The following is a 57,671-nucleotide window of genomic DNA, read 5'->3' as shown; positions in this document are numbered from 1 at the left end:
GCTGCCGCGCAAGATTTTCGGCGCGTCGAGAAACAACTCGGCTGGCCTCGATCTCTCGAACGAAGATCTGCTTGCCAACCTCTCGGAAGCGCTCAAGGCTTCGACCGAAGTGAATTGGGATGCTCGTCCGCTACTCGCCTCCGATGCGATGCCCGGTGAAGCGCGACCCGTCCGCAACCCCGGCGACCGCAATGATGTGGTGGGCACCGTGGCGGAAGCGTCGGACGACGACGCTCGCACGGCAGTCGCACTGGCATCCGGGAATGCTGCGCAATGGGCGTCCGTCTCTCCGACCGAGCGTGCCGCCTGCCTCGATCGTGCTGCCAACCTGATGGAATCGCGGGCTCAGCAATTGCTTGGCCTTATCATGCGCGAGGCCGGAAAATCCGCTCCCAACGCCATTGCCGAAGTGCGCGAGGCGGTGGATTTCCTGCGCTATTATGCCGATCAGGCGCGCCGGACGCTCGGGCCGGGTCACAAGCCGGTCGGGCCGGTCGTCTGCATCAGCCCGTGGAATTTCCCTTTGGCGATCTTCACCGGCCAAGTTGCCGCAGCGCTCGTCGCCGGTAACCCGGTGCTCGCCAAACCCGCCGAGGAAACGCCGCTGATCGCGGCTGAATCCGTCCGCATCCTGCATGAGGCCGGTGTGCCGGTCAGCGCGCTGCAATTCGTGCCAGGCGATGGGCGCGTCGGTGCCGCTCTTGTCGGCGCGGCTGAGACGGCAGGCGTCATGTTCACCGGCTCGACCGAAGTAGCCCGGCTGATCCAGGCGCAGCTTGCCGCACGGCTGTCGGCATCCGGCCGCCCGATCCCACTGATCGCCGAGACCGGCGGCCAGAACGCCATGATCGTCGATTCCTCGGCGCTTGCCGAACAGGTCGTAGCGGATGTCATCGCCTCGGCTTTCGACAGTGCCGGCCAGCGCTGCTCGGCGCTGCGCATTCTCTGCCTGCAGGAGGATGTCGCAGATCGGACGCTCGCCATGCTCAAGGGCGCGCTGAAGGAGCTCAGCATCGGCCGCACCGATAGGCTGTCGGTCGATGTCGGTCCTGTTATCACCGACGAAGCCAAGGGCATCATCGAGAAGCATATCGAGGCGATGCGCGGCCTCGGCCGCCCGGTCGAACAGGTCGAGCTCAGGGGCGAGACAGAGGAGGGCACGTTCGTGCCGCCAACGATCATCGAACTCGACAAGCTCTCCGATCTCAAGCGCGAGGTGTTCGGCCCCGTGCTGCACGTGATCCGCTATAGACGCGACGATATCGACCGGTTGATCGACGATATCAATGCTACCGGCTATGGGCTGACGTTCGGCCTGCATACGCGTCTCGACGAGACGATCGCGCATGTGACCAGCCGCATCAAGGCGGGCAATCTCTATGTGAATCGCAACGTCATCGGCGCGGTGGTCGGGGTGCAGCCGTTCGGCGGGCGAGGTCTTTCCGGCACGGGTCCGAAGGCGGGCGGTCCGCTCTATCTCGGACGGCTGGTGCAGGTTCCGCCGGTGCCGCCGCACCATAGTTCGGTGCATACCGACGCGGCGCTGCTCGATTTCGCCCTGTGGCTCGATGGCAAAGGTGCGAAGGATGCGGCGAATGCGGCACGCGACTATGGCAGCACCTCGGCGCTTGGGCTCGCCTCGGAGCTTCCCGGGCCCGTCGGCGAGCGGAATATCTATGCCCTGCATCCACGCGGCCATATTCTTCTGGCCCCGCAGACCGAGGAAGGCCTGTATCGGCAATTGGCGCTGGCGCTTTCGACCGGCAACCGCGTGACGATCGACAACGCTTCGGGGCTGGAGACTTCACTTGCCGGTGTACCGCAATCCGTTGCCTCACGCTTGACCTGGGCTTCGGATTGGGCGGCGGCCAGCCCGTTTGCCGGCGCGCTGGTCGAGGGTGATGGCGAACGCGTCCGGACCATCAACCAGGCGATCGCGGCTCTGCCAGGTCCGCTGGTGCTCGTCCAGTCCGCCTCGACGGCCGATATCCTGGGCGGTCAGCCCTACAGTCTCAACTGGCTGCTCGAGGAGGTTTCGACGTCGATCAACACGGCAGCGGCCGGCGGCAATGCCAGCCTAATGAGCATCGGCTGACATTTCAGTCCAGAATTGAATGGCTGCTGCCACGCGTTGTCAGCATGTTCCTGCATCTGAGCTAGCGGATTGCTCCGGCAGTCCGCTATTCTTTTGATCGCATGTTGAGTCTCTCAACCGGATGGAGCCGCATTGAGCAAGAAGCCGATTTCAGTTTCACCCGGCCGGGCGCGGTCGATCTGGCTCCGTGCACAGAAGCTTGATGAGGAGAACCCGTTTGGCTCCGGGCCGGACGCCACGCGTGCGGCGGTCGAGCATCTCGGTTATGTGCAGATCGACACGATCAATGTGATCGAACGCAGTCATCACCACATCCTGTTCACGCGCATTCCCGGCTATTCGACTGCCGATCTCGACCAGGCGCAATCAGCGGACAAGTCGGTCTTCGAATACTGGACGCATGCGCTGTCCTACGTTCCGACCCGCGATTTCCGGTACTCCCTACTCAGTATGAAGCAGCAGAAGAACGTACCCGACAAGACCGCGCCGGCATCCTGGTTTGCGAGCGTCAGTCATAAGGACTACCTCGCCATCATCAGGCGCATCCGCAACGAGGGGCCGCTCTCCATACGGGATATCGATGACGACGAACTGGTGGAAAAGGATCATCCCTGGGCCAGCAGGAAGCCATCCAAGCGGGCGCTTCAGCTTGCCTTTTACACGGGCGATCTTGTCGTCTCGCGGCGGTTGGGCATGCTCAAGACCTATGAACTGACTGATCGGCATTTCGGTTGGGAGCGACCGAAGCCCGCGACGGAAGGCCAATATGCTGCCTATCTGCTGGAGCGGGCGCTCAGGGCGCAGGGGATCGTCAGCCTGGATTCAATTTGCTATGGCGACTTGAAATGGAAGAAGCGGGTCGCGGCACTGCTAGGCACCGCCGTCCGCAAGAAGGAGCTTTTGCCGGTTCATATCGAGAGTGCAGGCGCGGTCGCCCATTGGGTGGCGGCTGAGGTGCTGGAGACCGCGGAGGAAAACCACGCGCCGCGATTGGTGCACATTCTCTCGCCCTTCGATCCGCTGGTGATCCAGCGCAAGCGGCTCGCCATGCTCTTCGGCCACGACCACCGTTTCGAGGCCTATGTGCCGGCCGACAAGCGGGTGCTCGGCTATTTCGCGCTGCCGGTGCTTGTGGGTGACAGGATCGTCGCGGCGATCGACCTCAAGGCGGATCGCAAGGCCGGCAAGCTGCTGATCCAGAAATGGACATGGCTCAATGGTGCCGATCCGGCCGAGTACAAGTCGCTGATCGACAGCGCGCTGACGCGGTTCGAAGCATTCCAACTGGCTTCGCTCAACTCGCCTTCTTCAGATTGATGTAAGTCCGCCAGCCGCCGAGATGGGTGATTTCCTCGGCGCCCTTGACGGCATACGCCTCGCAGAGGAATCCGGAGATGCTCGTTCCATCCTCGAGCCTGATCTTGCCTATGCCCAGCGGCGAGGGGATTTTCTGGACGAACGCTCCGAAGGCTGCGGGAGGCAATGCCCAGACCTCGACCGTGATGCCTTTGCCAGAGAAGCCGGGCTCCGAGATCAGGCCGGGCTTCGGCGGAACAGTGCCTGGTAGTACGAACAGCCGGTATTCAGGGGCGGTGAGGCAAGACTTGACCAGGCGGCCGCCGGAACCGGCGAGCTCATGGTTGAGTGGCATGCCTTGGAGATGCGCGCCGACAACCACGACCGGAACGAAGCCGTCATCAACGGGCGCCACGCGGCTTTCTTCAGGCAGTCGCGCGGTTCGCGCCTTGCCCATGCCGGAGGCGGCGGCACGGTGGAGTGCATCAGCCAGCGGTGCCAGCGCATCATCGGTGAAGGCGGGTGCGATGAGCGTGACGCCGCCCGGCAGGCTTGAGCTGCGGAAGCCGGCGGGCACAGCAATCGCCGCGCAATCCAAAAGGTTGACGAAATTGGTGTAGCGACCAAGCCGGCTGTTGAGTGTGATCGGGTCGGCCAGCATATCGGCGACGGAGTAGGTCGTTGGCGTGGTTGGCAGCAGCAAGATATCCGCCTTCCGCCATTCGGCATCGGTCAGATGGCGCAGTTCTTCCAGCCGGTAGCGGCCCTTGAACGCATCGACAGCGGTTTTCCCTTTGGCGCCCGCGATGATCTTGCGCACGGTGGGGTCGAAGTCGTTGGCGTTGGAAGCGAAAAAGCTCTCGACGGCGGCGAGCCGCTCGGCGACCCATGGACCGCCATAGAGGAGTGCCGCTGCCTCGCGGAAGGGTGCATAGTCGAAGGGCACAATGGTTGCGCCGAGCGCTTTGGCGCGTTCGATTGCCTGGTCGTAGAGCGTTTCCATTTCCACATCGCCGAAAAACTCGCGCTCGTTATCCGCCAGCACGCCGATGCGAAGTCCTGACACGGGCAGCGATGCTGGAGCCGCGTGACGTGAGAAAGGATCGCCGGAATCGAAGCCCTCGGCAACCTTGCGGACGGTAACGCCATCGCCGACGGTCGTCGAAAAAATCGTGATGCAATCGATGCTCCGGCAGGCAGGTACCGCTCCCGTATTCGGCAGCAGGCCCGGCGTCGGTTTGATGCCAACCAGATTGTTGAACGCGGCCGGTACGCGACCCGAGCCCGCCGTGTCCGTGCCGAGCGCGAAGACGGCCATGCCAGCCGCGACGGTGACGCTCGAACCTGAGCTTGAGCCGCCCGAGATATAGTCCGCATTGAACACCGAGCGCGGCGCGCCGTAGGGCGAACGGGTGCCGTTCAGCCCGGTGGCGAACTGGTCGAGATTGGTCTTGCCAATGACGATGGCGCCAGCGGCCCGCAGCCGGGCGACGACCGTAGCGTCCTTCTCAGGAAGATAGGTATAGGCAGGGCAGGCGGCCGTGGTGGGCAGGCCGGCAACGTCGATATTGTCCTTGACCGCGAACGGCACGCCCCAGAGCGGCAGGCTGTTGGGTTCGGGGGCACTGTCCATCAGTTCCCTTGCCGCGGCCCTGAGATCATAATCAGGCGTCGCGGTGATGAAAGCGGCTGGATCATCCCATGCCCGCCTGCGCGCGATTACGTCTTCGATGACATCCAGCGGCGTCGTGCCGCCTGCATAGGCGGCGCGAAGGGCTGTCAGGTCGAGCACGGCAGGCAGCATTACAATGTCTCCGATTGGGCGGCCTATCGCGCCGCCCCTTATTGTATGCAATGCTGCAATCGGCGTGCCAATCAATACAATAGTGAGAAGACACGATTTTCCAAGTTTCCTCAGCTGCGCTTTGTGCCTTTGGCGCGCCGCATGCCTAAATAATAGGCTATCATATGAGTGTCAGGCGCGGTCGATCTTGTCCATGAACGTCTTCAGCTCATCCGGTGCCATGCGGACGATGTGCTTTTCCTCGGGATAGGCGTTGCTCTCGACGTCAGCCACGTATTCCTTGAAGGCGGCGATGCGTTCCTGCTGCAGCCGGTCATATTCGGCGGCGAAGTTGCGATAGACCTTGGAATGACGGGGCATGTGGCCGCGATTGGTGCCGAGGATGTCTTCCGCGAAGAGATATTGCGCGTCGCAGCCGGTGCCCGCGCCCATGGAGAGCATGACCAGGCTGGTGCGCTTGGAGATCGCTTCGGCGACTTCCACCGGCACGACCTCGATCTCGGCACCAAAAGCACCGGCCTTTTCGAGTTGCTTGACGGCGTCCCAGATTTCCAGGGCGGATTGTGCGGTCTTGCCGACGGCCTTGAAGCCACCGGTCCAGGTTTTGCGGGAGGGGATGAGGCCGACGTGGCCGATCACCGGAATGGCCTCGTCGGCCATGCGCTTCACCGTGGCATAGCTCGCCGAGCAATAGACGGCGTCGGCGCCGCCCTTGTACATCTTGAAGGCCCAGCGGACGAAGTCGTCGCCCGTGCCGATCTCGAAAAAATTCTCGCCAGGCATGGTGAAGAGGGTAGGGGCGACCTCGCGGTAACGCGGATCGAGGCAGAGTTCCGGCGGCACGGAGACGATGTCGATGCCGGCCTTCTCGGCAGCTTCGGCCTCTTCCAAGGTCAGGACGCGCAGCATGGTCAGCTGCTTCTTGCCCTTCATGGCGCGCAGATCGGCAACCGTCGGCCTGTTCTTTCTCATTGTCCTGTCCTCCCAGATATCAGTTATGCGGCGAGAAGCGCCTTGAGTTTGGTGTCAGATGCGGCAAGCAGCGCCGGATCGGGGTGGGCGCGTTTTGCGATCAGCATCTCGGCGATGCGAATGTCGCGTGCGACACTGTTACCGGGTCCGATGCCGCTTGCGGCGACAAGCCGGCCATCATCCGCCAGGCTGAACAGGATGAAGGCGCCATCGCCGACGTCACGACGAACGGTGGTCGTGCCTTCGTCCGCCAATCCGGCGACCTGCAGGCCGAGGTCATATTGATCCGACCAGAACCACGGCACGGCATCGATGATCGCATCACCGCCCATCATATTGGAGGCCGCGACCTTTGCCTGGTCGTGGGTGTTGCGCCAGGATTCGAGGCGCACCCGTCGTCCGCCATAGACTGCGACGGGAAATGAGGCGCAGTCTCCGGCCGCATATATCGACGGGTCGCTTGTGCGCAGATGCTGGTCGACGGCGATGCCGTTGCTGATCTCAAGCCCGGCGGCCTCGGCAAGCGCCACATTGGGCACGGCGCCGATGCCCACGACCACCAGATCTGCTGCGATCACCTCGCCATCGGTCAGGGTGACCACTGCCCGGTCCCCGTTGTCTTCGATGGATGCAAGGCCCTTTGCGGTGATGACGCGCGCGCCCTGACGCTCATGCTCGTCATGGATCACGCGGGCAATTTCCGCCGGCACGCCGCGCATGAGGATCCGTTCGAGGCCCTCGACGATTGTCACCGCGCAGCCGAGCTTGCGAGCCGATGCCGCGATCTCGAGGCCGATGAAGCCTCCACCGATGATCGCCACATGGCCACCCCTGCCGAGCTTCGCGCGGATCGCGATTGCGTCGTCATGGGTGCGCAGATAGACGCAATGGCACGAACCCTCCGCCATCGGCAAGCGACGCGGCGATGCACCCGTTGTCAGCAACAACTTGCTGTAGCCGAGCGCCTGCCCATCGGACAGGCGGACCTGCGTTCCGGCGCGATCGATCTCCACGGCATTGGATCCGGGCAGAAAGGTGATGCCTGATGTCTCGAATTGCTCACGAGACGCGATCTGTCGAAGGGTCGGGCTGTCGGTCCCGGTCAAGACATCCTTGGAAAGCGGCGGCCGCTCGTAGGGCAGATGCGCTTCCGAGCCGAGAAGCGTGATCGTGCCGGCGAACCCTTCGTCACGAAGGGCGAGGGCGGTGCGCGCGCCACATTCGCCCGCGCCGATGATGACGATGCCGTCCTGCGCGTCGTTGCTCATTCTCCCCTCCCGGGCTTGCTTAGAGGCCGATATAGACCTGGCCGCCCTCGACCTTCACCGGATAGGTGGCGAGGTTGACGCAGACCGGTGCGCCCCTGGCGGCACCCGTCTTGTAGTTGAAGCGCCCGTTGTGCTTAGGACACTCGATGATCTCGTCCATCACCAGCCCGTCGGCGAGGTGGACCTTCTCATGCGTACAGAGGCCATCGGTCGCGAAATATTCGTCGTCGGGCGAGCGGTAGATGGCGAACGTCCGTCCGGCATGGTCGAAGCGCATCACGTCTTCTTCGTCGATATCGCCTTCCGCGCAGGCGGCTACCCAGTCAGTCATGAAATTCTCCGGAAAAGAAGGCGCCGATGCGACGCCCCGTATCTATTGCTTTGGCAGACCTATTCCGCGGCCGCACCAACGGGCAAGTCGTGGAATTCGGCCTTATACGGCCGCGCCGTCGGCGGCAGTTCACGCTTCAGATAAAAATCTTCGTATCTGAGCTGGCGCTTCACCACTGGCCACGCTTCCTTGTAAGCATGCCAGATCGATGGATTTGCCGCTGGCAGATCGTGCTTGATCAGTTCATGCAGCTTTGGCAGTGCATAATAGGGCACCATCGGGAACATATGGTGTTCGACATGATAGTTCATGTTCAGGTAAATGAACCGGCTGATGGGGTTCATATACACCGTGCGGCTATTGAGCCGATGGTCCACGACATTGTCCGCGAGGCCGATATGCTGCAGCAGGCCGGTCATCACCATGTGCCAGCAACCATAAAGGCGCGGCAGGCCGATAATCATCAGCGGCAGCCAGGACCACATGTAGAGAGCGAGCGCTATCGTGGCGATGTAGATCGCCATGTGCCAGCGAGCGGCGGTGATCGCCTTGCCCTGCTCCATCTCGGGGATGTAGCTCTTTTCATCCTCGCTGAGATTACCCAGCGCGTTGCGCGCGATCGTCCTCAGCGAACCCCAGGCATCGAGAATGCCGATGAAGGCAAGAGCGGCGCGCAGGAGGTCAGGCGGCCGCATGACGGCGATTTCGGCATCGCGGCCGACGATGATCGTGTCGGTGTGGTGGCGCGCATGGCTCCACCGCCAGGTGACGGGATTGCGCATGACCTGGAAGCTGGCGATCTCGTAGACGACATCATTCATCCAGCGGGTCTTGAAGGCCGTACCGTGGCCGCATTCGTGCCAGCGCGAGTCGCACGCCGATCCATAAAGGACGCCATAGACGAAGAAGAAGGGCACGCACCACCAGGAACCCCAGAAATAGATGCCGCCGGCCGCCATCAGAATGAGGCCGCCGATCCAGATGATCGTATCGCGGATCGCCGGACCATCGGAACGCTGCATCAGTTCCTTCATGGTCTTGCGGGGAACATCGGTGTGATACCATTCCGCAGAGGCAAGTCCGGTCTCGATCGCTCTGCGCGTGCTTTCGCCCACGAGGCTGTAGTCCCGCTTTGTCGTGGTTGCCGGGCCTGCTTCCGTGATTGCCATTGCGACCTCCCAGTATATATTCGGCGACTGCGTCCGGTCTCGCCAGGGCGCGCGCTCCTCCGGCCCGCGCAAGCGAGCATTGCGATATGATGTATAATGACGTCTCAAAATGAGGAAGTCAACATCATCTTATAGCGCCAAACGGGCGAAAATGTGGAAAAGCGCCCATAATTTCATCTTTCTGCGATGCGATATCGCTTGCAAGCATCAATTCACATCATTTCGCATCAATGCTCCGGAATATTCTCCCGGAAGATCACCTGCAGCCGGGGCGGATGGTATTCGAAGACCTTGCCCCGGATCGAATTGACCAGCAAGGAGATCGCCTCGCGCGCCTCGACTCGCGGATTCTGGTCGATAACGGCATCCATTGTACCTGAAAGCAGCAGCGGTTTGGAGTTCTCGGTCAGTTCGTGGCCGATGAAGACCAGGGATGTGCCCCGGCCGCGTTCGTTGAGCGCGCGGCCGATCCCGGAACTGCCGCCACCGATATTGTAGATGCCGGCGAGGTCGGGCTGGCGTTCGAGAAGTGCGGAGGCTTCTTCATAGGCACGCTGACGGTCGTCCCTGATCTCGCGCATCTGGACGATCTCTAGATGCGGAAATTCCTCGGAGATGATGTGGCGGAAGCCCATCTCCCGCTCCTCGTGGCCGCGATAGGAGAGCGATCCGGCAAACAGCGCGATCTTGCTTCGCGTTGCCGGCAGCAGACGACCCAGCAGATAGCCGCCCAGCCGGCCGGCCGCGCGGTTGTCGATGCCGACATAACCGGTGCGGGCGACATGCAGGATATCGGATACAAGCGTCACAACCTTGACGCCGGCGTCGGCCAGCGCACGCATTTCCTCGCGTACAGTCGGGTGATCGAGCGCGACGAGCCCGACGCCCTGTGTCATGGGTCGGATCTCGGCCAGCTTCTGCGCGAGAGAGGCGGGGTTGAAGCCCTCCACTGAATGCACATTGAACTCGACGCCATCCTGGGCCGCGCATTGGCGTTCGAGTTGTGCCTTGAGATTGGCGATGAATGTGTTGGTGCCTTCGGGCAGGACGAAATCGAGCCGTATCTTGCCCACGGTCGCCTCGGAACTGCCGAAGTATCCCAGGCGGGCGGCAGTCTCCATCACCATCGTGCGCGTGCGCTCGCTGACACCCGAGCGGTTGTTGAGCACGCGGTCGACCGTCGCGGTCGAGACCCCTGACCCCTTGGCGATGTCGATCAGAGTCGAGCGCAATGTGATTCCCTCGTCATGAGATGATGGAAACTGATGTATTCCACGGGGCGGGACTTGCAATCTAAAAAACGCGCGCAGCGCAGCATGGCACTCATTTCCTCCCGCATTGCATCAAAAAGCATCAGCGTTGTCTCATATAGAAGCTTTGATTCCACTGCGTTTTTTGCATTTGATCGTGATAGATGTAATTATTGAGGTACGTTGATCAAATATGATGTTGACATCAATAGATCGACAAATCAATATACATCATACGACGAGATGGAGGTCTGGTCGCCAGGGAGGAAAATATGTCACTCAATCTCAATGTCTCGCGCCGTGGATTTCTGTCGGCGTCTACCCGCATGGCCGGCCTGACGGCTGCCGTCGGCATCGCACCCCAGTTCATTCGTCCGAGTCGCGCATTCGCGGCCGATGCCCTGGCATCAGGCATGATCGGCGGCCCGACGGGCTTCGATGGCGCCGAGCGCTATCAATATGGCGCCGATACGCCCGAGGGCAGGGCGGTGGAAGCCGCCAAGAGCTTCAAGGCAAAGGGCGTTACCAAGATCGTTCTGGGCTTGTCCGATGGCTCGATCGGCCAGCTGACCCAGCCGTTCCCCAAGGGCGCGCCTTCGATCAAGGAGCTCTGGGAGAAGGAAACCGGAATCACGCTTGAAATCGTCGGTGTGCCGAACGGCCAGGAATTCACCAAGACGATGCAGGACATCTCGACCAAGGCCGGTGCCTTCGACATCTACGCCGTCGAATGGAACCGCCTGGGCGACCTCGCCGAGACCGGCGGCATCGTCAATCTCGACGAGTTCGTCGTCACCCACAAGCCTGAATGGGATGCCCCCGAGACGGGTTACGTCAACGGCGCGCAGGGCGTATCGCTGCTCAACCAGTACAATGGATCGACCTACGGCGTGTCGCTCGACGGCGACTTCCAGATCTGGAACTACCGCACGGATCTGTTCAACGACGAAGCCGAGAAGAAGGCCTTCTCCGATAAGCACGGCTATGAGCTGGCGCCGCCGAAGACCTGGAAGGAACACGGCGAAATCGCCGCCTTCTTCCATCGTCCGGACAAGGGCTTGTTCGGCTCGACAGATCTGCGCAACCAGGGCTGGGGCTATACCAACTGGTACCAGCGCTATGCCTCGCTCGGCAATCCCAACCAGTTCCTGTTCGATGACAACGGGAAGGCGCTGATCAATTCCGAGGCCGGCTGGTCCGCGACCAAGGATTACGTGGACTCGCTCTCGCATCATTCGCCGGACGCGATCTCCTGGGGCTGGCCGGAGCAGTACGGCAATTTCGCCGGTGCGGGTGCCGCGATGACCTGTGCCTTCTCCAACCTGCCGAAGTTCCTCGACAATGCCGGCAATACCGGCTCGAAGGTCACAGGCAAGATCGGCTCCATGCTGCCGCCGGGCAATGAGGTCGATGGCAAGCTCATCCGCCGCACGGTGCTCTGGCTCAATCTTTCGGCTTCGGTCTCCTCGCAGAGCAAGAACCCGGAAGCCGCGTATCTCCTGCTGCAATGGCTTGGCTCGGCGCGTATCTATGCCTGGATGACGGCCAATCCGGGCGGCTATTTCGACCCGTTCCGTCTCTCGGACTTTTCCGATGTGCTGGTGCGCGAGACCTATCACGCCTACCACATGGACGTCGTCCGCGAGAATGTGGCGCGCACCGTGCCGACGATCAACTATCCCGGCGCGACCGCATTCCACAATGCGCTCGACGAGAACCTGATGGCGGCGCTCACCAAGTCCAAGACGCCGGAACAGGCAATGGCCGACACCGAGAAGCAGTGGCAGCGCATCGCTCGCCGTACCGGCGAGGAAAAGCTGGTCGCCGCCATCAAGGCCAACAAGGCCGCCTGGCCAACGATCACCGACTAAGCCTCCCAAGGCCAATCCAGCGGAAGGCGGCAACCCGCCTTCCGTTTCCTGTGTGAGTGAAGTGTAGAAGAGACGATGAACCGGTCACCCCTTTTTGAAGTGTTTCGTTATCTGGCGGTGATCCTGGCCGTCGCGGTGACGCTTGTGCCGATTGCCTGGATGGCCTCGATGGCCTTCAAGCCGATCGCAGAGTGGACCGCGACCGGCGCCGACCTGACATGGTGGCCGAAGGAGCCGACGCTCGACAATTTCCGTTTCATCTTCGGTGAATCGAGTTCCAATCTCATCGTTGCGCTTGACAAGACGGCGACACGGCCGATCGTTTCCTCGCTGCTTTCGGCGATATTCGGTACATTGATCGCGATGATTGCCGGTACGTCGGCTGCTTATGGCCTGTCGCGCTTCGGTTCAGGGCAGAATCTTCCCTTGGCGCTGATCCAGCTCCGGCTTTTTCCGCCGATGGCGGTGATGATCCCCGTCATGATCATGTGGTCGTTCCTTGGGATGATCGACACATGGTGGGGGCTGGCGCTGATCTACGGCATCGTGACGTTGCCCTTCGCCTTCTGGCTGATGAAGACGTTCTTCGATGACATGCCGCGCGAGATCGAGGATGCGGCGCGCGTAGAGGGCTGTTCGCGCTTTCGCGTGTTCACCCAGATCACGCTGCCGATGATGCGTGCACCGCTCGCCAGTTCCGCGCTGTTCGTGTTCATCCTGAACTGGTCGGACTATCTAATCGGGTTGCTGCTGACGACGCGCGACTGGGTCACGATCCCGGTCTACATGGCCTCTTTGTCATCCTCGATGACCGGCCAGCTCTATGGCGCCAAAGCCGCGCTCGGCCTGATCGCCGCCGTACCCCCCGTGATCATGGGTATCGCGATCCAGAAGCATCTGGTGCGCGGCCTGACCTTCGGGGCGCTCAAGCAATGACCGATGCCGTGTCCAACCCGATCCTTCCTGTCGCGACCCCGGTGGCCGACCAGGAAAGCCGCAGGCTCGGCTTCCGGCTGACGCTGCCGGCGCAGATCCTTGTCCTGTTAATTTCGGTCTTCCCGCTGCTGATGCAGCTCTATATCTCGCTGACCGACTGGTCGCCGCTCGATGGTGTACCGTGGTGGTCGGCGTGGCAGATGTGGAACACATTCGCCAACTATACCGATCTGGCGGTGGATGACCGTTTCTGGTCGGCGCTCGGCCGTACGGCGCTGATCATGCTGATCTGCGTGCCGGCGGAATTCCTGCTCGGCTTTGCGCTGGCGCTTCTGTTCATGGATGACTTTCGCGGCAAGCGCTTCTTCTATTCGATCCTGCTGATGCCGATGATGGTCGTGCCCGCGGTCGCCGGCTACATGTTCTTCATGCTGTTCCAGTCCGGCGGGCCGGTGAATGACATCATCTCGTCGCTGACCGGAACCCAGTTCACGCTCGCCTGGCTGTCGAGCCCCACCTGGGCGCTGATCGCGGTGATGATCGCGGATATCTGGCAATGGACGCCGCTGATGTTCCTCATCCTGCTCGCGGGCCTTGCCGGCGTGCCGGAAGATCAGTTGCGCGCGGCGACCCTGCTCGGAGCTTCCTGGCCGCAACGCTTCCGGACTATCATCCTGCCGAAGATGAAGACCATCATCATCATCGCGCTGGCGATCCGTGTGATCGAGAACTTCAAGATTTTCGACACGCTGTTTATCATGACCGGCGGTGGACCGGGCGTCGCAACCGAGACGATCTCGGTTTACATCTACAAGGTCACGCAGAACGACCTCATCTGGGGCTATGTCGCGGCCATCGCTCTCGCCATCCTGATCTTTCTGTCGGTCTTCGCCAATTTCGCCATTGCGCGTATGAACCGTGCGAGGGCAGCAGCATGACCGCGATCCATCTCGAAAACCTGGTCAAGAATTTCGGCGCCTTCACCGCGCTCAAGACGATGGACCTGACCATCCAGGACGGTGAGTTCGTCGCACTGCTCGGTCCCTCCGGCTGCGGCAAGTCAACGACGATGAACATGATCGCGGGCATGGAAAGCCCATCGGCCGGACGCATCCTGTTCGACGACCGCGACATGGCTGGCGTGTCCATGGGCAAGCGCGGTGTCGGCTTCGTGTTCCAGAATTATGCGATCTTCACGCATATGTCGGTGTATGAAAACTTGGCTTACGGCCTTCGCATGCGCAGGCTGCCGCAAGCCGAGATCGACAGGCGAGTCAAGGCGATCGCCGAGTTTCTTCAACTCGGACCTTTGCTGAACCAGCCCTCGGCGAAGCTGTCGGTCAATATCCTGCAGCGCCTCGCGATCGGCCGCTCGGCTATCGTCGAGCCAGCGATCTTCCTGCTCGACGAGCCGCTGTCGAATGTCGATGCGGCGTTCCGCGCCGTGATGCGCACGGAACTCAAGCATTTGCAGCGCCAGTTCAAGCAGACCATGGTTTATGTCACGCACGACCAGCTCGAAGCCATGACCATGGCCGACCGGATTGCCGTGATGGATCACGGCGTAGTATTGCAGACCGGCTCGCCGGTCGAGGTCTACAACAATCCAGCCAATACGTTTGTGGCCGGCTTCCTCGGCTCGCCCGGCATGAACCTGATCAAGGGTACGCTCGTCCACGAGAATGGCACGACGATTGTCGATATGGGTGAGTTCGGCAAATCCGCCGCCCTGTCAGACTCGCTCGCAACCACAGCCAATGCCGGTGCGCGCCGCGACGTGTTCTACGGTTTCCGGCCGGAACAGGCGTCACTGACCGCCGATGAGACCGGCCTGCCGGTGTTTTTCGTCGAGCGGATCGGCGCCCGGACCATCGTCCATCTCGGCCGCGACAAGGCTTCGGTCAAGGTGGTGCTGGACAATGATAACGGGCTCGAAGCGGGCATGAAGGCCAGGCTCACCGTCAACCCAGATGCCGTTCGGCTGTTCGATGCCGCCAACGGCGCCGCGATCAGGGAAATCTGAGCATGGCAAGCATCTCTCTCCGCAATGTCTCCAAGCGCTACGGCGATACGGTTGCCGTCAACAATGTCTCGTTCCATGTCCAGGACAACGAGTTCTTCTGTCTCTTCGGCCCGCCGCTATCGGGCAAGTCGACGATCCTGAAGCTCATTCTCGGCCTCGAGACGCCCGATCACGGCGAGATCCTGATCGGCGGCAAGCCGGCCAACGCGCTGTCGCCGGCCGATCGCAACGTGGCGATGGTGTTCCAGAACCTGGCGCTGTTTCCGCATATGACGGCGGAGCAGAATGTCCGCTTCCCGCTCGTTGAACGCAAGGTGCCCGAGGACAAGATCAAGGCGCGTGTCGCGGCCGTCTCCGAGAAGCTGCATATCGGCCATCTCCTGCACAAGCCGCCGGCCCAGCTTTCGGGCGGCGAACGGCAGCGCGTGGCGATCGCGCGGGCGTTGGTGCGCGATCCGGCGGCCTACCTGATGGACGATCCGATCTCGGCGCTTGACGCGCGGCTGCGCGAAGAGACCCGCGTGGAACTCAAGCGCATACAGCGCGAGCTTGGCCATACGCTGATCTATGTCACGCATGACCAGGAAGAGGCGATGTCGATCGCCGACCGCATGGCGATCCTGGAGAATGGCCAGATCCGCCAGATGGGCAAGCCATCCGACATCTACGATCACCCCGCGAGCCAGTATGTCGCGCGGCTGCTCGGCTCTCCCGCCATCAATCTGCTGCCGCTGACGCAATCCAATGGCTGGACGGCGGGCGCGGGCACGATCAGCCTTTCCGGCGTTCCTGACGGTGCTGCCGGGATCGGCATCCGGCCGGAGGATCTCAAGGCCGAGCCGTGGAGCGGCGATCGGTTAGGGGTCCCCGCCAAGGTTTTCGAAGTCGAACCGCTTGGTGGCTATACTGTGGTGACGCTTTCGGCAGGTGAAGAGAAGCTCCGGGTGCTGATGCGCGGCCAGCCAAGGATCGAGGTCGATTCCCCGGTGGCGCTGAGCTGTGACCCGAAGCGCGTGCATTTTTTCAAACCGGACGGGCAGGCGCTCGCGTCTCACCAAGCCGGAATATAATGGGAGGAAGTCATGGCTGACACCAAAGGTTTCAAGCCGGATGCCGACGTCCGGGTCAAGGAATACAGGATCGGTGCGATCGGCGCCGGCATGATCATGGCCGAGTGCCATCTCGCGGCCTACAAGGAAGCGGGCTTCAACGTCGTGGCCATCGCCTCGCGCACCAAGGCGAATGCCCAGAAGGTCGCTGACCGTTGGTCCATTCCGACGGTGCACGATACGCCCGAAGCGCTGATCAAGGACACGAATGTCGATATCGTCGATCTTGCCTTTCCGCCAGACCAGCAGCCGGCGCTGATCCGCGCGGCGCTCAAGGAGCCACATATCAAGGCGATCCTGGCGCAGAAGCCCCTGGCGCTCTCGCTCGATGAGGCGAAGAAGCTGCGCGACGAGGCGAAAGCCGCAGGCAAGATCCTCTCGGTCAACCAGAACATGCGCTACGACCAGTCGATGCAGGTGCTCAAGCAGATCCTCGACAATGGCGAACTTGGTGCGGTCGTGATGGCGACGATCGATATGCGCGCCATCCCGCATTGGCAGACCTTCCTCGAGGGTTTCGACCGGCTGACACTCTCCAACATGAGCGTGCATCACCTCGACGTGTTGCGCTTCCTGTTCGGCGACCCCGAGGAAATCTACACCGCGACCCGGTCCGATCCGCGCACCACGTTCAAGCACAAGGACGGCATCACCGTTTCGACCATCAAGTTCCCTGGCAATGTGCTGGCGGTCTCGATGGAAGATGTCTGGGCTGGTCCGCGCGAAGAGGGCTTCGACAGCGAATTCTACATCAAGTGGCGTGTCGAGGGCACGGATGGCGTGGCGCATGGCACGATCGGCTGGCCCAATGGTGCTGCCTCGACGCTGACCTATGCCTCGAGGAAGACCACCGGCGGCAAGTGGGTCACGCCGACCTGGGACACGATGTGGTTCCCGCATGCCTTCATCGGCGTAATGGAGCAGCTGCAATATGCCGTGAAGCACGGCCAGGAGCCGGTTCTCAACGTCGCCGACAATGTCAAGACCATGGCTTTGGTGGAAGCCGGTTACCGCTCGATGGACGAGGGCCGCGCTATCAAGCTCAGCGAAATCGCAATCTAATTCAATCGATACCCAAACGGAGGAACACGACTATGATGCAGACAGGTATTTTCACCGGCTATTTTCCTTATAGCTTAGCCGAGACCGCGAAGAAAATCCGCGCGCTCGATTTCAATACTGTTCAGCTCGACATGCATTTCAAGGATATCGACGTCGGTCCGGGCCAGATCACCAAGGACAAGTGCACCACGATCCGCAACACGTTCCGCGACAGCAACCTGCCGATCTGCTGCGTTTCGGGCTACACCAACATCATCCATCCGGATAAGGACGAACGCGCCCGCCGCGTCGGCTACCTCAAGGAAATCATCAAGCACGCCCAGTATCTCGGCAGCCCGTACGTGATTTCAGAGACCGGCACCTACAACGCCGAGTCCGACTGGGTGCATCATCCGAAGAACAAGACGGAGGAAGGCTTCGAGGAATGCCGCAAGGTCATCGCCGACCTTTCGCAGTTCGCCTACGATCACGGCGCGGTATTTCTGCTCGAAACATATGTGAACAACGTCGTCGGTTCCGTCGAGGAAACGGTGAAGATGTTCGCGCAGGTCGATCACCCCGGCCTCGGCCTGCTGATGGATCCGACCAACTATTTCGAATCCCACAATATCGATGACATGGACAAGATCCTGCATCAGGTCTTCGATACGCTGCAGGACAAGATCAAGATCGGCCATGCCAAGGACGTCAAGCGCTCGGGCGACGACAAGGCGGAAAAGCATGCCGATATCGGTGATGCGGACGCGCTCGAAAGCCACACGTTCCGCGGCGTCGGCGAGATCGAACTGCCGGCACCGGGCCTCGGTTCGCTGAACTACGATCTGTATCTCAAGTTGCTTTCGAAGAAGCATCCGAATATCCCGATGATCATCGAGCATCTGGAAGAGTCGGACGTGCCGCGCGCCAAGAAATTCCTCGACGGCAAGCTGCGCGCGCAGGGCCTCTGATCGGACGCGAATTTCGGGCGGCTGGACAGGCCGCCCGATCCAACATTTCGGGAATGACATAATGGTCGAGCTTTACGGAAGCCAGCGGTCGCAGCGCGATCTCTCGGCGCATGCAGGTTCCTTGTCGCAATTCTCGGGCGTCCGGTTGATGACGCTCGGCGACGGCGTCGAACGCGGCGTCCGCGTGCTGGAATTCCGTAGCGGCACTGGACTCCGGTTCACCGTGATGGTCGATCGCTGCCTCGATATCGGAGAATGCGAATATCGCGGCATGGCGATCGGCTGGCATTCCCCGGCCGGCTTCAAGCATCCCGGTTTGCATGACGTCGAAGGCGAGGGCGGTCTCGGCTGGCTGCGCTCGGCGTCGGGCCTGCTGGTGACATGCGGGCTGGACCAGATCTTGTTCATGAACGAAGAGGCTGGCGATCACTATGTCTACGGTCCGCGCAAGACGGTGAGCCATACGCTGCATGGCCGCGTCGGCATGATCCCCGCCAGGCTCAACGGCTACGGCGAAAGCTGGGATGGTGATGACCTAGTGCTCTGGTGCGAAGGCATCGTCACGCAGGGCGCGGTGTTCGGCGAGCATCTCGAACTTGTCCGTCGGATCGAGATCAAGGCCGGAACCAACGACATCCGCATCCATGACCGGGTCGTCAATCGCGGCTTCTATCGCACGCCGCATATGTATCTCTATCACATCAATGTCGGCCATCCCGTGCTGGCCGAGGGTTCGCGCTATATCGCACCGATCCGGGATGTCGTCTGGGCGGGGCACGCCGGCGACAATTATCGCAAGCAGGGTGTCGGATATCGCGCCATGCCGGCGCCGCAGATGGGCTTTCACGAGCAGGTCTGGCAGCACGAAATGGCTGCGGATTCGAATGGCGACGTGCCTGTGATGCTGGTCAACGATGCGCTCGGCATCGGCTTCGAAGTCATCAATCGCAAGGACCAGTTTCCCTGCAATTACCAATGGCAGAACCTGCATTCCGGCCAATACACTGTCGGCCTGGAGCCCTCGACAAACCATGTGCAAGGCCGGGGTTTTGCCAAGGAGCGGGGTGAGTTGATCTGGCTGGAGCATGGGGATGAGCGCCGTTACGACACGGTGCTCCGGGTGGTTTCCGGGAGCGAGGAGATTGCTGCCGAGGAGGCACGAATTCGTGCGATTGCGGCGCAGCCCTCGGATGATTATCCCGAGCTTTCGGGGAAGCATGTGGCGATTACGGGGCGGTAGCCCACCCCTCACCAAGCGCGTCCAAGCATTCGACTGTCAGTCTCATGCGGACTTGCTATCCTCTCCCACTAGGGGAGAGGTAAAACTCGTGGCAACGCTTTGCCTCAATCTGAAATCGAGAGTGTGGCACCCTACCTCTCCCCTTGCGGGAGAGGATACGCAGGCCGGGTGAGCATCGCGAACCCTTGGCCGAAGTTGGTGAGGGGTAATGTCCGGGATATTAAGTCCCCCAAGCTCAATGCCCCAGCGCCGCCGCCATCAACTCGCGCGTATAATCCTCTCGCGGCCGGTCAAATATCTCATCCGTCGAACCTTCCTCGACCACGCGGCCGCTCTTCATCACCATGATATAATCCGAGAGCGCCCGCACCACCGCGAGGTCGTGGCTGATGAAGAGATAGGCGAGCTTGTGGCGCGCCTGGAGGTCGCGGAGCAGGTCGACGATCTGTTTCTGCACCGAGCGATCGAGCGCCGAGGTCGGCTCGTCGAGCACGACAAGCTGCGGCTTGAGGATGATGGCGCGGGCGATGGCGAGGCGCTGGCGCTGGCCGCCGGAGAATTCGTGCGGATAGCGGTTGCGGGTCGCGGGATCGAGGCCGACCTCCTTCAGCGCTTCGACGGCGCGGCGGTCGCGTTCGGCGGTCGTGAGATGCGGCTCGTGGACCAACAGTCCCTCGGTGATGATCTGTCCAGCGGTCATGCGCGGCGAGAGCGAGCCGTAGGGGTCCTGGAACACCAGCTGCATCTGGCGGCGCAGTGGCCGCATGGCCTGCCGGTCCGATGTGGATATGTCCTTGCCGATGAAGATCACCCGGCCCTCGCCATCGATGAGCCTGAGAAGCAGGCGGCCGAGCGTGGACTTGCCCGAGCCTGATTCGCCGACGACGCCGATCGTCTGGCCTTCGCGTAGCGTCAGCGACACGTTGTCCACGGCCTTGAGCTCCATCGGCTTGCCCGCTAGAAACCCGCCGCCGAGTTTGAAGGTGATCGAGACATTGCGGCCTTCGATCAGGCGCGGCGCGCTCGGGTCGACCGGAGACTTGCGTCCCGTCGGCTCGGCCGCCAGCAGCATTTTGGTGTAATCGTGCTGTGGCGCGCTGAAGATCTGTTCGACCGTGCCGGTCTCCACCACTTCGCCGCGCCGCATCACTGCGACCCGGTCTGCGAAGCGTTTGACGATGCCGAGGTCGTGGCTGATGAAGACGATGCCGAGGCCGATGCGCTCCTTGAGTTCCTTGAGCAGGTTGAGGATCTGGGCCTGGATCGTCACGTCGAGCGCCGTCGTCGGTTCATCGGCGATCAGCAGTTCGGGGTCATTGGCGAGTGCCATGGCGATCATCACGCGCTGGCGCTGGCCGCCGGACATTTCGTGCGGATAGGATTTCAGCCGTCGCTCCGGGTCCGAAATTTGGACCAGTTTCAGGAGTTCGAGCGCACGCTCGCGCGCCTTCGCCTTCGAGATCCTGCGGTGATAGCGGATCGGTTCCGCCAGCTGGTCGCCGATCGCGTAGAGAGGATCGAGCGACGTCATCGGCTCCTGGAAGATCATGGTGATCTTGGCGCCCCTGATGTCGTTGAGCTGCTTGACCGGCAGGCCCACCAGTTCCTGGCCGCGATAGCGCGCCGAGCCCGTCACCTTGCCATTGGTGGCGAGCAGGCCCATCACGGCCATCATGGTCTGGCTCTTGCCCGAGCCGGACTCGCCGACGATGGCCAGCGTTTCGCCCTTGGCGACCTTGAGGCTGAGATTTTTGACCGCGTGAACCGCGCCGTCGTCGGCATCGAAGCGGACATTCAGGTCGTTGATGTCGAGGATTGTTTCCGCCATGTCAGCGATCCTTCGGGTCAAATGCATCGCGCAAGCCGTCGCCGACGAAATTGAGCGCGCTCAAGGTCAGGACAAAGATCAGCGCGGGATAGAGCAACAGCCATGTGCTGGATTCGATGGAGCCGGCGCCTTCCGCGATCAGAAGCCCCCAGCTTGTCAGCGGCTCCTGTACGCCGAGACCCAGGAAGGACAGGAAGCTCTCAAGCAGAATGACCTTGGGCACCATCAAGGTGACGAACACCACCACCGGCCCGGCCGTGTTGGGGATGATATGACGGCGAATGATTTGTCCATCGGTGAGCCCCATCGCGACCGCCGCGCCGACGAATTCCCGCCGCTTGATGGCGAGCGTCTGGCCGCGGACAATGCGGGCCATGTCCAACCATTCCACCGCGCCGATGGCGATGAAGATCAGCACGAAATGGCGGCCGAAAAAGACCACCAGCATGATGACGAAGAAGATGAAGGGCAAGGAGTATAGGATTTCCACCAGCCGCATCATCACATTGTCGACGCGGCCGCCGATATAGCCGGAGATCGCGCCATAGATGACGCCGATGACCAATGAGACGATGGTCGCCAGCACGCCGACCATCAGCGAGATCTGACCGCCCACCATGATGCGGGCCAGCATATCGCGGCCGTTGCGATCGGTGCCGAGCAGGAAATACTGGCCGTTGACCTGGCCGGTGATGACGGCTGTCTTGCCGTCATTCCTCGTCTCGCCGATCGCGGCGCCTTCGAATTCGTTGGGGCGGTCGAGATAGCGGACGACGCGCGGATCGAGTGCCTTGTCGGCGCTGATCGTCGCGGTATAGGTCGTGCCATCGACATCGAAACTATCGAGCTTGGCACGGCCGCGCTCTACTGCCGCTTTCATGACGGGTTCGAGCGTATCCTCATGCGGATAGGGAGACAGGCTCGGCGGCACGGCGACGTAGCTCGAATAGACCGCCGAGTAGGTATGCGGATTGAACCAGGGGCCGAGGAAACAGAACGTCGTCACCAGGAGCAGGACGAAGATGCTGACCAACGCCGCCTTGTTGCGCTTGAGGCGGGCAAAGGCGATCGAGCCAAGACTGCGGCCTTGCACCAGTTGGTCGGAAAAGCCGGTGTCAGTGGGGAGAGTTGGCGCGATGTCACTCATAGCGAACCCTCGGGTCGATGAAGGCATAGATGACATCGACGAGCAGATTGAGGACGACGATGAAGACCGAGATCAGCACGACCGTGCCCATGACCAGCGTGTAGTCGCGGTTGAGCGCGCCGAGGACGAAATAGCGACCGACGCCGGGCAGCGAGAAAATGGTCTCGACGATGATCGAACCGGTCAGCACCGAGGCCGCCGTCGGCCCGAGATAGGAAACCGCGGGCATCAGGCCCGCGCGAAGGGCATGCACGCCCACGACGCTGCGGAAGGGCAAGCCATAGGCACGGGCGGTGCGCACATGGTCGGCGCGCAAAGCCTCGATCATAGAACCGCGCGTCAGCCGGGCGAAAACCGCAAGCTGTGGCAGCGCCAGCACGATGACAGGCAGCACGAGATTGCGGAAGCCGCCATTGCCCCAGGATCCTGTGGGTACGAGGCCAAGCCCGAGCGCGAAGATCAATGATAGAATCGGGCCGATGACAAAGTTCGGCACGGTGTTGCCGAGGGCGGCAATGCCCATCAGGAGGTAATCGGCCCAGGAATTCTGCCGCAACGCCGCGTAGATGCCCATCGCGACGCCGCCGAAGACCGCGATCGCCAGCGCCCACAGGCCGAGAACGATGGAATAGGGCAGGGCCTGGAGGATGAGTTCGGCGACCGTGTAGTCCTTGTAGATGAAGCTCGGGCCGAAATCGCCCTGGAACACATTGCCGATGTAATAGAGATATTGCAGCCAGACCGGCTGATCCAGATGATAGACCGCCTTGATATTGGCAAGCGTGGCCGGATCCAGCGGCCTTTCAAGATTGAACGGACCGCCGGGGGCGATCCGGATCATGAAAAAGGATATCGTAAGGACGATGAAAATCGTTGGCAGCGATGACAGCAATCGCACCAGGATGAAACGCAGCATGACGCGCCTCCTCTCAGTCTGAGTAATCGAATGCTACCGCCGGCGGTTCCCGCGCGGAAGCGTGGGCGCGTACAATCACAATAGATCGGACGCGCCCGGCTGGATCACTCGATGGAGAGGTATTTGGTCAGATGCTCGTTGACGAGGTTCTGGTTGAAGCCCTTGACCTTCTTGTTGATGAGCCAGAGGCTGGCATAGTTCATCATCGGGGCGATCGGGTGTTCGGCAAGCATCATTGCTTCGGCGTCCGACAGCAGTTTCATGCGCTTGGCCGGATCCTGTTCGTCATACGACGCCTTCATCAGTTCGTCGAACTTGGCATTTTCCCAATGGCCGTAGTTGAAGGCCTTGTTGGAGGAGATCATCAGGTTGAGGAAGTTTTCCGGATCCGCATAGTCGGCGGACCAACCGGCGCGGGCGACATCGAACGAGCCGCCTTCCTGGAGGTAAGCGTAATGCGCCTTCACGTCGAGGTTCTGGGTGGTGACGTTGATGTTGGAGCCCAGCGCCTTCCACATGTCCGCCACCGCGATGGCGACCTTCTTGTGGTTTTCATTGGTGTTGTAGCGGATGTCGATCGAGAGCGGCTTGCCGCCCTCGCCATAACCGGCTTCCTTCAGCAATGCCTTGGCCGCATCCTCGCGGTCGAGCTGGTCCATGTCAGCGATGTCGACTTTGGGAAGGGTGTAGCCTTCCATGCCATCCGGCACGAGGGTGAAGGATGGCAGCTGCGCGCCGCCATAGATCTTGCCGGCGAGGAATTCGCGGTCAAGCGCCATGGACAGCGCCTTGCGGATGCGCACGTCATTGAAGGGCTCCTTGCGATTGTCGAAGACGTAATAATAGGTCGAGGTCGCGGGTGCCGCGAACACCTGGTCGGCGCCGTGCTTCTTGGTCAGGAACTCGCGCTGGTCGGCCTGGAAGTTATAGACGACATCGAGTTCTCCCGCTTCGAACATGCGCTCGGTCGCGGCCTGGTCTTCGGACGGGTTGTAGATGACCTTGTCGATCTTCACATTCGCCGCATCCCAGTAGTTCGGATTCTTGACGGCGGTGATGTGGTCGTTGGCGACATATTCGGTCAGCATATAGGCGCCGTTGGTCACCATGTTGCCCGGTTTGGTGAAATCCTTGCCATGCTTCTGGATGCTGGCCTGATTGACCGGAATGGCCGTATAATGGACCAGCAATTGCAGGAAGTACGGGGTCGGGCGCTCGAGTGTGATCTCAAGCGTCTTGTCGTCCACGGCCTTCAGACCGAGGCCATCAGCTTGCCCGGTCTTCTTGTTGAAGGCTTCGGCGCCCTTGATCGGGTAGAGGATATTGGCATAGCCGGCAGCCGTTGCCGGATCGAGCAGGCGGGTGATCGAAAAAGCGAAGTCGCCCGCTGTCACCGGCGAGCCGTCCGACCACTTGGCGTTCTGACGGATCTTGAACGTATAGACCTTGCCGTCATCGGAGACCGTATGGCTCTCCGCCGTGCCGTGGACGACCTTGCCGTCGATGTCATAGACCATCAGGCCTTCGTTCAAGTCGCGCTGGATGAAGCCTTCGATGTCGATCGAAATCTGTGCCTGGTCGAGCGTTTGGGGTTCGCCGCCATTACCTCGTCGGATCACCGTCTCGCCGAGCGCCGGAAAGGCGAGGGATGCCAGCAGCGCGCCTGTCAGCGCTGCGCCCGTCAGTGATTTGAAAAGTGGGTGGATGCTCATGGGTATCTCCTTCTTTTAGTGTTTTTCCCCAGTTCCCCGCTGGTGCGTGCAGAGACTATTTCGCGCGCCCGGAAAAGCAACTGAAAATCGTCAAGCCCGAAATAACCCTTTTCGGTACGGGTCGCCAATTATGTGCAAGCGCCCGGCGCACACGGACTTCGGGCCGCTTTTGGCCTGTGGAAAGACTGACGATTGACAGGCCCTGAGAAACGCGCATAATCTTTCGTACACAAATGAAAAAGGAGCCGCAGAGCTCCTGTGTGGGGAAGTACCAAAGTGCAGTTCAAGGGCTCGCGGCATCGCTGCGGGCCAGAGATCGGCCCGTGTTCGCTTGCGTCCGATTTTTCATCGGCATAAGTTGCCAAACGACAAAACTGGGGAACGCCAAATGACCAAATCCATCTTTTCCGCGGGTTCGATAATCACGCGCCGCACGGCGCTCAAGGGCTTCGCCGCGGGAGCCACTTTGCTCGCCTCGCCGCATGTGCTTCGCGCGCAATCCGGCGGTACGATCAAGCTCGGTGCTCCCTTCCACCGCACAGGCATCGGCGCATCCTATGGCCGCTGGTACGAGCGCACCGCGCAGGCGGCGGTGAAGTTGATCAATGAAGGCGGCGGCATCAATGGCAAGATGATCGAAATGATCGTCGAGGACGATGGCACCGACCCCAAGCGCGGCACGGAAGTGATCGAAAAATTCGCGACCGAGCACAAGGTGGACGCGGTGTTCGGCCACCTTTTCAGCCATGTCGTGGCGGCGGCCGGCCCGCGCGCCGGCGAACTCAAGCTGCCCTATCTCGTCTGTTCGGAAGGCCATCAATTGGCCGGCGGCGGGCTGAACCGATACACGTTCCAGCCCGGCATCACCGACGTGAAGAGCCAGGTCGCCTCCATGGCGCCGTGGATCTCCAAGAATCTCGGCAAGAAGGTCACGATGCTTTTTCCGGACTATGCGTTCGGCCATAACCATCGCGACTATTTCTCCGAGGCAATCAAGGCGCAGGGCGGCGAAATCTCGGCACTGATCCCGATCCCGCCGACCGAGAGCTCGTTCACCCGCTATTTCCCGCAAATTCCCTCCGACACGGAAGTGATCTATCACGTCATGGTCGGTCCGGCCGTGCTGACCTTCGTCAAGGAACTCGGCGATCATTTCGGCTCGACGCGGCCGCAGATCTTTGGCTTCATCGATTCGCTCGAAGCGGTGGACCTTGCGACACCGCAGCTTGAATATCTCGAGGGCACCTATTTCTGGGAAGCCAATCCGCGCTACGCGCAGAAGGACCAGACCGAGTTCGACAAGTTCTTCCGCGAGAAGGTCGGCGTCGACGCCAATGGCGCGAGCACCAGCGACCCAAAGGACGTCTCGACCTATTCGCACATGTTCTCTGTCTGGGAGACGCTGTTCGTGATCAAGCAGGCCATGGAAATGGCCAAGTACGAAGGGCCGGACCAGAAGAAGGATTTCATCCTGGCGCTGGAATCGCTCGATAAATTCTCGGCCAGCAACGAGCATCCGCAAGGCGACAAGGTGTTCAACGGCAAGACCCATCAAGTCTTCGGCAAGCAGAACATCTCCAAGGTCGAGGGCGGCAAGCTCAATGTCGTGCACACGACCTCGATCGAGGATGGCATGTACGAGCCCGAGGTCGACTACACGACGATGGAACTCTGAGTGCTCTAGTTAGCATCTCGACACCTCGCCGGACGTATTTCCGGCGGGGGTTCTAAATTCGTCCGCCATTCAAGGTTTGCCGCCCATGGCTTTCGGCCCCTATCTCTTCCTCGCGATCCTCGAAGGACTGGTCCAGGCCTCGGTGCTGACCGTCACCGCCGTTGGCCTGTCGCTGGTCTTCGGCGTGATGCGGGTGGTCAATGTGGCCCACGGCGAGTTCTATATGCTGGGTGCGGTGTTTGCCTGGTTCGTCACCAGTTTCATCACCGGGCATCCCGCGCTCGGATTCATTGCCGCGCTGATCATCAGCCCGCTGATCGTCGGCGCCATAGCATTCGCCAGCGAGCGGCTGGTCCTCAAGCGTCTGAACTACGATCCCGAGGCGACGATCGTGGCGACGATCGGCCTGCTCTATATTCTCCAGCAATCGGCGCTGATTTTCTTCGGGCCGAACGCGCAGGCCGTCGAGCCGCCGTTCTACTGGCGCATCCGCTTTCCGTGGTTCGGCTACGATGGCTACAAGCTCTTCATCATCGCGGCCGCGATCGTGCTGATGGGCGTCGTCTGGTATCTCATGAAGCATACCAAGGCAGGGCTCGTGATGCGCGCGACCCAACTCGACCGCGAGACCGCTCAGGCCTTCGGCATCAATGTCGATAATGTCTCGGCCTATGTCTTCGCGCTCGGCGCCATGCTGGCGGCGGTCGCCGCCGTGCTGGTCGTGCCGATCCAGCAGGCGCATTACCTGATGGGGCTCGATCCGCTGCTGCTCTCCTTCATCGTCGTCATCATCGGCGGATTAGGCAGCATTCAGGGCACGATCATTGCCGCCATCATCATTGGTCTCTCTGATGGCATTCTCTCGGTCTTCTTCTCGCCGACGCTGGCGAAAATGGTCTCGACGCTGCTGGTCGCCTTCGTGTTGATTTTCCGGCCGAACGGCCTGTTCGGAAAGGCCGAGCGATGAGCGCGAGCCATATCCGTCGAAACCTCATCCTGCTCGCCGCTGTGCTGGCAATCGCCTTCGCAATGCAGTTCGTGCTGCCGACATATTACGTGCTGACGATCACGCGCATGATGGTGCTCGCGGTGTTCGCCGTCGGCTACAACATGCTGCTCGGCTATGTCGGCCTGCTCAGCCTCGGACACGCGATCTTCTTTGCTGCTGGGCTCTATGCCGCCGGGCTCTCGACCTATCATCTCGGCATCAGCGTGCCCGTGGCCTTCCTGATCGGCATCGCGGCGGCCTTCGTTCTGGCGCTCGCGATCGGCATCGTCGCGCTGCCGACGATGCGGGTGTCCTTCATGATCGTGACACTGATGTTCGCGCAGGTTGGTTTCCTGACGACGCTCTATTTCGCCCAATACACTGGTGGGCAGGATGGCTTGTCGCTACCGCATGCGGCGCGGCAATTCGATCTCTTCGGTACCACCTTCAGTCTCGCCAGCGAGCAAGTCCGTTTCAATCTGGCCTTCGGGCTCCTTGCGATCGTCCTCGCTATTTCCTTCGTCGTGCTGACCAGCCGCCGGGGCCGCATCTTCGCGGCGATCCGGGAAAACGAGGGCCGCACCGAGATGCTCGGCTTCAACGTCTTCGCGTCCAAGCTCGAGGCTTTCCTCTATTCCGGCACGATCGCCGGGGCGGCGGGGGCGGCCTATGGACTGCTCTTCGGCTATGTCGGCTCGACTTTCGCCTCGATCCAGTATTCGATCGAGGTGCTGCTGTTCACGCTGCTCGGCGGGGCAGGGACATTGCTCGGTCCGCTGCTGGGCGTGCTCTTGATGACAACGCTGATCGACCAGTTGAGCGAGCTCACCACCGCCTACCTTCTGGTAATCGGCGTGGTCCTTATCGTCCTCGTGCTGTGGTTTCCCAAGGGCATTCTCGGCACGATCCGCGAAAGGTGGCTGCCATGGCTGATGTGACGCCCATCCTCGCAACCCAGGGCCTCAAGCGCTATTTCGGCGGGCTGAAGGCAGTCGATGGGGTCGACTTCTCCCTCAACGAGGGCGAGATCCGGGCGATCATCGGGCCGAATGGCGCGGGCAAGACCACCTTCGTCAGCCTGCTTTCGGGCCGTACCTCGGTGACGGATGGCCGCATCACCTTCCGTGGCGAGGATATCACCAAGGTGCCGGCTTTCCGGCGCGTGCGGCTCGGCATCGCCTACACGTTCCAGATCACCAATATCTATCCCAAGCTGTCGGTTGCCGAGAATGTGCGGATCGCGGCCCTCGGTCGAGCACAGCGCGAGAAGGGCGCCAGGCTCGATATCGAAAAGGAGACCCGCGCCGCGCTCGAAGCGGTCGGCATCGCCGATCGTGCAGAGGCTCGCGCGGGCGAGATGGCCTATGGCCACCAGCGTCTGCTCGAAGTCGCGATGGGGCTCGCGCTGCAGCCCGCGCTGCTGATCCTCGACGAGCCGACGCAGGGACTCTCGGATTCCGAGATCGCCGGCTTCTGCCAACTGGTCAAGCGCATCTCGAAGACCGCGACGATCCTGCTGATCGAGCACAATATGGATGTGGTGATGCAGCTTGCCGACCGGATTACCGTGCTCAATCGCGGCCGCACGCTGGCCGAGGGCACACCCGCCGAAGTCAGCGCCAATGCGGAGGTACAGGCTGCCTATCTGGGGACCGGCGCATGATGCTGGAGGTCAAGAATTACAATACCTTCTACGGCGAGCTTCAGGTTCTGCGCGATTTCTCCGTGTCGGTCGCGGCGGGCGAAATCCTCTGCCTGCTCGGCCGTAATGGCGCCGGCAAGACCACGGCGCTGAAATCTATCCTCGGCTTGGTGCCGCCGCGCACCGGCACGCTTGTCATCGATGGCAAGGATATCAGCGGCCTGCCGGCCGAGCAGATCCCGCGCCACGGCATAGGCTATGTGCCGCAGGGCCGACGGCTGTTCAAAGAGCTGACCGTGCGGGAAAACCTGGAGGTCGGGCTGATGACCCGCAAATCGGGCGGCGCCGCGATGGAGCGGGCGCTCGGCTATTTCCCGGCGCTCAAGGAGCGGCTCGGCCAGCAATCCGGCACGCTCTCCGGCGGCGAGCAGAGCATGGTCGCCATCGCCCGCGCGCTCTGCGTCGAGCCGAAGATCATCATGCTTGACGAGCCGACCGAAGGCCTGATGCCCTCGATGATCCAGGCGATCCGCGACGTCGTGACCAAGCTTCGCAACGATGGCGTCGCAGTGCTACTGGTCGAACAGCGCATCGATGCGGTGCTTCCCGTCGCCGATCGAATTGCTTTCATGGACCAGGGCGTGGTGCAGGCCGAGTTCGACGTCGATGAGGTGCGGGCGGATTCGTCGCTGGTGCAGAAATATCTCGGTGTCGGGCATGGGTGAGCAAATCACGAGCCGCGCAACTCCACGCCGGACAGAAGGGCTTCCTTCTTCTTTCGCTGAATTTGAAGTGCATATTCGGCGACCGTGTCTACGAGGCAGGTCTGAATCTTCTTCTTTTGCGTGTTGATCGTCTTCACGGCTCCAGCAAACACAATCGCATCCGCTTCCGGGATGACTCGTAGGAGTTGTTCAATTTCTTTGTTGATGCGCCGCTTATCGTCCTTGGTCAGTTCATCGCCGTTCTTCTCCTGCATCTCTATTCTGACGACGAGCATGCGTGAAAAGAAGACGCGCGCATTGTTCGACTTCAGCTTATCGAGCTCGGGCACACAGGCGAAGGTCGCCCGTTCAAACAGACGCAGAGCGGCTGGACGATCTTCCTTAAAGAGTGTCTTCAAGGCCTGCCTGGGACTCCCCTCGTTTGACGACCCATCGAGATAGTGTCTCAAGGCGCCGACTGCCGTCGAGCCGACCACACTGGCGATGATCAATGACGTGATGATACGCATCCTAATCTCCATCTCTCGGAGTTGGATACACGATAGGGTTTAATCCGGAACTAAAGCTTCTCGCTGCATTTTCGCTGATTGCATGCGGCTCTTGAAGAAGCGGGATGGCATGTGTTCTGGCGTTCAGATCCTGGGCGTCGCCAGCAGCCACAGTCCGAAGGCCGTGTAGAACACCATCAGCGCCGCGAGCGGGATTTGGCTGGCCACCGCCTGGCGCGGCGTGTCGAAAATCCTCAGTGCGATCAGATGCGCCATGACGATGCCGGTGATATGGCCGAGCGCGATCACAAGTGTCTGCGTGTTGAAGATCAGGCTCACGCCGGACATCGTGTTGAGGAATGACGTGGTGGTGTGCCAACCCGCGGTGCCAAACAGGTTCCAGCCGAGCGAATAGGGGTCGGAGAGCGCGATCAGCGCATTCTGGCCGTCCACCAGCACGCTGGTGAGGTAGTGGGCAGCCTGGAAGGCGAGCGCGATCGGTACGAGCGAGTAGATCAGGCGCCCTGATGCGGCGAGCCATATGTCGCTGCGGCCGGCAAGCCGGCAGCCAAGCGCCACCGTGCCGAGATAGAGCGCGGACATGGCGGCGAACATGCCGATCAGGCCTGATGTGCCCGATGTTTCCACATCGCTGCGCCCGGGAAATTCGAGCGGGTTGACGTGGATCGAACCGAGCCAGAGGAAGGTGCGCGAAAGGCCGTCGAAGGATACGGTCGAGAGCGTGAGGAGGATGAAGAACACGCCTGTCAGTGGCAGAGCATTCGCACTGATCAGGGTCATTCCCGGCCAGGTGAGCACCACGCCAGTGCGTTTTTCGCCGATCGGCTCGCGGTGAAAGGGCGAGAGCCGACCGATCAGGCCGAAGAAAATGGAAAAGGGTTCGGCGCGCGCCATCCAGTCCTTCTCGCCGAAAATGAATGCACCCGCGAGGTTGAACGCCCAGAAGGCGATCACCGCGATGGCCAGCCGCAGCGGGTCGCTCGGGGCGACGTAGATTAGTTCGAACCAGGCGAAGACAGCGAATTGCAGCACGGCGATGCGATAGCCCGCACGCACGGGCAATTTCAGCAGCCCCTCACGGTTGTTGCGGCCGAACAGCGCGAGGATAGCGGTCCAGGGATTGAAGTGGTGCCAGAGCGGACCGACCACGGCCTGGAACAGCGTGAAACAGACCCACCAGATTGTCCAGATCATTGTCGGCAACGGATTGACCACAGGATCGCGGCTGCCGACGATGCCGGCGAAGACCAGAAAGGCGAGGAAAAAGAATCCGATGGCGCTGGTGATTTCACGCGGCACATCAGGAACAGTGAAGAGCCGCAGACGCATCGCGGCGACGCGTTCGGTCTCCTGGGCTGTCACGAAGGCGAGCAGCAGGAACGAGGCGGCGACAGCAAGACCGGCACCGAGAAGGTAGTAGCCGGTGGGTAGGAGCAGGACGAGGCCGCCTTCCGTGCCATGGGCTTGGGCGAAGGTGGGAGCGGTCAGAAAGAGCAGGGTAATGGCCGCCGCTGGCAGTCTGCGCACACCCCCTTCTGTCCTGCCGGACATCTCCCCCTCAAGGGGTGAGATCGGCAAGCGGCAACCGCCCACCGTCCGATTGGCGTCGAGTTCTGGGTAGCCAGCGTCAAAGGAAAGGGCGGGGCGCCCGCTCCATCCGATCTCCCCCCTTGAGGGGGAGATGTCCGGCAGGACAGAGGGGGGTGATGTTTGATCCTCGACCCTCAATGGCCGCTACTCCGCACTCGTGTTGCGGTATCCTGCAAACCATCCCATTGCGCTTTGCCTGGCGCAAATCTAGCTCGCAAATATCCCGCGAGATCAGCCAGTTGCCGATCGCTGAAACTGTCCTTGAAGGCCGGCATCGACATGATCTCCAAATCATCGGCCTTCACTTGCCTCGCCAGAAGCGCGGGGGCATTTGCACCATTCAGGATCGCCTGCAACATGTTGTCGGGCCGGTCGCTGTGGAGATTGCTGTTCAGCGCCAGGCTGGCAAGCGGTGTGCCGTCGGCATGGCAGGCGCTGCAGGCGCCGTCGAAAATGCGGGCGCCTCCAGGGTTGGCGATCGCGGCGGCGGATACGGCGTCGTTCGATGCCATAATGGCAGCCGCCTTCTGCTGTGTTGCTATTTCGTCGGACACCGTGCCCGAGAGATAGACCGCCATCGCGCGGATGTCGTCATCAGGCAGCGCCGCGAGCGATTGCACGACATGCATCATGGGGCCATTGGCACTGCCGTGATCGCTGGAATGGCCGTCCCGAAGGTAGTCGTAGAGCGCCTGTTCCGTCCAACCGACCGGCCCTTTGCTGCTTCCAAGGATCGCCGGCGCTTCCCAGCCCTCGGCGAAGCCGCCGGCGAGATGGGCGGTGCCGGTGAGCTCCGCGCCCAGAACATTGCGTTCCGTGTGACAGGCCGAGCAATGGCCGAGGCCCTCGACCAGATAGGCGCCACGGTTCCACGCCTCGCTCTTCGTCGCGTCTGTGACTGACGTCTGGCGCAGGAACAGCGTGTTCCAGCCGGCCATTAGCCCCCGGATGTTAAAGGGGAAGGTGAGTTTCGATTCCGGCGGCGCATTGGCGGCTGGCGTCTCGGCCATTAGATAGGCGTAGAGCGCCTGGATATCGGCCTCATCGGCATTGACGAAGCTTGTATAGGGATGGACGGGGTAGAGGTGGCTGCCGTCGCGATGGACGCCCTGGCGCATGGCGCGCTCGAAGGCGGGATAGGACCAGGCCCCGATGCCGGTCTTCGTTTCAGGCGAGATGTTGGTGGCATAGACGGTGCCGAATGGCGTCTCGAACGCGCGACCGCCCGCGAACGGCGTCCCGTCGCTACCGACATGGCAAGTATTGCAGGCACCGGCAGCGGCGGCCAATCGTCCGCGCTCGATCGTCGCTGCGCTGAAAGCGGCCGGATCGGGTCGCGCGATCTCAGGAATGGCGGGGCGGATGGGCGACATGACGGCCAGTCCGCCGGCGGTGATGCCTGCGAGTCCCGTGATGCCGAGTCCCCAGCGCCATCTGCGCTTCGTCTTGGCCGGTCCTGATATCGCCTTGTCGCGCTTGCGGCCTTCAAGTGCCTCGAGGATCCGGTCGGGCGTCAGCGGCAGTTCACGGAAGCGGATGCCGGTCGCGTCATAGACCGCGTTGACGATGGCCGCGGCACTCGGCACCGAGGCGGATTCGCCGGCGCCGCGCGGTTCTTCCAGTTGCCGCTCCATCATCAGCACGTCGATCTCGGGCACCTCGGGGAAGGTGATGATCGGGTATCCGCCCCATTCGACGCTCTCAACCTGGGTCTTGGAGAAATCCACCTTCTCCTTCAGCACACGGCTGATCGACTGGATGACGTTGCCATGGATCTGGTGGCGCACGCCTTCCGGATTGACCATCATGCCGGTGTCCTGGCCGACCGTGATGCGGGTGATGGTGATCTCGCCGGTGCGCTTGTTGACCGCGACATCCGCTACCCAGGCCGACCATGCAGCGGGGGTGCCCGGAAACCGACCGTGGACATAGAGCGCATAGGCAAAGCCGCGACCATAGAGCAGGTCATCTTCGCCACCCTCGGTGCCCCAGCGGGTACGTGGCGTCCACTTGGCGCGCTCGGTCGTGGCGCGGACGAGATCGATCGCGCGGTTGTCGGTCAGGTACCTTAGCCGGTACTCGACGGGGTCGACGCCGGCGGCCGCTGCCAGTTCATCGATGAAACTCTCATGCGCAAAGGAATTCGGCATGGCAGAGACGCCGCGAAACCACGAGGCGCGGGCGATCGGTGGCATGTCGTGCACCTGCACGCGCATGTTGCCGAAGGCGTAGGGCGGGATTGCGGTGCGGTCGCCCATTTCGGAGGTCATGTTGCCCGTCACCTTGCCGGTCAGGATCAGGGCGAGCGTCGGGGCGAGGTTCGATGGGTAGCGCGTCTCGAAATCGTAACCTGCAGGACCGCCTTCGAGGTCAAGGCCACCCCTGATATCGATGATCTGGCCCGCGCCCTTCGGTTCCCAGCCATGCTCCTGCTCGCGGGTGAGCTGGACGCGGACGGGCCGGCCGACGGCGCGCGAGAGCAGGGCCGCGTCGGCGGTCACATCATCGGAGCAATTGCGACCGTAGCAGCCGGCCGCTTCCAGCCGCTCGACCACGATTTGCTCCTCCGGCATATCGAGGAGCTGGGCGAGATCGCGGCGCATCCAGTGCGGGTTCTGGGTGCCGGACCACACGACGAGTTCGCCATCGGCCCAATCAGCGACCGCGCAGGAAGGGCCGATCGATCCATGCATCTGATAAGGCCAGACATAGGTCCGGTTCATGGACGGCGATGCGCCGGCGAGGCCGCCTTCGACGTCGCCAGTCTCTTTCAAAAGACGAGTTTTCTCCTTGGGGCCATCGCGCAGCGAAGCTTCCACGTCGTTGAGGTCCGGCCGCTCGGGCTGTTCGCGCCAGAGCACTTTCAAGCGCTTCATCGCCTCGATGGCGTTTTCCTCGCGGGTCGCGACGACGCCGACGAAATCGCCTTCGGTGACGACGGCGACGAAGCCCGGGATGGCGGCGACCGAGCTTTCATCGACGGAGATCAGGCTCCTGCCCACCATCTCGCCATGGTCGAAGCCGGCATGGGGCGGACGGATAACGCGGCCGTGCAGCATGCCGGGCACGCGAATATCGTGTACATAGGTCCAATCGCCGGATGCCTTAGCGGCGATGTCGTTGCGGCGTTGCGGCTTGCCGACAATGCGATAGGCCTCGACGGCCTTCAAGCCGATCGTGCTGTCGAGTTCTATCCGTTCATGCCGGCCGGTGATCAGTTCGCCGAAGTGTATCGACCAATCGTCATGGCGGATGACGCCGCTTTCAATAATGAACTTGCCGATACCGACATCGCGCAGCTTTGATGCTTCCACCAGCAGATGTTGCCGGGCCGTGGCGGCTGCCTGCCGCAGCGGGATCGCCGTCACCTGTATCGTCTCGCTTGCAATGGTCGGACCCTGGTCGGACGTTGCGGAGGTGGTTCCGAGAACCATCGCGACGCTGTCGAAATCGACATCCAGTTCCTCGGCGACGATCTGGGCGAGCGCGGTGCGGATGCCGGTGCCGAGATCGACATGGCCGCAAAAGGCGGTCACCGTGCCATCGGCATGCAAAGCAAGATGGATTTCGGGGCGGTTCGATGTTCCCGGCCGGATGACCAGCAGGATATCGGGCGCATCGAGATAATGTTCGAGCGGTTTTTCGCGCGGGCCGGTCATGACGCGGCCCTCATCAGTTCGGCTGCCCGGCGGGCCGCCGCCAGGATCTCGACATGGGTGCCGCAGCGACAGAGTTGGCGCGCGAGAGCCGCCCTGATCTCCGTCTCGCTGGGATCGACGTTTCGTATGAGTAGGCCCGTGGTGGCGATGATCATGCCATTGAGACAGTAGCCGCATTGGGCGGCCTGCATTTCGATGAAGGCTTGCTGCACGGGGTGTGGATCGGCCGCCGTGCCGAGGCCCTCGAGCGTTACAATCTCGCGGTTCTCCACGGCCTGGCAACTGAGTGTGCAGGATCGCACGGCACGGCCATCGACCAGTACCGCGCAGGCGCCGCATTCGCCGAGTCCGCAGCCGAATTTCGGTCCATTGAGTTCGAAGTCGTTGCGCAGGATGTAGAGCAGCGGCGTCTCGGGTGCAGCGTCGATGATTCTCATCTCGCCATTGACCTTCAGGCTAAGGGGGCGGGTCTTCACGCGTACCACCTCGCGCCTAAACCACCAGATGCCAGCGTCGAATGCGCGCACTGGCCGGACAAAACTGCATTCCCCTGTGGGTTATTTTCTTGCGTACCCATTGCGGATATCTTAGCCACCAATCATTGGCATGCAAATGAATATTGCGCCTGTCCAATGCGGAATGAGGCGCCGCTTCAGCAGATCTTGCGCAGCAGTTCGATCAGCATCATGCGCTCGCCGGAGGTGAGGGGGGCGAGAGTCTCGTCAGTGACCGCCGCAGCGGTCGCGATATTGCGGTCGATCACGGATTGGCCCTCTGGCGTCAGCGACAGGATGAGTCGGCGGCCGTCATTGGGGTCCGGCGCGGTTTGCACGAAGCCGCGCGCCACGAGCCGGTCGATGACGCCCTTGATCGTGGCGACATCCATTGCGGTTTCGCGGCCGAGCTGGTTCTGTGAGCTCGGCTGGATTTCCCTCAGCTTGCTTAGTGCCGCCCATTGCGTCGTTGTCAGCCGGTCGCCCATCCGGCCGGTGAAAATCGCGACATGCCGCTGGTTGGCCTGGCGGAGGAAGAATCCGATCTGCTGGTCCACGCGGTACTCGGAGCGCTCTTCCGCTGTTTCTTCCTGCTGTTCCATGTGGTTCTCGCTGCCTGCTCTCGCAATCGTTCTGGATTGCGCCATAGCTTTGATTTGGTTTAACTAGCCAGACTCATTTGTCAACGAAGCATCCCGGAAACGTGGCCCTCGCTTGACAGACGGATATTCGAGGTCGATACTTGTTTGCATACAAATGAGTTTTCCTGTCTCCGGCATTGGAGCGAGATATGGTCAAGCAAATCGTCGAAGCCGCCGAGAATGGCAAGATCCGCTGTGACGCCTGTCCGGTAATGTGTTTCATCGCCGACGGCCGGTCCGGCGCATGCGACCGCTATGCCAACGAGGGTGGTGAACTGATCCGCGTCGATCCGCTGACCATCATCGAGGGCACGGTTTCGGCGGGCGGCAAGATCGTGCCCTTCATGCCCGATCATCCCGAGGATGAGTGGAACGGCGATCTCGTCAATGCCCGCAAGCCGTTCATCACGGCAGTCGGTGCCGGCACGACCTATCCCGACTACAAGCCGGCACCCTTCATCGTGTCGCAGAAGCAGAACGGCGTCGACATGGTCACGGTCGTGACCGAGGGCATTTTCAGCTATTGCGGCGCCAAGGTGAAGATCGACACCGACCGTTTCCTTGGACCAGAGGCGGCCGCAGTCCGTGTCGATGGTGAGCCGGTCGGCCATGTGATGACAGGCGAGTACGGCTCGCAGATGCTGTCGCTCGGCGGTGTGCATCACCTCACCGGCGGCTCGAAGAAGGAGGGCCGAGTCACCTGCGATGCGCTCTTGCGGCTCTGTAACAGCGAAGCCGTCGAGATGGTGATCGACGGTGGGGCAAGCATCATCGTCCAGGCCGGCAAGGCACCCATCATCAACGGCGCGGAAGAGCATCGCATGCGGGTCGGCTGCGGCTCGGCGACGATCGGCATGTTCGCAAAGCAGTGGAAGGACATGGTTGACGAAGTCGTCGTCGTGGACGACCACATTACAGGCGTACTTTCCGAGCATCAGGCCGGCAAGCTGCTCAACATTGCCCCCACTGGCATCAAGATCAAAGGCAGGCGCTCGACGCCGGGCCGCTATTTCCAGGTTGCCGAACCCGGCACCGGCTGGGGCGGTACCAACATCGACGATCCGTTGATTATCCTTGGCGACTTCGATCCGAAGACTGCCTATCCCGGCTTGCGCATGCTGATGGTTTCCACCACGGGTGAGCAATACGGCTACTATATCCTCGACGATCAGTTGAGGCCGGAACTGCAGACCCTGCTGCCGGCGCCCGTGCAGGAATCGGTCGAGATCATCGCCGAAAACTGCGAGCCGGCGCTGGCAACGGTGCTGTTCATGGGTGGTGCGGGCGGTAGCCTGCGCGCCGGTGTCACCACCAATCCGGTGCGGCTAACCCGTTCGGTGAAGGAAGCTCTGACACATGTATCCTGCGGTGGTGCGCCGGCCTATGTCTGGCCAGGCGGCGGCATCACAGTGATGGCCGATGTCACCGAAATGCCCTCGAATTCCTTCGGTTATGTGCCGACGCCAGCGCTGGTCGCGCCAATCGAGTTCACCATGCGATTAGCGGATTACGAGGCGCTCGGCGGCCATATGGAAGCGATCATTCCGATCGAGCAGGCGATCGAGCTTGCAGAGCGCAAGGTCGCGCCGACGCAAGGATCCTGGCCGACCTCCGAGCGCAATTTCAAATGGGGCGCGTGATGAGCGGACCCGTCGCCAACTACATCGACGGAGACAGGAGCGGCCGACTGCATCTGCAGCACGGACCTATCGACCTGATCATCGGTGTTGATGGGGCGGTTTCGCTCGAGCTCGAATCCTATTATCGCCACCACGCCTATGCGCTGGCGAACCGGCGATTCCAGACGGTGCTGGAAGAACTGGTCAGCGAATTGCCGCTGTTGAAGAGCCAGGTATTTCCCGACAGTCCAGTGCCGAACGGATCGACCGCCAAGCGCATGATGGCCGCCGTCCGGCCATTTGCCGAGACCCATTTCATCACGCCGATGGCGGCGGTGGCGGGTTCGGTGGCCGACGAAGTGGTGGCGGCGATGTTGGCGGGCTTCACCCCCGAGAACCGGCCGCGCCGGATCTATGTCAACAACGGCGGCGATATCGCGCTGCATCTCGATCCTGGCGCGGAGTTCCATGTCGGCATGTCCCGCGAGGATGGCCAGGAGCTTGGCGCCTTTGCGGTGGATGCCAGCCAGCCGACACGTGGCATTGCCACCAGCGGCCGTGGCGGGCGCAGCCTTTCCATGGGCATCGCCGATTCCGTGACGATCCTCGCCCGCAACGCGGCTGTGGCCGATGCGGCTGCCTCGCTGGTTGCCAATGCTGTCGATCTGCCCGGTCATCCCGCTGTGATGCGCGCACGCGCGATCGATGTGGTCGATGACAGCGATCTCGGCGAGCATCTGGTGGTCACCGGCTGCGGCGAACTTGGCTATCACGAGATCGGCCAGGCGCTGGAGGTCGGCGCCGCTGAGGCCGAGCGCTTCATATCCGGCGGTCTGATCCATCGCGCCGCACTTTTCCTCAAGGATCATGGCCGGATTGCCGATCCGGACCAGCACGACACGCCCGCATTGGAGTCCAAACGCTATGCCTGACCCGAAGATCCGCAAGTTCTTCACCACTGTCGAAGAGATCATGCATGAGGGCGGGCCGGTGGCGGGCAAGCCGCTGAAACGCGGTGCGGTGCTGGCGGTGATCGAAAACCCGTTTGCCGGCTCCTACCACGAGGAAATCTCCGGTTTCATGAAGGATCTCGAACCGCTCGGTCTCGAAATGGCAAAGCGGCTGATCGCGGCGCTCGGCGGTGACAAAGCCGATATCCAGGGCTATGGCAAGGGTGCCATTGTCGGCCAGGCCGGCGAACTCGAACACGGCGCGCTCTGGCATGTGCCGGGTGGCTATGCGATGCGCGAGGCGCTCGGTGATGCAAAGGCGATCGTGCCCTCGACCAAGAAAGTCGGCGGGCCGGGAACGCGGCTCGACGTGCCGGTCACCCATATCAACGCCTCCTATGTGCGCAGCCATTTCGATGCGATGGAGGTCGGCATACCGGACGCGCCGCGCGCGAACGAGATCGTACTGGCGCTGGTCATGACCACCGGGTCGCGCATTCATGCCCGCGTCGGCGGCCTGAAGGCCGAGGACATCAAGGCACAGGACGGACTGCGGTGAACGCGGAAATCCGCAAGCTCGCGGTCTTCGTCGAAGAGGTCCATAGCGAGATGGGGCAGGCAGTCTCGCCGCCAACGCGCAAGGCGGCGGCCGTGGCGGTGATCCGCAATCCATTCGCCGGACGCTATGTCGCCGATCTCTCGCCGCTGATGGATATCGGGGCCGAACTCGGTGGACTGCTTGGGCGGAAATGTGTCGAGGCGCTGGGCATTTCGCCTTCGCAAGCCGAGAGCTATGGCAAGGCCGCGATGGTTGGCGAGGATGGCGAACTCGAGCATGCGGCTGCGATCCTGCACCCCACGATGGGCAAGCCGTTGCGCGAGGCGGTCGAGAAGGGTGCGGCGCTGGTGCCATCCTCGAAGAAACGCGGTGGTCCGGGCCAAGTGCTCGACATTCCGCTCGGTCATAAGGATGCGGCCTATGTGCGCTCGCATTTCGACGGCATGGAGGTCTGGCTCAACGATTCACCACGCGCGGGCGAGATCATGGTGGCGGTTGCGGTGACCGACAGCGGCCGCCCGCTGGCGAGGGTCGGTGGTTTGAAGACGAATGAAATCGAAGGCAGGGACGGGCTTCGCTAACGACTTGACTTCAGTCACATTGATCGACAAATTCGTTTGTATACGAATGAAAATCAGGGAGCCGTCTTGTCAGAATTTCCGCAAGAGAAAGCCGCACAGCGACAGGTCGCGGGTATCGATGTCGGCGGTACTTTCACCGATCTAGTGCTTTTCGACTCCGCCAATGGCACGGTGAGGCTCGCCAAGACCCCGACGACGATCGAGAACCAGGCTTTCGGCGTGCTCAATGCACTCGATGCCGCGGAGGCGGATATCGCCTCGCTCGACCTGATCGTCCACGGCACGACGACGACGACCAATGCGGTGCTGGAGCGCAATCTCTGCAAGACCGGCCTGATCACCACGATGGGTTTTCGCGACGTGCTGGAGCTCGGCCGCCGCACCCGACCCAACGCCTATGGTATGAAGGGCGAGTTCCGGCCGATCATTCCACGCGACCTGCGGCTTGAAATCCCCGAACGCATGGACGCCTCGGGCCGGGTGCTGACAGTGCTCGACGAGAGCGCTTTGCGCGCGGCCCTGAATGCGCTGATCGCGGTGGATTGCGAGGCGCTGGTCATCCACTTCCTGCATGCCTATGCCAACCCCGCCCATGAACTGCGCGCGGCCGAGATTGCCCGCGAAATCTGGCCGAACGGCAATATCACCATGGGCCACGCGCTGCTCTCCGAGAGCCGGGAATTCGAGCGCGGCGTGACCGCCGCCGTCAACGCCTCGGTGCAGCCGTTGCTCCGGCGCTATGTCGAGCGGCTGGCCGACCAGCTTGCCAGCCGTGGCTACAAGCACGATGTGCTGGTGATGAACGGCAATGGCGGCATGGTTTCTGCACGCTTCGTGGCTAATGAGGCGGCCAAGACGGTGATGTCAGGGCCCGCGTCGGGCGTGATGGCCGCTGCCTACACCGGCCGTCGTGCAGGCATTCCCAACCTCATCACCTATGACATGGGCGGCACTTCGACCGATGTGGCGCTGATCCGTGATGCGGAGCCCGCCGTCTCTAACGAGATCGAGATCGAATATGCGATGCCGATCCATGTGCCGATGGTCGACGTCCGCACTGTCGGCGCGGGAGGCGGTTCGATCGCGCGGGTGACGGCCGCGGGCCTGCTTCAGTTGGGACCGGAAAGCGCCGGCGCTTCTCCCGGCCCGATCTGTTATGGGCGTGGCGGCACGCGGCCGACGATTTCCGACGCCAATCTGCTGCTCGGCCGGCTCAACCCGGCGCGGCTGAATTCGGTGCCGGGCGGCATGTCGCTCGATGATATCAGAGCGATTTTCCAGAAAGACCTTGGTGACCGGCTCGGCCTCGATGCGACGGCAGCGGCCGATGCCGTGATCCGCATCGCCAATGCCCGTATGTCGGATGCGGTTCGGATGGTGTCGGTCAGCCTCGGCGAGGACCCGCGCGATTTCGCGCTCTTTGCCTTTGGTGGAGCGGGGCCGTTGCACGCTTCGGCCATCGCCCGTGAACTCGGCATCCCCAAGGTGCTGGCGCCATCGCGGCCGGGCATCACCAATGCTCTGGGCTGCGTGGTGGCCGACCTCCGGCATGATTTCGTCAACACGGTCAACCGGCCGGTGGCGAGCGTCGATATCCATGCCGTGCATGCGCTGTTTGCCAAACAATCCGAAGAGGGCAGGCGGCTGATCGGCAAGGAGGCGGTGGCGATCAGCGAGATCCGCGAAATCTGTTCGGTCGATATGCAGTTCATCGGCCAGACCCATCTCTTGCGCGTGCCGCTGCCGGGACCCGCGCCAACGCTCGCCGAATTGCAGTCTCGCTTCGAGGAAGCCTATTTCAACCGCTTCCATGTCGAACTCAACGAAATCCGCGCCAATCTCGTCAACGTCAACACCTCGGTTATCGGTCGCCGCGCCGAGATCGATCTTTCGATGCTGATCGATCCGGCGGGCCGCAAGGCGAATCTGGCCGAGGCAAAGACCGGATCGCGCGACGTATGGTTCGGCAAATGGGTCGAAACCCCGGTCTACTGGCGTGACCACCTGCCGGCCGACGCGGAAATATCTGGCCCTGCAATCGTGGAGCAAATGGACACGACCATCATCATCGAACCGGGTGATCACGCCGTACAGGATCGTGACGGCAACATCATCATCACGCTGGGAGCTGTGGCATGAGCATCGATCCGATCACGCTCTCGGTCATCCAGTCTGGCCTGCAGCAGGTCTGCGACGAGATGGACCTCAGCTTCTCTCGTGCGGCGTTTTCGCCCGTTATCGCCGAGGCCAACGACCGTTCCGATGGCATCTATTCGGCGATCGATGGCGCGCTCATTGCCCAGGGCGCGGCCGGCCTGCCGGTCTTCGTCGGCACGATGCAATATTCGACGCGCGTGCTGATCGAGATGATCGCGTCTGGCAAGGCGATCGCCCCGAAGCCGGGCGATATCTATATCGTCAACGATCCCTATCTCGGCGGTACGCATCTGATGGACGTGCGCTTCGCCATGCCCGTCTACCGCAATGGCGAAATCTTCTGCTGGCTGTCCAATACTGGCCACTGGCCGGATACGGGCGGCGCGGTGCCCGGCGGGTTTTCGGCCTCCGCAACCTCGGTGGAACAGGAAGGCCTGCGCCTGCCGCCGGTGCGGTTGTTCAAGCAGGGCGTGCTCGATACTGAGATCTACGCGATTATCTGCTCGAATATCCGGGTGGCGGATCAGCGCATCGGCGACGTCAAGGCTCAGGCCGCGGCGCTGCTGGTGGGTGAAAAACGTCTCGCGCGCATTCTCGATCGCTACGGCGACGACACGGTGACTGAGGCGATCGAGGAATTGCGCAAACGGGCATCGGATCAGATGCGCGCCAATTGCCGGCTGATCCCCGATGGCGTCTACCGGTCCGTCGCCTATGTCGATAGCGACGGCGTGGTCAACGAGCCGCTGGAAATCCGGCTGGCGATCACGGCCAAGGATGGCATTCTCGATTTCGATTTCACCGGCTCGTCAAAGCCGTGTGCCGGGCCGATGAATTCCGTACTGGCGACCACGCTGTCGGCGGTCTATCTCGGCATGCGACACATATTTCCCGACGTGCCGATCAGCGCCGGTGCCTTCGAGCCGCTCAGGGTGAAGACACCGGAGGGCACGTTCCTCGATGCGCAATATCCGCGCCCGGTCTCCGGCTGTGCGGCGGAGGTCAGCCAGCGCATTGCCGAAGCCGTGTTCCTGGCGCTTGTCGAGGCTCTGCCCGATCGCGTGACGGCGGCACCGGCCGGAAGTTCCGGCAATTTCGCGCTCGGCGGCCATGATCCGGAGCGCAACCGCGGCTTCGTCATGTACCAGATCTCCGGTGGTGGTTACGGCGGCAATGCCGATCATGACGGGCTCGCCAACGGCTGCTCGACGATCGGCATTTCCAAGGCGCCGCCGGTCGAGATCATGGAGCAGCAATTCCCGGTTCTCTATCATCGCTATGCGTTGCGCGAAGGTTCGGGCGGCGCTGGGCACCATCGTGGTGGTTTCGGACTGGATTACGAGATCGAACTGAGGCGCGGCGAGGCGACGGCGAGCTTTGTCATGGATCATGGCCGTTTCGGACCGCCCGGCGTGCTTGGCGGCAAGGACGGCCGGCCGAACTCAGTTCTGGTCACCCAGAGCGGCAAGGAAATGGTGCCGGAGCATCTTTCGAAGGCGCAGGATATTCCGCTCAAGCCCGGCGACCGGGTGCGGGTGGGCACGCCGGGCGGCGGCGGGTATGGCGATCCGCTGACTCGAGATCCGGCTGCCGTGGCCGAGGACGTGCGGCTTGGGCGCTACACGCCGGATGAGGCTCGCGCGCTTTTCGGCGTGGTGATCTCGAGTGATTTCACGGCTGACATGCCGGCCACGAAGGCGGCACGCGGTCAGTAACCGGGAACGTAATAGGGATCGTCGTAAACCGGGTCGTCATAGACGTCGGGGTCGCGGTACACCCGACGGCGGCGATACACTTCCCGATCGGCATTGGCCGGCCGTCGGGGTTCGTCACCATAAATGTCGTCATAACCGCGTACGGGTTCGTAGATTTCCTGCTCGCGGACATTGTCGGCAATCTCGACGCCGGGATTGCTGAGGTTGGTCACGACGACCGCTGTCCCGTCGGGCACCCTGCCATAAAGGTCTGCAACGTCCTGGTTGATCATGCGCACGCAGCCTGACGAGACGGATTTGCCGATCGTCCACCATTCCGGCGAGCCGTGAATGCGGTAGAGCGTGTCTTCCTTGCCCTGGAAAATATAGAGCGCGCGGGCACCGAGCGGGTTTTCGATCCCCGGCGGCATGCCGCCATTGTCGGCGCTGTATTTGGCAAGCTCCGGCTGGCGGGCGATCATATCGTCCGGCGGCGTCCATTTCGGCCATTGTCGCTTGTACTGGATCTTGCCGCGCCCGGCCCAGGCAAAGCCCGCGCGACCCAGACCGACACCGTAACGCATGGCCTGGCCATTTGGATAGGTGAAATAGAGGTAATGGCTTCCGACATCGACCACGAGTGTTCCGGGCGCCTCGCCGGTCGGGTCGGACACCATCTGGCGATAGAAGCGCGGATCAATCTTCTGATAGGGGATGGCGGGCAGAGGGAACTGTTCATCGGCCTTGGCCGCATAAAGCAGCGCCCCGTTGGCCTGGCTCACCCTAACTGTTTCGCTGCGTACTTCCTCCCGTACGGTTTCATTTGCCGTCGACGAACAGCCGGCGAGACCTGCCACAGCAACACTGCCGATACCGCAAAGAAATGTCCGACGGTCTATCCCTGATTTTGCCATGAAAACTCCAACGAAAACACACGAGGACGAGGCGGATCATAGCATCGACCCCACTATGCGCATAATCGCTGATATAGGCGTTTGTTCCAGTGGATGGAAGGACGGCGCGCTTTGACGCAGCCAGTCAGGCGTGACCGCGATGCTGCAATTGGTTGAGATCGCGCGATCCGGCCGCAGCGAGATGGAACCGGCGATCGGTCGCGACCGGGTCAATCCGGGCGACGGAGGGCAGCACAGTGGCTTCGATGCCGTTCCTGGCAAGCACGGCAAGTTCCCGGGCAACCTGACGATGGGCTGCGATAGGGCCGTCATGCAGCCGCACCACGCGTTTTCCCGCGAATTGCGAGAGGTCGGCGGGCGCTTCCATGCGCTTGGCTTCGCGGCGGCCAAGCTCGAGGACTGCGTTGGGGACGCTGCCGTCGAACACGATGACATCCGCCGACTGAAGCGCGCGCATAGCCTTCAGCGTCATTAGTTCGGGATCGTCGTGGCCGGCATCGACGAACGCGACGGAAGTCGCACGAGGCGTTCCGGCGGTCGCGATCTGGCGTGCCTCGAATGCCAGTTCCGACACCTCCTGGGCGCCGGGCGTCCGTTCTCCGAAGGCGCGATCCACGAACCTTTCCCAGAACGTCCGCCGTTGCGCTGATGTCTCGAGCATTGCCGAGACGCGATCGCGGATATCGCGGGCGAGCCCCGCCCAAGCGCTGAGCGTCCGGGGCAGTACCGCCTCGATGCGGCGGCGAACCGCCTGCGCCAGAATAGGGGCCGCGCCGTCGGTCGAGATGCCGATCACAAGGGGCGAGCGGTTGACGATGCTGCCGAACTTGAACTGGCAGAATTCCGGCTGGTCTATGACATTGACCGGCACCCCGGCCTCACGCGCGCGGTCGTGGAAGGCCTTGGCCTCATGCGGTTCGCATTCGCCGACCACCAGAGCGAAATGCTTGAAATAGGCGCCTTCCCAGTGGCAGTCGTGGTGGACGAAACGCGGTTGACCGAGAAGATCGCGAAAAGCCGGGGATAGCTCAGCGACAAGCGCAAACAGGTGCACTTCGGCGCCGCATGCGGCCAGAAGCTCGGCTTTCCAGGCGGCACCTTCGCCGCCGCCGGCGATGAGTACCGGCTTGTTCTTGAGGTCGAAGAAGACGGGTAGCGTGGCCAGCGCGCCGATGCTCGACCCACGTCTATTCCGCTGCGGCCGCAAGACATCCATCGATGATCCCCCTGATTTCGCCGCGGCACGAGCCGCAATTGGTGCCGGCGCTGGTCTGCTTGCCGACGGCTTCGACGGTCGAGCAGCCGCCACGGATCGCCGCGATGATCTGATTGATGCCGATCGAATTGCACGAGCAGACGGTAGCGCCCGGGTCGGGCCTGCCGGCGCCGGGGCGGCCGGCCACGAGCGCGAAGCGCGTCCTGAGATCGGCATGCCGTTCGGTGAGTTGCGCGACGGCCCAGTTGCGTGCGACCGCGACCGGCGATCGAGCAAGAAAGAGTGCCGCCAGCAACCGGTCCCCATCGAAGAAGGCGATCCGGATGTCACCAGTCTGCTGATCCGAATAGCCAATTGGCTCGATATTTGAAGGCAGGGCAAAGGCTGTCCGGCTCCACGAGGTCCAGTCCTCGATGATCTGATCGAAAGCAAGTTCGACACGCCACCCGCCATCCGCCTTGGCTCGCGCCCAATAGGAGGCATGGGCCGGGTCGGGGCAAGTCGTCGAGACCGCAAAGCCATAATAGGCAGCGGCGAGGGGGTTTGCCGACACGGCGACGTTCTTGGAGGCGGGCTGGCCGGAGAATGGATCGGTGATGCCGGGCACCAGTGCATCGATGCGCGCCTTGGCGGCGAACTGGTCGTTCCAGTGCATCGGCGCGAAGATATTGCCGCGCATCTGGCGTTCCGTGATCAGCGCGCGCACGATTGCGCTGCCGTGCGGGCTGTTGATCTCGACAAGCGACGCGCTTTTGATCCCGAGTTCCGCGGCGTCCTGAGGATGGATTTCGGCGAAGGGTTCGGCGATATGCGCCGACAGCCGAGCGCTGCGGCCGGTTCTTGTCATGGTGTGCCACTGGTCGCGGATGCGGCCCGTATTGAGGGTGAGGGGATAGTCCGCGCTCGTTCGATCGGTTTCCGGCAGGTCGGCCGCGATGAAACGCGCCTTGCCGTCTGGGTGGTAAAAGCGGCCGTCGGCGAAGAAGCGGCTCGCCATTGGTTGCGATCCGCTTGGCTGCGGCCACTGGAACGGCGAAAGCCTGTCGTAAGCGCCCTCCTCGATCGCGGCATAGGCCCCGATGTCGAAATCGCGGGTGCCTTCGTTCTCGAAGGCCGAGAGCGCGGCATGCTCGGCAAATATGTCGGCAGATGACCGGTAGTCGAAGGCGGCCGCATATCCCATGCGCTGCCCGACCTCGGCCATCTGCCACCAGTCCGGCCTTGCCTCCTCCGGCAAGTCCAGAAAACGTCTCTGGCGGGATATCCGCCGCTCGGAATTGGTGACCGTGCCGTCCTTCTCGCCCCAGCCGAGCGAGGGCAGCAGGACGTCGGCGTGCCGGGCGGTGTCGGTGGCCTTGAGGATGTCGGAGACGACGACGAACGGACAGGCCTTGATGGCGGCTTCGACCACGTCCGCGTCGGGCATCGATACGACCGGATTGGTCGCCATGATCCAGAGTGCCTTGATGCGTCCGTCGGTGACGGCCTTGAACATGTCCACGGCCTTGAGACCCGGCCTTTCAGCAATGGCCGGCGACTGCCAGAAGCGCTGGACCCGGTCGCGGTCGTCGGCATTCTCGATCACCATATGCGCCGCGAGCATGTTCGCGAGGCCGCCGACCTCGCGGCCGCCCATCGCGTTGGGTTGGCCGGTCAGCGAGAACGGGCCCATGCCGGGCCGGCCGATGCGGCCGGTGGCGAGATGACAGTTGATGATCGCATTGACCTTGTCGGTGCCCGACGAGGATTGGTTGACACCCTGGCTGTAGCAGGTGACGACGCGTTCGGTGGCCTCGAACATCTGGAAGAAGCGGCGCAGATGCATGGCCGGCAGCCCGGTGCGATCCATCAATTCTTCGAAGGAAAGGCTCGCCGCCGTCGCGAATGCTTCGCCGAAGCCGGTCGTATGTTCGGCGACGAAGTTTTCGTCGATCGCCGGCGTCTTGGCGAGATGGGCGAGCAGACCCATGAACAGTGCGACGTCGCCATCCGGTCTGATCGCCAGATGCAGGTCGGCGATGTCGGATGTCATCGTCCGGCGAGGATCGATGACCACTACTTTCAGGCCTGGTCGCACGGATTTGGCCGCAGCGAGCCGCTGGTAGAGCACCGGATGGCACCAAGCCATGTTCGAGCCAGTGAGGATCACGAGATCGGCAAGTTCGAGATCTTCGTAGGTGCCGGGCACGGTGTCCGATCCGAAGGCGCGGCGATGGCCGGCGACGGAGGACGACATGCAGAGCCGCGAATTGGTGTCGATGTTTGCCGAGCCGATGAAGCCCTTCATCAGCTTGTTGGCGACGTAATAATCCTCGGTGAGCAACTGTCCCGATACATAGAAGGCGACGGAGTCGGGACCGTGATCGCGGATCGCGTCCGAGAATTTTGAGGCGACGAGGTCAAGTGCCGTATTCCAGTCGGTCCGCTCGCCGGATATCTCCGGATGCAGCAGCCGACCGTCCATATCGATGGTTTCGGCGAGCGCCGAGCCCTTCGAGCAGAGCCGGCCCAGATTGGCTGGATGATCCGGATCACCCCGGACCGAGACCATGCCCGCGTCATCCGTCGCGGCGATGATACCGCATCCGACGCCGCAATAGGGGCAGGCGGTCTTGACCTCCGCCATTCCTATTCCGCCGCCATCAGTTGTTCCTCAAGTGCGATGAACAAGGCGCCATTCTCGTTGCGGACGGGAATGGTTCGCACCGCGCCTTCGTCCGCACCGAGCGCCTTGCCGGTTTCGAGCGAGATGACCCAGTTATGCAGCGGGCAGGTCACCGAAGCAGCGTGGACGATGCCTTGGCTGAGCGGCCCGCCTTTGTGCGGGCAATGGTCCTCGATGGCGAAGACCTCGTTGTCGGCCGTACGGAATACCGCAATCTTGCCCTGCGGGGTCTTCACGCAGCGTGCACCGCGTAGGGGGATCTCGTTGATGTCGCCTATGGCAATCCAGTTCATGTCAATCACCTTCACTCCGCTGCCTGGGAATAACCGACCGTCGCCATCGGTCGGAATTCATGCTTGTCCTTGCCCGAGACGCGCTCGGACCAGGGATCGACCTGGGCGAATTTCTGGCTGAAGATGAAGCGGTCGTAATAGGCTTGGCGCTTGTCGTGGTCGGTCATGATCTGGCGGCGGATTTCGTCCAGTCCGATGCGCTTCGCCCATTTGTAGATGCGCTCGAGATAGCGGCCCTGTTCGCGATACATCTGGGTCAGCGCGACGATGTATTCGAGCGCCTCGTCCTCGGTTTTGACCAGTCCGAGCACCTCGGTGCCCTTGATGTCGAGGCCCGCCGCGCCGGCGAAATGGATCTCGAAGCCGGAGTCGACGCAGATCACCCCGATGTCCTTGCAGGTGGCTTCGGCGCAATTGCGTGGACAGCCGGACACGGCCATCTTGAGCTTTGCGGGTGTCCATGAGCCCCACATGAATTTTTCGATGCGGATGCCGAGGCCGGTCGAATCCTGCGTCCCGAAGCGGCACCAGTCCGAGCCGACGCAGGTCTTCACCGTGCGCAGGCCCTTGGCATAGGCCTGGCCGGAGATGAAGCCGGCCTTGCCGAGATCAGCCCACACGGCGGGCAGGTCTTCCTTCTCGATGCCCAGCAGGTCGATGCGCTGGCCGCCGGTGACCTTGACCATCGGGATCTCGAACTTGTCGACGACATCGGCGATGGCGCGCAATTCTCCGGAATTGGTAACGCCGCCCCACATGCGCGGCACGACCGAATAGGTGCCGTCCTTCTGGATATTGGCGTGGACGCGTTCGTTGATGAAGCGCGACTGATAGTCGTCGGCATATTCGTCCGGCCAGTCGCAGACGAGGTAGTAGTTGAGCGCCGGCCGGCACTTGGCGCAGCCGCAGGAGGTCTTCCACTCCAATTCCTGCATCACGGCCGGAATGGTCTTCAGGTGCTTGGCCTTGATCAGGCGGCGCACGTCGTCATGGCCGAGTTCGGTGCAGCCGCACATAGGCTGCACAGCCTTGGGATTGTAGCTGTCGCCGAGCGTGATCGCCATCAACTGTTCGACGAGACCCGTGCAGGAGCCGCAGGAGGCCGATGCCTTGGTATGGGCGCGCACATCATCGAGCGACGTCAAGCCCTTGGATGTGATCGTTGAAGTGATTTTTCCCTTGCAAACGCCGTTGCAGCCGCAGATTTCCGCATCATCCGGCAAGGCTGCAACGGCCGCCATAGGGTCCAGCGGGGCACCCCCTTGATAGGCCTGTCCGAAGATCAGCGTCTCGCGCATCTCAGAGATGTCGGTCGCCTTCTTCTTCAAGTCGTTGAACCAGGCGCCATCGGATGTCTCGCCGTAGAGCACGGTGCCGATGATGCGATCCTGTTTGATGATCAGGCGCTTGTAAACGCCTGCAGTGGCGTCGCGGAGCACAATTTCCTCGCGGTCGTCGCCATCGGCAAAATCGCCGATCGAATAGAGGTCGATGCCGGTGACTTTGAGTTTGGTCGGCGTGTCGGAATGCACGAAGGCCGCCGATGTATCGCCGGCCAGATGCGAGGCGGCGACGCGGGCCATCTCGTAGAGCGGTGCGACGAGACCGTAGACCTGTCCGCCGACTTCGGCGCATTCGCCGAGCGCCAGGATATGTCCATCCGAGGTTGACATACCGTCATCGACAACGATGCCGCGATTGACCGCCAGGCCGGCGTCACGGGCAAGCTGGACATTCGGACGAATGCCGACCGCCATAACGACGAGGCTGGCGGGAATGATCGTGCCGTCGGCGAGCTCCACGCCCTCGACCTTGCCATTGCCGACGATGGCCTCGGTGTTGGCCTTGGTCAGCACCTTGATGCCGCGTTCCTCGACAGCCTTCTGCAGAAGGTAGCCGGCGGCAGGATCGAGTTGGCGCTCCATCAGCGTGGGTGCGACGTGAAGGACGGTCACATCCATGCCACGCAGGTTGAGGCCGGCCGCAGCTTCGAGGCCCAGTAGCCCGCCGCCGATGACAACTGCCTTGGCGCGCGATTGAGCCGCGAGCAGCATGGCCTGCACGTCGTCGAGATCGCGATAGCTCAGAACGCCGGGCAGATCGTTGCCGGGAACCGGGATGATGAAGGGAACGGAACCGGTGGCGATCACCAGCTTGTCGTAGCTTTCCGTAACGCCGTGGTCTGATGTGACCGTGCGCTTGTCGCGGTCGATTGAAACGATCTTGTGGCCCTTGTAGAGGGTCACGTTGTTTTCGATGTACCAACCATCGCCATGGATGACGATTTCCTCAAAGGTCTTCTCGCCCGAGAGCACCGGCGAGAGCATGATCCGGTCGTAGTTGACGCGCGGCTCGGCGTTGAAGATGGTCACCTGGTATTGGCCGGGTGCCTTCTCGAAGAGGTTTTCCAGCATGCGCCCCGGCGCCATGCCATTGCCGATAATGACGAGTTTCTTGGTCATGGATTACTCCGCGGCTTCGACGAAGCGGTGGCGTTCGTAGAGGAACTTCAGCACAGCTTCGCGGCATTTGAGATAGGTCCGGTCCGAGGCGAGCTCGATCCGGTTTCGGGGGCGGGCGAGGGGAATGTCCAGCACTTCGCCGATATGGGCGGCCGGGCCGTTGGTCATCATCACGATGCGGTCGGACAACAACACGGCCTCATCGACATCGTGGGTGACCATGACCATGGTGTTGCCGAGCCGGTGGTGGATTTCCATCACCGCGTCCTGCAGGTGGGCGCGGGTCAGTGCATCGAGCGCGCCGAAGGGCTCGTCGAGCAGCAGGATCTTCGGTTCCATCGCCAGCGCCCGGGCGATGCCGACGCGCTGCTTCATGCCGCCGGAGATTTCCGCCGGGCGCTTGTCCTTGGCATGCGCCATCTGCACCAGGTCGAGATTGGTCATGATCCAGTCATGACGCTCGGCCTTGGTCTTGGTCGAGCCGAAGACCTTGGTCACGGCGATGTTGACGTTCTCATAGACCGTCAGCCAGGGAAGCAGGCTGTGGTTCTGGAACACTACTGCCCGTTCCGGTCCTGGCGCATTGACCTCCCGGTTTTCGAGCAGCACTGCGCCTGTCGAGACCGGCGTGAGACCGGCGATCAGATTGAGCAGCGTGGACTTGCCGCAACCGGAATGGCCGATGATCGAGACGAACTCGCCCTTTTCGATGGTCAGGTTGATGTCGCGCAACACATCAGAGCGAGTGCCGCCGCGGTCGAAATGCTTGGCGATATGGTCGAGCTTGAGATAGGCCTGCATGATCGCCTCCTTAATTGGTCGCCGCGCCGCGGGTGATGAACTTGCCGACAGCCGAAACCAGCTTGTCGAGGAAGAAGCCGGTGACGCCGATATAGGCGAGTGCCACGATGATGTCGGGCAGGCGCGAGGAGTTCCAGGCATCCCAGATGAAGAAGCCGATGCCGACACCGCCGGTCAGCATCTCGGCCGCGACGATGGCGAGCCAGGAGAGGCCGATGCCGATCCTTAGGCCGGTGAAGATGTAGGGTGCGGCCGAGGGCAACATGATCTTCCAGAAGAATTCGAGATGGTTCAGCCGCAGCACCTGGGCGACGTTGCGGTAGTCCTGCGGGATGTTGCGCACGCCCACCGCGGTATTGATGATGACCGGCCAGATCGAGGTGATGAAGATCACGAAGATCGCCGATGGATTGGAATTCTGGAAGGCTGCGAGCGACAGCGGCAACCAGGCGAGCGGCGGCACTGTGCGCAACACCTGGAAGATCGGGTCGAGCCCGCGCATCACCCAGACCGACTGGCCGATGACGGCGCCGATCAGCACGCCGACGATTGCCGCCAGACCGAAGCCATAGGCGACGCGCTGCAGCGATACCAGCACCCGCCAGCCGAGCCCGATATCCTGCGATCCGAAATCGAAGAAGGGATGGGCGATCAGGTCATAGCTTTCCTGCCAGACCTGCGACGGCGGCGGCAGGGACGAGCCCGGCGCGGAACAGAGCAGCTGCCAGATGCCGAGCAGCAGGGCCAGCACGATCATCGGCGGAACAACATTCTTGGCGACCGACGCGGCAGCGCCCTTCAGATCGAACTTTTTCGAGGGGCGCGGCGCAAGCGCCACGACTTTGGCTTCTGTTTGCGGCTTTGCCGTCTTCATTGGCTTTTCCATGCGAGCCAGAGCAGTCATCGGTCACTCCAATAGTTTGGGAGGGGCCGGTGCCTTGCGGCGCCGACCAGAAGGGTCAGGAAGAGGCCTTGATCGAAAGGCTCTCGAGGTAGGCGGCGGGGTTTTCCGGATCGAAGACCTTGCCGTCGAAGAAGGTTTCCTTGCCGCGCGAACTGGTCCCGGGAATGTCGGCGGCAGCCACGCCGAGATCCTTGGCCGCGCCGCGCCAGACGTCCTCGCGATTGACCTTGTCGACCAGTCCCTTGATATCCGTATCCGGCGCCAACTTGCCCCAGCGGATGTTCTCGGCGAGGAACCACAAGTCGTGGCTCTTGAACGGGTAGGACGCGTGGTCCTGCCAGAATTTCATGTAGAGGTCGGTGCCTTCGGCGACCCGGCCATTGCCGTAGTTGATGTCGCCCTTCAGGCGGCCCAGAATGTCTTTCGGCGGCACGTTGAACCACTGGCGCTTACCGACGATGGAGGCCATTTCTTCCTTGTTTTCCATCTTGTCGCACCATTGCTGGGCTTCCATGAGGGCCATGACGATGGCCTTGGCGGCGTTGGGATTCTTCTCAACCCATTCGGTGCGCATCGAGAAGGCTTTCTCCGGATGGCGCTTCCAGATCTCGCCGGTCGAACAGGCGGTGAAGCCGATGCCCTGGTTGACCAGTTGTTCGTTCCATGGCTCGCCGACGCAGAAGGCATCCATGTTGCCGACCTTCATGTTCGCCACCATCTGGGGCGGGGGAACGACGATGACCGAAACGTCCTTGTCCGGGTCGATGCCGCCGGCGGCGAGCCAGTAGCGCATCCAGAGGTCATGCGTGCCGCCCGGGAAAGTGACGGCGACCTTGACCTCGCCGCCCGCCGCTTTCTTCGCAGCGAAGGACTCTTTCAGCTTGGAGGAGTCGAGGCCCGCGCCGGTCGCGGCATATTCCTTGGAAACCGAGATTGCCTGGCTGTCGAGGTTGAGGCGGGCGAGAATGGACATCGGCACCGGCACGTTGTTCTGCGTCACCTTGCCGGTCTGCATGAGATAGGGCATCGGCGTCAGGATATGGGCGCCGTCGATGCCGTTCGCCTCGCCGCCGAGCACCAGGTTGTCACGGGTCGCACCCCAGGAAGCCTGCTTGGCGACTTCGACGTCCGGCATGCCATGCTTTTCGAACAGGCCCTTTTCCTTGGCGATGATGAGTGCCGCCGAATCCGTCAGTGCGATGAAGCCCAGTTTGGCGCCGCTCACTTCAGGGCCGGCCGATGCGGCGAAAGCGCCAGAGGGAAAGGCGGTCTTGACGGCGCCGATCAGGGCGGCGGCGGCTGATGTCTTTAGCAGGCTGCGGCGGGTCAGGCCGGTCATCATTATCTTGGTCATCGCACTTCCCCTTTTTTGGGCGGAACCTGAAAATAAAAAACGCCGCTCGGAGATTGCGTCCATGGGATGGGAGTTTCCCGGAGCAAAAACCTTGCGACGTCGATGTCTTTGTTGAACGCTCATCGCGCGTTCATGCGCCTGATCGCCATTGACCGGGCAAATTCAGTGACGCAAGCAGCGTGCCAGTTTTACGTGGATCACCCAACTAATTGAAAAGAAATCTGAAAACTGTCAATCTTACGGTTGCCTCATTTTTAATCTGGCAGTAATCTCTGCCGAAACTTTGTGCGGCGCGGCAACTCGGGATCATAAATTGTGCAGGGCAGCAAGCCATGGCTTACGCTTCGCCGGCCGGGAAATCTGACAGCGAAGGGCTTTTCACGGCAAATGCGGCCACGTATTCGGCGAGGCGAGCGGGGTCGAAAACGTGGCCGTCCATGAAGTGATCGCCGACTGAGGCGCCCTCGACCCGGATGTCGCCATCGGATGGTGCGGCGGCATGGCCAAGTGCCAGCCGGTAGAGGTCGGGTCGGTAGGCGGATGCAGCCAGTGCAATGTCTTCCTGCCGCAACGGTGCCTGGCCCCAGCGCATCATCTGGCTGTAAATCCAGAGCGCCTGGCTGGGGCGCGGATAGTTCGCCGCTCCGGCGTGGAACGAGAAATAGTTCGGAATGATGCGCCGGTGGCCTTCGGCGTCGAGACTGAACTCTCCGGCCAGAACATTGCGGATGATATCGTTCGGAGCCGCGATGTAGCGGTTGTCGGCGAGCGTTTGTGCCAGCGCATCATGGTTTTCGGGCCGATCGCACCAGCGGGCTGCGGCATCGAGCGCGACAATCAGCCGGGAGACCGTTTCGGGGTGGGTCTCCGCCCATTCGGGCCGCATGCCGATGACCTTTTCGGGCGCGGACGGCCAGATGTCCTGCTTGGCGGCCACGATGCGGCCAACGCCGCGCCCGGAGGCCACCATGTTCCACGGCGCGCCGACGCAGAAGCCGTCGATCGCACCGGCTGCCAGCGCATCCGAGGTCATCGGCGGTGGAACGACGACGAGCTTCACATCGCGATCGGGATCGATGCCTCCGGCCGCCAGCCAATAGCGGAACTCGTAATTGTGCGATGAGAAGGGGTAGGTCATGCCGAAGGTCGGCTGCGGCTCGCCGCGCGCTCGCATGCTGGCGAGCACGATTGCCAGCGCCTTGGCATTGTCGAGCGCAGCCGCATTGACCGCGAGATTGGCTTCGTCGCGCATGCGCGCATAAAGACGCGTGGAGAGTGTGATCGCGTTGCCACCCTTGCCGAGCGAGAATGGCGTGATGGTGGGCGAGGGGTTCGAGCCGAGGCCGAGCATCGCCGCCACAGGCATCGGCGACAGCATATGCGCGATATCGAACTGGCGGAAAGCGAGGCGGTCGCGCACATTGGCCCAGGACACGTCCTTGACCAGATCGAGCGTGATGCCTTCCTTTGCCGCAAAGCCGAACTCCGCCGCGGCGATCAGTACGGAGGCATCGACCAACGGAATGAAGCCGGCGCGCAGGGTGCGCGAACCTTCGCCGGACATTTTGCCCGGTGCAGCCAGGCCTGAAGCACCTTCGCCGGACAACGAATTTCCTGATATTGTCATCATGTTCACGTTCAATGCTCCCTCGCGATCAGCGCATCAGCAGCCCGGCTGCGGTGACGACGCTCTGCGCGATCTCGGACATTTTCTTCTTCTCGTTCATCGCCGTCTGGCGCATCAGCGCGAAGGCATCCTCCTCGGAAAGCCCGCGCATCTTCATCAGTATGCCCTTGGCGCGCTCGACGATCTTGCGTTCCTCGAGCGCGGATTTCGCATCCGCCAGTTCGCGCTGCAGCCGGCTGAAGGCGTTGAACCGGCTGACGGCCATGTCGAGGATGGACTTTACGCGTTCCTTCTTCAGCCCATCGACAACATAGGCCGAGACGCCCGCTTCGACGGCAGCCTCGATGGAGGCGGTGTCTGAGCGGTCGACGAACATGGCGATCGGCCGTTCAAGCGTGCGCGTCAACTGGAAGAGATGTTCCATCTGGTCCCGGTCGGGGTTCTCGATATCGATCACGATGACATCGGGCGCGAGCGAATCGATGATCCGGGCGACGCCGTGGACTTCATGGATGACCGTGACGCGGGTGTGCCCCGCCTCGCGCAGGCCTTCCTCGATGATGGAGGCGCGGATGGCGTTCTCGTCGATCACGAGGATGGTGAGTTCGGGCGCGGACATTGTCCAGTCATGACGCAGCGCAGCAAATCTTGCAAGCGTTTTGCCTAAAAAATACACTTGAATAATTGTGATTAAAAAATAGACATTATGGAAATCTTTGGTCGGAACCTTGCGGACAATAACGCCCTGCTTCTTCCTCATTCGTGAATATCGTGCAAAGTCATGGTCTTGCCTCGTCAGATTCGATCTGGGAGGATGCTGATGGAGGACGGCGACAAATGCGTGATTTCCAGCTTCCCGGCCGGTCGCCGGTTCGTGCGACCGATGCGATGGTTGCCACGTCCCATCCGCTTTCGACGCTCGCGGCGATCGAGATGCTGAGATCGGGCGGCAATGCCATGGATGCCGCTGTGACCG

Annotated in this window: 46 protein-coding genes and 1 pseudogene (2 of these 47 only partly in view); 22 read left to right on the top strand and 25 right to left on the bottom strand. The window is 62.0% G+C overall.

Annotated elements, in window-relative coordinates; all coding sequences use genetic code 11:
* Together putA and IHQ71_RS14875 are read left to right on the top strand one after the other, a co-directional pair.
* On the top strand, positions 1-2,095 hold the 3' portion of the coding sequence (putA, locus tag IHQ71_RS14880; RefSeq protein WP_258157244.1) for a trifunctional transcriptional regulator/proline dehydrogenase/L-glutamate gamma-semialdehyde dehydrogenase. The gene continues 1,589 nt to the left of window position 1, outside the view; only the last 2,095 of its 3,684 coding nucleotides appear in the window; its start codon lies off the left edge, out of view; it ends in the stop codon at positions 2,093-2,095.
* 132 nt (positions 2,096-2,227) lie between these two features.
* Positions 2,228-3,412 (top strand): winged helix-turn-helix domain-containing protein, encoded by a 1,185-nt coding sequence (locus IHQ71_RS14875; protein ID WP_258157243.1) that lies wholly within the window; start codon positions 2,228-2,230, stop codon positions 3,410-3,412.
* Here IHQ71_RS14875 and atzF read toward each other — a convergent pair.
* From atzF to IHQ71_RS14845, 6 genes are all read right to left on the bottom strand, one after another.
* Entirely contained in the window at positions 3,390-5,195 is a 1,806-nt protein-coding gene (gene atzF, locus IHQ71_RS14870; RefSeq protein ID WP_258157242.1) for an allophanate hydrolase, read from the bottom strand. The two genes, IHQ71_RS14875 and atzF, sit on opposite strands and share 23 nt — an antisense overlap.
* Before the next feature lie 171 nt (positions 5,196-5,366).
* Complete coding sequence (locus IHQ71_RS14865) at positions 5,367-6,167, bottom strand: 3-methyl-2-oxobutanoate hydroxymethyltransferase (protein ID WP_258157241.1); 801 nt, start codon at positions 6,165-6,167, stop codon at positions 5,367-5,369.
* 23 nt (positions 6,168-6,190) lie between these two features.
* The gene (locus IHQ71_RS14860; RefSeq protein WP_258157240.1) at positions 6,191-7,435 is read right to left on the bottom strand and encodes an NAD(P)/FAD-dependent oxidoreductase; all 1,245 of its coding nucleotides are present in this window, start codon (positions 7,433-7,435) and stop codon (positions 6,191-6,193) included.
* 19 nt (positions 7,436-7,454) lie between these two features.
* Entirely contained in the window at positions 7,455-7,766 is a 312-nt protein-coding gene (locus IHQ71_RS14855) for a MocE family 2Fe-2S type ferredoxin (RefSeq protein ID WP_258157239.1), read from the bottom strand.
* Positions 7,767-7,825: 59 nt separating this feature from the next.
* Positions 7,826-8,935, bottom strand: coding sequence for a fatty acid desaturase family protein (locus tag IHQ71_RS14850; RefSeq protein ID WP_258157238.1), 1,110 nt, complete (start codon positions 8,933-8,935; stop codon positions 7,826-7,828).
* Positions 8,936-9,162: 227 nt separating this feature from the next.
* A complete protein-coding gene (locus tag IHQ71_RS14845; RefSeq protein ID WP_258157237.1) occupies positions 9,163-10,167 on the bottom strand; it encodes a LacI family DNA-binding transcriptional regulator in 1,005 nt (334 codons plus the stop codon).
* A gap of 344 nt (positions 10,168-10,511) precedes the next feature.
* Between IHQ71_RS14845 and IHQ71_RS14840 the strand changes: the two genes are divergently transcribed.
* The 8 genes from IHQ71_RS14840 (at position 10,512) to IHQ71_RS14805 (ending at position 19,373) form a co-directional block, all read left to right on the top strand.
* Positions 10,512-12,056, top strand: coding sequence for an extracellular solute-binding protein (locus tag IHQ71_RS14840; RefSeq protein WP_374990026.1), 1,545 nt, complete (start codon positions 10,512-10,514; stop codon positions 12,054-12,056).
* A 75-nt stretch (positions 12,057-12,131) separates the two neighbouring features.
* Complete coding sequence (locus IHQ71_RS14835) at positions 12,132-12,992, top strand: carbohydrate ABC transporter permease (RefSeq protein WP_258157235.1); 861 nt, start codon at positions 12,132-12,134, stop codon at positions 12,990-12,992.
* On the top strand, positions 12,989-13,930 hold the full coding sequence (locus IHQ71_RS14830; RefSeq protein ID WP_258157234.1) for a carbohydrate ABC transporter permease: 942 nt from the start codon (positions 12,989-12,991) through the stop codon (positions 13,928-13,930). The genes IHQ71_RS14835 and IHQ71_RS14830 overlap by 4 nt, the downstream gene beginning before the upstream one ends.
* Positions 13,927-15,015 carry an ABC transporter ATP-binding protein gene (locus tag IHQ71_RS14825; protein ID WP_258157233.1) on the top strand — a complete coding sequence of 363 codons (1,089 nt, stop codon included), beginning with the start codon at positions 13,927-13,929 and terminating at the stop codon, positions 15,013-15,015. The genes IHQ71_RS14830 and IHQ71_RS14825 overlap by 4 nt, the downstream gene beginning before the upstream one ends.
* A 2-nt stretch (positions 15,016-15,017) precedes the next feature.
* Positions 15,018-16,085 (top strand): ABC transporter ATP-binding protein, encoded by a 1,068-nt coding sequence (locus IHQ71_RS14820; RefSeq protein ID WP_258157232.1) that lies wholly within the window; start codon positions 15,018-15,020, stop codon positions 16,083-16,085.
* Between the two features lie 12 nt (positions 16,086-16,097).
* Positions 16,098-17,186 (top strand): Gfo/Idh/MocA family protein, encoded by a 1,089-nt coding sequence (locus IHQ71_RS14815; RefSeq protein ID WP_258157231.1) that lies wholly within the window; start codon positions 16,098-16,100, stop codon positions 17,184-17,186.
* 32 nt (positions 17,187-17,218) lie between these two features.
* Entirely contained in the window at positions 17,219-18,133 is a 915-nt protein-coding gene (locus tag IHQ71_RS14810; protein WP_258157230.1) for a sugar phosphate isomerase/epimerase, read from the top strand.
* Positions 18,134-18,194: 61 nt separating this feature from the next.
* The gene (locus IHQ71_RS14805; protein ID WP_258157229.1) at positions 18,195-19,373 is read left to right on the top strand and encodes an aldose 1-epimerase family protein; all 1,179 of its coding nucleotides are present in this window, start codon (positions 18,195-18,197) and stop codon (positions 19,371-19,373) included.
* Between the two features lie 235 nt (positions 19,374-19,608).
* On the opposite strand, the gene IHQ71_RS14800 is transcribed toward IHQ71_RS14805, so the two are convergent.
* The 4 genes from IHQ71_RS14800 to IHQ71_RS14785 all read right to left on the bottom strand — a co-directional run bounded on the left by IHQ71_RS14800 (position 19,609) and on the right by IHQ71_RS14785 (position 24,976).
* Positions 19,609-21,201 carry an ABC transporter ATP-binding protein gene (locus tag IHQ71_RS14800; protein ID WP_258157228.1) on the bottom strand — a complete coding sequence of 531 codons (1,593 nt, stop codon included), beginning with the start codon at positions 21,199-21,201 and terminating at the stop codon, positions 19,609-19,611.
* Between the two features lies 1 nt (position 21,202).
* Positions 21,203-22,348 (bottom strand): ABC transporter permease subunit, encoded by a 1,146-nt coding sequence (locus IHQ71_RS14795; protein ID WP_258157227.1) that lies wholly within the window; start codon positions 22,346-22,348, stop codon positions 21,203-21,205.
* Entirely contained in the window at positions 22,341-23,264 is a 924-nt protein-coding gene (locus IHQ71_RS14790) for an ABC transporter permease (RefSeq protein WP_258157226.1), read from the bottom strand. The genes IHQ71_RS14795 and IHQ71_RS14790 overlap by 8 nt, the downstream gene beginning before the upstream one ends.
* A gap of 104 nt (positions 23,265-23,368) precedes the next feature.
* The gene (locus IHQ71_RS14785; protein ID WP_258157225.1) at positions 23,369-24,976 is read right to left on the bottom strand and encodes a peptide ABC transporter substrate-binding protein; all 1,608 of its coding nucleotides are present in this window, start codon (positions 24,974-24,976) and stop codon (positions 23,369-23,371) included.
* Positions 24,977-25,364: 388 nt separating this feature from the next.
* On the opposite strand from IHQ71_RS14785, the gene IHQ71_RS14780 reads away from it, so the two are divergent.
* From IHQ71_RS14780 to IHQ71_RS14760, 5 genes are all read left to right on the top strand, one after another.
* Positions 25,365-26,651 carry an ABC transporter substrate-binding protein gene (locus tag IHQ71_RS14780; protein ID WP_258157224.1) on the top strand — a complete coding sequence of 429 codons (1,287 nt, stop codon included), beginning with the start codon at positions 25,365-25,367 and terminating at the stop codon, positions 26,649-26,651.
* 85 nt (positions 26,652-26,736) lie between these two features.
* Entirely contained in the window at positions 26,737-27,618 is an 882-nt protein-coding gene (locus IHQ71_RS14775; protein ID WP_258157223.1) for a branched-chain amino acid ABC transporter permease, read from the top strand.
* Positions 27,615-28,577: a branched-chain amino acid ABC transporter permease gene (locus IHQ71_RS14770; protein ID WP_258157222.1), complete on the top strand. Its 963-nt coding sequence runs from the start codon at positions 27,615-27,617 to the stop codon at positions 28,575-28,577. Before IHQ71_RS14775 ends, IHQ71_RS14770 begins: the two co-directional genes overlap by 4 nt.
* A complete protein-coding gene (locus tag IHQ71_RS14765; protein WP_258162843.1) occupies positions 28,574-29,302 on the top strand; it encodes an ABC transporter ATP-binding protein in 729 nt (242 codons plus the stop codon). The genes IHQ71_RS14770 and IHQ71_RS14765 overlap by 4 nt, the downstream gene beginning before the upstream one ends.
* Entirely contained in the window at positions 29,299-30,006 is a 708-nt protein-coding gene (locus IHQ71_RS14760) for an ABC transporter ATP-binding protein (RefSeq protein WP_258157221.1), read from the top strand. The genes IHQ71_RS14765 and IHQ71_RS14760 overlap by 4 nt, the downstream gene beginning before the upstream one ends.
* 5 nt (positions 30,007-30,011) lie before the next feature.
* Here the strand turns inward: IHQ71_RS14760 and IHQ71_RS14755 are convergent, their stop codons facing one another.
* From IHQ71_RS14755 to IHQ71_RS14735, 5 genes are all read right to left on the bottom strand, one after another.
* On the bottom strand, positions 30,012-30,515 hold the full coding sequence (locus IHQ71_RS14755) for a hypothetical protein (protein ID WP_258157220.1): 504 nt from the start codon (positions 30,513-30,515) through the stop codon (positions 30,012-30,014).
* Positions 30,516-30,638: 123 nt separating this feature from the next.
* Positions 30,639-32,042 (bottom strand): hypothetical protein, encoded by a 1,404-nt coding sequence (locus IHQ71_RS14750; RefSeq protein WP_258157219.1) that lies wholly within the window; start codon positions 32,040-32,042, stop codon positions 30,639-30,641.
* A gap of 197 nt (positions 32,043-32,239) precedes the next feature.
* Positions 32,240-35,764 (bottom strand): molybdopterin cofactor-binding domain-containing protein, encoded by a 3,525-nt coding sequence (locus IHQ71_RS14745; protein ID WP_258157218.1) that lies wholly within the window; start codon positions 35,762-35,764, stop codon positions 32,240-32,242.
* Positions 35,761-36,201: a (2Fe-2S)-binding protein gene (locus IHQ71_RS14740; RefSeq protein ID WP_374990025.1), complete on the bottom strand. Its 441-nt coding sequence runs from the start codon at positions 36,199-36,201 to the stop codon at positions 35,761-35,763. Before IHQ71_RS14740 ends, IHQ71_RS14745 begins: the two co-directional genes overlap by 4 nt.
* Positions 36,202-36,416: 215 nt before the next feature.
* Complete coding sequence (locus tag IHQ71_RS14735) at positions 36,417-36,860, bottom strand: MarR family winged helix-turn-helix transcriptional regulator (RefSeq protein WP_258157216.1); 444 nt, start codon at positions 36,858-36,860, stop codon at positions 36,417-36,419.
* Between the two features lie 188 nt (positions 36,861-37,048).
* On the opposite strand from IHQ71_RS14735, the gene IHQ71_RS14730 reads away from it, so the two are divergent.
* The 6 genes from IHQ71_RS14730 to IHQ71_RS14705 all read left to right on the top strand — a co-directional run bounded on the left by IHQ71_RS14730 (position 37,049) and on the right by IHQ71_RS14705 (position 44,480).
* A complete protein-coding gene (locus tag IHQ71_RS14730; RefSeq protein WP_258157215.1) occupies positions 37,049-38,539 on the top strand; it encodes a 6-hydroxynicotinate reductase in 1,491 nt (496 codons plus the stop codon).
* Positions 38,539-39,450 (top strand): UPF0280 family protein, encoded by a 912-nt coding sequence (locus IHQ71_RS14725; protein ID WP_258157214.1) that lies wholly within the window; start codon positions 38,539-38,541, stop codon positions 39,448-39,450. Before IHQ71_RS14730 ends, IHQ71_RS14725 begins: the two co-directional genes overlap by 1 nt.
* The gene (locus IHQ71_RS14720; RefSeq protein ID WP_258157213.1) at positions 39,443-40,027 is read left to right on the top strand and encodes an amino acid synthesis family protein; all 585 of its coding nucleotides are present in this window, start codon (positions 39,443-39,445) and stop codon (positions 40,025-40,027) included. Before IHQ71_RS14725 ends, IHQ71_RS14720 begins: the two co-directional genes overlap by 8 nt.
* Complete coding sequence (locus tag IHQ71_RS14715) at positions 40,024-40,608, top strand: amino acid synthesis family protein (protein WP_258157212.1); 585 nt, start codon at positions 40,024-40,026, stop codon at positions 40,606-40,608. Before IHQ71_RS14720 ends, IHQ71_RS14715 begins: the two co-directional genes overlap by 4 nt.
* A gap of 66 nt (positions 40,609-40,674) precedes the next feature.
* Complete coding sequence (locus IHQ71_RS14710; protein ID WP_258157211.1) at positions 40,675-42,747, top strand: hydantoinase/oxoprolinase family protein; 2,073 nt, start codon at positions 40,675-40,677, stop codon at positions 42,745-42,747.
* Positions 42,744-44,480, top strand: a complete 1,737-nt coding sequence (locus IHQ71_RS14705) for a hydantoinase B/oxoprolinase family protein (RefSeq protein ID WP_258157210.1) — start codon at positions 42,744-42,746, stop codon at positions 44,478-44,480. Before IHQ71_RS14710 ends, IHQ71_RS14705 begins: the two co-directional genes overlap by 4 nt.
* Positions 44,481-44,680: 200 nt before the next feature.
* Here IHQ71_RS14705 and IHQ71_RS14700 read toward each other — a convergent pair.
* From IHQ71_RS14700 to IHQ71_RS14655, 10 genes and pseudogenes are all read right to left on the bottom strand, one after another.
* Positions 44,681-45,373: pseudogene (locus IHQ71_RS14700) on the bottom strand (L,D-transpeptidase); the annotation flags it as partial.
* Positions 45,374-45,497: 124 nt separating this feature from the next.
* Positions 45,498-46,589 carry an NAD(P)-dependent oxidoreductase gene (locus IHQ71_RS14695; protein WP_258157209.1) on the bottom strand — a complete coding sequence of 364 codons (1,092 nt, stop codon included), beginning with the start codon at positions 46,587-46,589 and terminating at the stop codon, positions 45,498-45,500.
* Positions 46,561-49,215: a nitrate reductase gene (locus IHQ71_RS14690; protein ID WP_258157208.1), complete on the bottom strand. Its 2,655-nt coding sequence runs from the start codon at positions 49,213-49,215 to the stop codon at positions 46,561-46,563. The genes IHQ71_RS14695 and IHQ71_RS14690 overlap by 29 nt, the downstream gene beginning before the upstream one ends.
* Before the next feature lie 2 nt (positions 49,216-49,217).
* Positions 49,218-49,547, bottom strand: a complete 330-nt coding sequence (nirD, locus tag IHQ71_RS14685; RefSeq protein ID WP_258157207.1) for a nitrite reductase small subunit NirD — start codon at positions 49,545-49,547, stop codon at positions 49,218-49,220.
* A gap of 11 nt (positions 49,548-49,558) precedes the next feature.
* A complete protein-coding gene (nirB, locus tag IHQ71_RS14680) occupies positions 49,559-52,009 on the bottom strand; it encodes a nitrite reductase large subunit NirB (protein WP_258157206.1) in 2,451 nt (816 codons plus the stop codon).
* A gap of 3 nt (positions 52,010-52,012) precedes the next feature.
* Entirely contained in the window at positions 52,013-52,810 is a 798-nt protein-coding gene (locus IHQ71_RS14675) for an ABC transporter ATP-binding protein (protein ID WP_258157205.1), read from the bottom strand.
* Positions 52,811-52,820: 10 nt separating this feature from the next.
* The gene (ntrB, locus tag IHQ71_RS14670; protein WP_258157204.1) at positions 52,821-53,714 is read right to left on the bottom strand and encodes a nitrate ABC transporter permease; all 894 of its coding nucleotides are present in this window, start codon (positions 53,712-53,714) and stop codon (positions 52,821-52,823) included.
* Positions 53,715-53,769: 55 nt separating this feature from the next.
* On the bottom strand, positions 53,770-55,068 hold the full coding sequence (locus IHQ71_RS14665; RefSeq protein WP_258157203.1) for a CmpA/NrtA family ABC transporter substrate-binding protein: 1,299 nt from the start codon (positions 55,066-55,068) through the stop codon (positions 53,770-53,772).
* A 337-nt stretch (positions 55,069-55,405) separates the two neighbouring features.
* Entirely contained in the window at positions 55,406-56,704 is a 1,299-nt protein-coding gene (locus IHQ71_RS14660; RefSeq protein ID WP_374989858.1) for a CmpA/NrtA family ABC transporter substrate-binding protein, read from the bottom strand.
* Positions 56,705-56,723: 19 nt separating this feature from the next.
* Complete coding sequence (locus tag IHQ71_RS14655) at positions 56,724-57,314, bottom strand: ANTAR domain-containing response regulator (protein WP_258157202.1); 591 nt, start codon at positions 57,312-57,314, stop codon at positions 56,724-56,726.
* Positions 57,315-57,532: 218 nt separating this feature from the next.
* Between IHQ71_RS14655 and ggt the strand changes: the two genes are divergently transcribed.
* Positions 57,533-57,671 carry the 5' end (the start) of a gamma-glutamyltransferase gene (gene ggt, locus IHQ71_RS14650; RefSeq protein WP_258162707.1) on the top strand. Its footprint extends 1,448 nt past the window's final position, so 139 of the gene's 1,587 nt are visible here — the first part of the coding sequence; it begins with the start codon at positions 57,533-57,535; the stop codon falls past the right edge of the window.

Source organism: Rhizobium sp. TH2 (assembly GCF_024707525.1).
Classification (GTDB): Bacteria; Pseudomonadota; Alphaproteobacteria; order Rhizobiales; family Rhizobiaceae; genus Rhizobium_E.
Note: the sequence above shows the minus strand (reverse complement) of the source record. Positions and strands in the feature narration are given on the sequence as shown.

Bases quoted from the DNA above. Each gene is read 5' to 3' on its own strand.
- IHQ71_RS14695 (WP_258157209.1), bottom strand. From the start codon at position 46,589: ATGGATGTCTTGCGGCCGCAGCGGAATAGACGTGGGTCGAGCATCGGC.
- IHQ71_RS14855 (WP_258157239.1), bottom strand. From the start codon at position 7,766: ATGACTGACTGGGTAGCCGCCTGCGCGGAAGGCGATATCGACGAAGAA.
- IHQ71_RS14795 (WP_258157227.1), bottom strand. From the start codon at position 22,348: ATGAGTGACATCGCGCCAACTCTCCCCACTGACACCGGCTTTTCCGAC.
- IHQ71_RS14720 (WP_258157213.1), top strand. From the start codon at position 39,443: ATGCCTGACCCGAAGATCCGCAAGTTCTTCACCACTGTCGAAGAGATC.
- IHQ71_RS14775 (WP_258157223.1), top strand. From the start codon at position 26,737: ATGGCTTTCGGCCCCTATCTCTTCCTCGCGATCCTCGAAGGACTGGTC.
- IHQ71_RS14865 (WP_258157241.1), bottom strand. From the start codon at position 6,167: ATGAGAAAGAACAGGCCGACGGTTGCCGATCTGCGCGCCATGAAGGGC.
- IHQ71_RS14840 (WP_374990026.1), top strand. From the start codon at position 10,512: ATGGCCGGCCTGACGGCTGCCGTCGGCATCGCACCCCAGTTCATTCGT.
- IHQ71_RS14835 (WP_258157235.1), top strand. From the start codon at position 12,132: ATGAACCGGTCACCCCTTTTTGAAGTGTTTCGTTATCTGGCGGTGATC.
- IHQ71_RS14745 (WP_258157218.1), bottom strand. From the start codon at position 35,764: ATGACCGGCCCGCGCGAAAAACCGCTCGAACATTATCTCGATGCGCCC.
- IHQ71_RS14690 (WP_258157208.1), bottom strand. From the start codon at position 49,215: ATGGCGGAGGTCAAGACCGCCTGCCCCTATTGCGGCGTCGGATGCGGT.
- IHQ71_RS14810 (WP_258157230.1), top strand. From the start codon at position 17,219: ATGATGCAGACAGGTATTTTCACCGGCTATTTTCCTTATAGCTTAGCC.
- IHQ71_RS14755 (WP_258157220.1), bottom strand. From the start codon at position 30,515: ATGCGTATCATCACGTCATTGATCATCGCCAGTGTGGTCGGCTCGACG.
- IHQ71_RS14830 (WP_258157234.1), top strand. From the start codon at position 12,989: ATGACCGATGCCGTGTCCAACCCGATCCTTCCTGTCGCGACCCCGGTG.
- nirD (WP_258157207.1), bottom strand. From the start codon at position 49,547: ATGAACTGGATTGCCATAGGCGACATCAACGAGATCCCCCTACGCGGT.
- IHQ71_RS14735 (WP_258157216.1), bottom strand. From the start codon at position 36,860: ATGGAACAGCAGGAAGAAACAGCGGAAGAGCGCTCCGAGTACCGCGTG.
- IHQ71_RS14655 (WP_258157202.1), bottom strand. From the start codon at position 57,314: ATGTCCGCGCCCGAACTCACCATCCTCGTGATCGACGAGAACGCCATC.
- ntrB (WP_258157204.1), bottom strand. From the start codon at position 53,714: ATGACTGCTCTGGCTCGCATGGAAAAGCCAATGAAGACGGCAAAGCCG.
- IHQ71_RS14725 (WP_258157214.1), top strand. From the start codon at position 38,539: ATGAGCGGACCCGTCGCCAACTACATCGACGGAGACAGGAGCGGCCGA.
- IHQ71_RS14820 (WP_258157232.1), top strand. From the start codon at position 15,018: ATGGCAAGCATCTCTCTCCGCAATGTCTCCAAGCGCTACGGCGATACG.
- nirB (WP_258157206.1), bottom strand. From the start codon at position 52,009: ATGACCAAGAAACTCGTCATTATCGGCAATGGCATGGCGCCGGGGCGC.
- IHQ71_RS14730 (WP_258157215.1), top strand. From the start codon at position 37,049: ATGGTCAAGCAAATCGTCGAAGCCGCCGAGAATGGCAAGATCCGCTGT.
- IHQ71_RS14780 (WP_258157224.1), top strand. From the start codon at position 25,365: ATGACCAAATCCATCTTTTCCGCGGGTTCGATAATCACGCGCCGCACG.
- IHQ71_RS14800 (WP_258157228.1), bottom strand. From the start codon at position 21,201: ATGGCGGAAACAATCCTCGACATCAACGACCTGAATGTCCGCTTCGAT.
- IHQ71_RS14770 (WP_258157222.1), top strand. From the start codon at position 27,615: ATGAGCGCGAGCCATATCCGTCGAAACCTCATCCTGCTCGCCGCTGTG.
- IHQ71_RS14860 (WP_258157240.1), bottom strand. From the start codon at position 7,435: ATGAGCAACGACGCGCAGGACGGCATCGTCATCATCGGCGCGGGCGAA.
- IHQ71_RS14785 (WP_258157225.1), bottom strand. From the start codon at position 24,976: ATGAGCATCCACCCACTTTTCAAATCACTGACGGGCGCAGCGCTGACA.
- atzF (WP_258157242.1), bottom strand. From the start codon at position 5,195: ATGCTGCCTGCCGTGCTCGACCTGACAGCCCTTCGCGCCGCCTATGCA.
- IHQ71_RS14805 (WP_258157229.1), top strand. From the start codon at position 18,195: ATGGTCGAGCTTTACGGAAGCCAGCGGTCGCAGCGCGATCTCTCGGCG.
- IHQ71_RS14760 (WP_258157221.1), top strand. From the start codon at position 29,299: ATGATGCTGGAGGTCAAGAATTACAATACCTTCTACGGCGAGCTTCAG.
- IHQ71_RS14665 (WP_258157203.1), bottom strand. From the start codon at position 55,068: ATGACCAAGATAATGATGACCGGCCTGACCCGCCGCAGCCTGCTAAAG.
- IHQ71_RS14705 (WP_258157210.1), top strand. From the start codon at position 42,744: ATGAGCATCGATCCGATCACGCTCTCGGTCATCCAGTCTGGCCTGCAG.
- IHQ71_RS14675 (WP_258157205.1), bottom strand. From the start codon at position 52,810: ATGCAGGCCTATCTCAAGCTCGACCATATCGCCAAGCATTTCGACCGC.
- IHQ71_RS14825 (WP_258157233.1), top strand. From the start codon at position 13,927: ATGACCGCGATCCATCTCGAAAACCTGGTCAAGAATTTCGGCGCCTTC.
- IHQ71_RS14815 (WP_258157231.1), top strand. From the start codon at position 16,098: ATGGCTGACACCAAAGGTTTCAAGCCGGATGCCGACGTCCGGGTCAAG.
- IHQ71_RS14790 (WP_258157226.1), bottom strand. From the start codon at position 23,264: ATGCTGCGTTTCATCCTGGTGCGATTGCTGTCATCGCTGCCAACGATT.
- IHQ71_RS14740 (WP_374990025.1), bottom strand. From the start codon at position 36,201: ATGAGAATCATCGACGCTGCACCCGAGACGCCGCTGCTCTACATCCTG.
- IHQ71_RS14850 (WP_258157238.1), bottom strand. From the start codon at position 8,935: ATGGCAATCACGGAAGCAGGCCCGGCAACCACGACAAAGCGGGACTAC.